We start from the raw sequence: 57,671 nt of genomic DNA, 5'->3' as shown, positions 1-57,671 counted from the left end.
GCCTCGGCCGAACCGGTGACGGTGACGGCGGGGTCGCCCCAGGTGTTGACCGCCGCCGAGAGTTCCCAGCCGGACTGCGTCACCGCGACCACGCCCATGTCGCCCTCGCGGGCGTTGACGCTGCGTGTCCCGCCGACGTTCGACGTGCCGATCCGGTTCTGCTGGCCGGACGCGCCATAGGCGGCCTGGTCGCGATCGTTCGTGCAGTGCCCGGCGGTCAGGAAGTGCTTGCCGCCGGAGGAATCGGTCGCGCCGAAGCCGACCGAACAGTTGGACTCGCTGCCCGGCCACCACGGGTCGCCGGTGTGGATCGTGCCCGACTGCTGCCGGGGCGACGAGCCGGTTTCGGTGATCCGCACGCCGAGATCCCTTGCCCTGGCAAGGAAAAGCTCGGTGTCGGCGGTCTTGCGCGATCGATCGACCGAGACGCCGACCTCGTTGTTCCGGACGTCGACACCCCAGCCGAACACGCCCGGGACACCGTCGCCGACGAGCGCGCGGACGGCGTCGTCGGTCCGGTCGAGGTCGGCCTTGCCGCGGGACACCAGCCGCGGTTCGGCACCGGCCGCGCGCGCCGCGTCGGCGTCGGCGGCGGTGGTGACGGCCAAGGTCAGCTTGCCGGTGGCGGCGTCGAACCACTGCCCGGCCGAGCGGGCGCGCAGACCGGCGGGGAGTGACGCGGCCAGCCGGTGGGCCTCGTCCTGGTCGGCGAGCTGGGACTTCGCCTCGGAGACGGTCAGGCCGAACGCGGCGGCCACGCCGCGCACCTCGGCATCGGGATGGGCCCTGTCCGGTGGTGAAGCCGCGTGGGCCGCCGGGCCGAAGCCCAACGCGGCCAAGGCCACGATGCTCAAATAGGAAAGCACTCCGTTGTGCCGTCGCATGCGCACTCCTCGAATCGAAAAGCAGGTGCGCCGACGGTAATTCGCCGTCCTCGTGGAATTGTAGGCCCGCGAGTCGTTAACAATTAAGAACGGGCCAGTCCCACTCGAAGCCGAACCGGCCGGGGCCGAAGTTCAGGGCGACGCCGTGCACGGAATCCGCGCTCGGCAAGACTTCAGTCCACTCGGCGGGCTGTCCGTCCTGTTCGGAATAGCGGCGGCAGCGTGCCGGGAGCACATCGGGGGAGAACCGGACCTCGAGCACGTATTCCCGCGCCGGAAGGCGGAATTTGCGTTCGTAGTTCGTCGCGTGCGGGAACGGCGCGCTGTTCTCCAGTGCGTGTTCGGTGATGACCGTTTCGCCTTTGGCGAGCGGTCGTTCGAAGAGCAGTTCCATCACGAGAAGACCGTCTTCGGGACGGTGGACGCTCCGGCCGGGACGGCAGCCCCGCAATGAGGTCACCCGCGGCAGCGGCCGGTCGTGCTCGTCGATGTGGACGATCATCACCCACCGGTCCGGGCCGTCGGCCTCGGCGCGCAGCACCTGCCGCGACCGGAACGCGAGTTCCTCCTGCCCCGGACCGACGAAGACGACGTCGTGCTGGCTGATCCTCGTCAGTCTTTCGTCCCACCGGGTGTCGACTTCGCTGACGGCCGCGTCGATCCGGGTCCGGTCCGGCCAGAACCGGCCGATCTCCGGCGGGTCGTCGGCACGGGCCGGCCACCGGCCGCGGGCGCGCGGCGGGCCGAGCAACGCGGTCAGGCTGCCGGGCGGGACCGCCAGCACCTGCTCCAGATGGCGCAGGGCGAGGACGGAATCCCGGCGCTCCGGACGGCTGCGCCCGGACTGCCAGTAGCTGAGGGTGGCCGCGGTGATCGAGACACCGCGGGCGCGCAAGTGATCGCGCAGGCGTTCCAGACTGAGGCCGCGTGCCCGGATGGCCTCGCGCAGCGCGTCGGCGAAGGGGCCGTCGCGCAGCAACCGTTCGAACTCGGGCCGGGATTCCGCTCGGCCGGATTTCACCTGACGAGCATAGATCCGCGACGCGGGGAAGTGCACCGCGCGACGGCTCGGACCAGGTCGTTAACCGTTAACAGGCGCGTCGAACCGGCGGCGCGAATCTTCGATGTGGCCGAGGAACCGGTGGGTCCAGTCGCACATGCCGTCGACCGTCGCGCGCAGGCCGTGTCCCGCTTCGGTGAGCGTGTAGTCGACCCGTGGCGGCACGGTGGGATGCACGGTCCGCTCGACCAGGCCGTTGCGCTCCAGCATGCGCAGGTTCTGGGTGAGCATCTTGTGGCTGATGCCCTCGATGTCGTTCCGCAGTTCGGTGAACCGCCGCGTGCGGTCGCCGATCATCTCGATGATCAGGAGGGCCCACTTGTTGGCGACGTCGGAGAAGATCTCCCGAGCCAGCGAGTCCGCCCTGGTCAGATCCGCGTCGTCCGCCGTACCGCTGAGCTGCTTGGTCACCATCAGGTTCCCCAGTCACGAAAAAGTGCGTTCTTCCAGGTCGTCGCACACTCTCCTACAGTTCCTGGGTAACCACAAGTGACCACGGCAAGGAGTACGACAGGATGGCCATCACCCTGGTGAACCCCGCGGGACTTCCGGAGATCCCCGCCTACCGGCAGGTTGCGATCGCGACCGGGTCGAAGCTGGTCTTCGTCGCGGGGCAGGTCGCTTGGGACGCCGACGGCACCACCGTCGGGAAGGGGGACCTCGCCGCTCAGGTCGAACGGTGCTACCTGAACCTCGGCACCGCGCTCGCCGCGGCGGGCGCCACGTTCGACGACGTCGCGAAACTGACCGCCTACGTCGTCGACTGGACCCCGGACAAACTCGCGCTGTTCCTCGCAGGCGTGGACCGGGCCGCCACCGCGCTGGGCGGCGTCCCGGTCCCGCCCGCCACGCTGATCGGCGTCGCGGCCCTCGACGTGCCGGAGCATCTGGTCGAGGTCGAAGCGACCGCGGTCATCGATTGACGTTCACCGGGCGCGGGCGGCGCGCCAGATCGGGCTGTCGACGTAGTGGTTGTCGTACTGCTCCGAGGAGGCGGCGATCTCCGAGGGGTCGGCCTCCCCGCGGGCGACCCGCTCGAGAAGCCGGTAGTAGTCGAAGCGGCCCATCCCCGGCGTGAAGGTCACCAGGACGTCGGCGTCGGAGTCCGCCGCGGGGCCGAACGCGTGCGGCGTCCGCGGCGGGACGGCGAGGAAGTCGCCCTTCTCCAGGGTGTGCAGCGTTTCGTCGACGAGCACCTGGAGCTTTCCTTCGAGGACGAAGAAGAACTCGGTCGCGCGGGTGTGGAAGTGGGCCGGGGTACCGAAGACGCCTTGTTTCAGGGTCGCGCGGTTCGCGGTGAAGCCCCCGTCGGTGGTGTCCGAATCGGCCAGCAGCGTGATGTCGCTGCCCGGCGCGTCACTGACGATCTCGGCGTCGGCGGCCCGGAGGAGGATGGGGTCGAACATGGTGGTGATCTCCTTGGTTGTCCGTGTGCAGCGGGCTCGCTGACAGGACAAGCTTCCGACGGCGGCGGGCCTTGATCAACGCGGGAAACCGTATCGATCGATAACCTCGTGAGTGGTGATGACGGTTCTAACCGTCATTACCACTCACGAGACTTGACCGGCTCGATGCCGGCGTGTGGAGCTCGCGGCGGGAGTCCGTGAAGGCCCCCTTCGCTCGGCTCAGCCGAGGGAAGGGGGCCTTCACGCGGAGCCGTGGTGACTGCTGGTGCTGGTGGGCCGGATGTGGCGATCGTCGAGTCCGTGAAGGCCTCCTTGAGGGACTCTGGGTCCCTCAAGGAGGCCTTCACGGACCGGCGCCTGACCTGCGGGGTGGCGTGTGGATCGTGAGGCGGTGCGAGCCACTGCCACACAGCGTGCGGCTCTCGGGGTGCGAGCCGGAGCAGTGGGTAAGCAACTGCGGGTCCCTCAAGGAGGCCTTCACGGACCGGGCGTGGGTTAGAAGGGTCAGGCGGCGAAGACCTGGGAGTCGTCGGCGAACGCTTTGAACTCCAGCGCGTTGCCCGCCGGGTCCAGGAGGAACATCGTCCACTGTTCGCCGGTCTGGCCCTCGAACCGGACGTAGGGCTCGATGACGAACTGCGTCTTCGCGGCCCGCAGTCGTTCGGCGAGTGCCTGGAACGCCGGCACGGTGAGGATCAGGCCGAAGTGGGGGACGGGCACGTCGTGGCCGTCGACGGGGTTGTGGATCCGTTGCGGCCGTTCCGGGGCGAGATGCGTGACAAACTGGTGGCCGTGCAGGTTCCAGTCGATCCAGGTGGCGGAGCTCCGGCCCTGTTCCAGGCCGAGGACGTCGCCGTAGAAGGTGCGCGCGGCGGCCAGATCGTCGACCGGCATGGCGAGGTGGAAGCGCGGAATGGGGGAGTCGAGGACGGTCATGACCAGGGAATCCTTCCAGCGGGCGAGCACTTGTCGCAATGTTAACATTAGGACAAAGTGAGCCCGATGATCCCATCGCTACCATCGGGCGTTCCAGAGGGAGGACGAGCGATGAGCGAACCCGGCCGGGTGCTGCCCGCACGGCGTCGTGGGCTGGCGGACGAGGTCGCCGACCGGGTGCGGGACGCCATCTTCGGCGGCACCTACCCGCCGGGAGCGCAGTTGCGTGAGGTCGAACTCTCGGAGGCGCTGGGCGTCAGTCGCGGCCCGGTGCGCGAAGCGCTGCTCAAGCTGGAGCGCGAAGGTCTGGTCCGCAGCGAATGGCATCGCGGCGCCCTCGTCACGACACTGTCCGATGTGGACGTCGCCGAACTCGACAGCCTCCGGTCGGCGCTGGAGCAGCTCGCCGTCCAGCTCGTGGTCGCCTCCGCGTCGGACGCGGACCTCGCCGCCATCGACGAGGTCGTCGAGCGGATGGTCCGTGCCCGTGACGAGCACGAGATGGTGCGCTGCGACATCGACTTCCACGACGCGGTCTACGCGGCTTCGGGGCATCGGCGGCTCATCGAGGCGTGGCGGGCCATCCGGTCGCAGGTGTACCTGTTCCTGCTGACCCGGATCGGCGTGAACTCCGAGGGCTACCTCGCGAGCATTCCGGCCGAGCACCGGCGGCTGGCGGAGGCGCTGCGGGCGCGGGACGGGGAACGGGCGCTCGACCTGTTCGCCGCCCACCGCGGCCAGGCTTTCGACATTCTCATCGAGAAGCGGCTTCCCGGGTCTTGACGTCGACCTTGGCCAAGGCTTAACTCAAGCCCTGAAATAAGGCGTGTCCCGTGTCACAGGCATCCGGACGCGACTTGGCCACTCACCCCGAGGACCATCGATGCGAATCGGAAAGATCGCCCCGGCGCTCGTGCTGGCGCTGGCGGCCGCCGCCACCACGGCGTGCGGCGGCGGCGACACGTCGTCCAGTGCTCCCAAGGAACTCGTGTACTGGGCGTCCAACCAGGGCACCAGTCTCGACAACGACAAGGCGGTCCTGCAGCCCGAACTCGACAAGTTCGAGAAGGCGTCCGGGATCAAGGTCAAGCTCGAGGTCGTCCCGTGGACGGATCTGCTCAACCGGATCCTCGCGGCGACCACCTCCGGCAAGGGCCCGGACGTGCTCAACATCGGCAACACCTGGTCGGCCTCGCTCCAGGCGACCGGGGCGTTCCTGCCGTTCGACGACGCCGCGCTGGAGAAGATCGGCGGCAAGACGCGTTTCCTCGGCCCGTCGCTGGCGGCCACCGGGGCGGCCGGGCAGCCGCCGGTCGGCGTTCCGCTCTACGGCCAGGCGTACGGCCTGTACTACAACAAGAAGCTCTTCTCCGAGGCCGGCATCGCCAAGCCGCCCGCCACCTGGGAAGAACTCGTCGAGGACGGCAAGAAGCTCACCAAACCCGACAAGGGCCAATGGGGGCTGTCGCTCCAGGCGGGGCAGGTCACCGAGAACAGCCACCACGCGGCGATCCTCGGTGCCCAGCAGGGTGCGCGGTTCTTCAGCGCCGAGGGGAAGCCGCAGCTGGCGTCCGACCCGTCGGTCGCGGCCGTCCGGCAGTTCGTCGACCTGATGCAGAAGGACAAGATCGTCAATCCGTCCAACGCCGAATACGCCGACACCGCCAAGTCCCTGAAGGACCTGTCGGACGGCAAGGCCGCGATGTTCATGAACCAGGCCTCCGCGGGGTCGTTCAAGAGCATCGGGATGAACATGGCCGATCTCGGCGTCGCACCGATCCCGCTGCCCGCCGCCGCGCCGCCGAACGGTCGCAAGGTGACCAGTTTCGTCGCGGGGATCAACATGTCGGTGTTCAAGAACACCAAGAACCCCGACGCCGCACTGGACTTCGTGAAGTTCATGGTCTCGGCGCCGGAGCAGGCACTGCTCAACAAGACCTACGGCTCGCTGCCGACAGTCCAGGACGCCTACAGCGACGCGGCGTTCCAGACCGAGGACGTCAAGGTCTTCCAGAGCGTGCTCGCGAACTCGGCGGAGCCGATGCCGCAGGTGCCGCAGGAATCGCAGTTCGAGACCCTGATCGGCACCGCGATGAAGGCGATGTTCGCCGACGTCGCCGCGGGCAAGCCCGTCGACGACGCGAAGATCCGGGACCAGCTGAACCAGGCGGATCAGCAGATCGCGGCCGGTGGTTGATGCCGACCGCTCTCGACAGCGCCCCGGCCGTGAAAGCGGCCGGGGCACCCGGTCCCCGGCGCCGCCGTCGCGAGCGCCGCCGGGTCGCGCTGCCGTATCTGCTGCTGCTTCCCGCGATCCTGCTCGAACTGCTCGTGCACCTGATCCCGATGGTCGCCGGGCTCGTGATGAGCTTCTTCAAGCTGACGCAGTTCTCCCTCCGCGACTTCTCGACCGCCCCGGCGGCGGGATGGGACAACTACAAGTTCGTCCTGGACTTCGACTCCGCGGCGGGTAAGGCACTGCTCGGTTCGTTCTGGATCAGCGTCGTCTACACCGTCCTCTCGGTCGGGTTCTGCTGGCTTTTCGGGACTTCGGCCGCTGTGCTGATGCAGAAGGACTTCCGGGGCCGCGGCGTGCTCAGGACGCTGTTCCTGGTGCCGTACGCGCTGCCGATGTACGCGGCGGTGATCACCTGGTCCTTCATGTTCCAGAAGGACACCGGCCTGGTGAACGACCTGCTGGGCACCGATTCCTTCTGGCTCATCGGGGACAACAGCTTCTGGTCGCTGGTGGTCGTCTCGGTCTGGCGCAACTGGCCGTTCGCGTTCCTGATCGTGATGGCGGGTCTGCAGAACATCCCCGGCGAACTCTACGAGGCGGCGGCGATCGACGGCGCCGGCTGGTGGCGGCAGTTCCACGCGATCACGCAGCCGATGCTGCGGCCGGTCAACCAGGTGCTGCTGCTGGTGCTGTTCCTGTGGACCTTCAACGACTTCAACACGCCGTATGTCCTTTTCGGAGCGTCCGCGCCGAAGGAGGCGTCGCTGATCTCGATCCACATCTACCAGAGTTCCTTCGTGACCTGGAACTTCGGCCTCGGCTCGGCGATGTCGGTCCTGTTGCTGCTGTTCCTCTTGGTGGTCAGCACCGTCTACCTGGGACTGACCTCACGAAGGAGGAACGCGGTTGTCTGAGCCTCGCTGGGTCCCGTGGGCCCGCCGCTTCGTCCTGGGTTTCCTCGCCCTGTTCACCCTGATACCGCTCTACGCGATGGTTTCGTCGTCGCTGAAACCGCTCGGGGACGTTCAGGGCAAGTGGGAATGGATTCCGACGACGCTGACCGTCCAGCCGTTCTTCGACATCTGGGAGACCATCCCGCTCGCGGAGTACTTCGTGAACAGCCTGGTCATCTCCGGCTCGGCGGCGATCCTCTCGGTCCTCATCGCGATCTTCGCCGCCTACGCCCTGAGCCGTTTCCGGTTCCGGGGCAAGGATTTCTTCAAGATGACCGTGCTGTCGACGCAGATGTTCCCCGGCATTCTCTTCCTGCTGCCGCTGTTCCTCATCTTCGTCAACATCGGCAACACCACCGGTATCGTGTTGTACGGCTCGCGGCTCGGGCTGATCATCACCTATCTGACCTTCTCGCTGCCGTTCGCGATCTGGATGCTCGCCGGGTACATCGATTCGATACCCAAGGAACTCGACGAGGCGGCGATGGTCGACGGGACCGGGCCGATCGGCGCCCTGATCCGGGTGGTCGTCCCGGCCGCCATGCCGGGCATCGTGGCGGTGGGGATCTATTCGTTCATGACGGCCTGGGGTGAGGTCCTGTTCGCGTCGGTGATGACCGACTCGGGCACGCGGACCCTCGCGGTCGGGCTTCAGGAGTACTCCACCCAGGTCCAGGTCTACTGGAACCAGGTCATGGCCGCCTCACTCATCGTCTCCGCCCCGGTCGTCGCCGGATTCCTTCTGCTCCAGCGTTATCTCGTCGCCGGGCTCACCGCCGGCGCGGTGAAATGACGCGCCGTCCCCCGTACAGAGAGGTCTGCCTTGAATCTGCACCTGCCCGCCGATTTCCTGTGGGGTGCGGCCACGGCCGCGTACCAGGTCGAAGGCGCCGTCGACGTCGACGGCCGTCTCCCGTCCATCTGGGACGACTTCGTCCGGGTCCCGGGTGCCGTCCTGAACGGTGACACCGGTGACGTCGCTTGCGATCACTACCGGCGCTGGCCGGAAGACCTCGGCATCATGAAGGAGCTGGGCCTGGACGCCTATCGCTTCTCGGTCGCGTGGCCGCGGGTGATCCCCACCGGCCGCGGCGAGGTCAACGCGCTCGGTCTCGACCATTACGACCGGCTGGTCGACGCGCTGCTCGAAGCGGGGATCAGGCCGTTCGTCACGCTGTTCCACTGGGATCTGCCCTCGGCGCTGCAGGCGAAGGGCGGCTGGCCCGAGCGTGACACGGCCTACGCCTACGCCGAGTACGCCGCGGTCGTCGCGGCCAGGCTGGGTGACCGCGTCAAGGACTGGAACACCGTCAACGAGCCGCTGTGCTCGGCCTGGCTCGGCTATCTCGAAGGCCGCTTCGCGCCGGGCGTCAAGGATCTCAGGCAGGCGATCCACGCCTCCCACCACCTTCTGCTCGCGCACGGCCTGGGCGTGCAGGCGATCACCGCGAACGCCGCCGAGCCCGCCAACGTCGGCCTGGTGCTCAACCTCAGCGGGATCGAGCCCGCGTCGGCTTCCGCCGAGGACGTCGCGGCGGCGGCCCGGATGGACGGGCACGTCAACCGCTGGTGGCTCGACCCGTCGAACGGGCGCGGTTATCCCGCGGACATGATCGAGGTCTACGGCGTCGAGCCGCCCGTGGCCGGGGACGACCTCGACGTGATCTCGGCCCCGGTCGGCTACCACGGGCTGAACTACTACTTCCGCCAGATCGTCGAGAACGATCCGGACGGTCCCGCGCCCCGCGCCCGGCAGGTGCCGGTCGAGGGCGCCGCCACCACCGCGATGGGCTGGGAGATCCACGGTCAGGGACTGGCGGATCTGATCCACCGCCTCGCGAACGAGTACGGCGCCCGCGCCATCTACGTCACCGAAAGCGGGGCCGCCTTCGACGACAAGGTCGCCGAGGACGGCTCGATCGACGACGCCGACCGCGTCGCCTACCTGGAGGAACATCTGGGCGCCGTGGCCGGGGCGGCCGAAGCGGGAGCGCCGGTGAAGGGGTACTTCGCCTGGTCGCTGCTCGACAACTTCGAATGGGACAGCGGGCTGAGCAAACGGTTCGGGCTCGTCCGGGTCGATTACGACACCCAGGTCCGCACGGTGAAGGCGAGCGGCCACCGCTACGCCGAGATCATCGCCGGGCACCGGACCCGCTGAACGCCTCGTGAGTGGTAATGACGGTTAGAACCGTCATTACCACTCACGAGAGAAAGCCGGCCGCGTTCGTGCGGGCGGATGGATCCGGTGACCCGGATTCGTCGCTCGCTACGAACGGACGCTCCGCGAAACCTCCTAGGGTCGCCAAAGAACGAGGCGATCCTAGGAGGCGAAGCATGCGGACACTCTTGCGTGGCGGTCGTGTCATCGACCCGGCGACGGGTTTCGACGGTACGGCCGACGTGCTGGTGACGGACGGCGTGGTCACCGCCGTGGGGGAGGGTCTGCCGTCGGAAGCGGGAGACACGGAGATCGACGTCTCCGGGCTCGTCGTCGGCCCCGGTTTCATCGATCTGCACAGTCACGTGCACACCATCGCGGGCCAGCGGCTGCAGGCGATGGACGGCGTCACGACCGCGCTCGACCTCGAAGCCGGGCTGATGCCGATCGAGCGCGCCTACGCCGACGCCGCCGCGGCCGGACGTCCGCTGCACTACGGTTTCTCCGCGTCGTGGGGTTCCGCGAGGGCGCAGGTGCTCGCCGGGATCGAGCCCGACGCCAACATCGACAGCGCGCTCGCGGTGCTCGGGAACCTGTCCTGGCAACGGTCTTCGTCGCCGAAGGAACTGGCGGCCTGGCTGTCCCTTGTGGAGGGTGAGCTGGCCGCGGGCGCGCTCGGCGTCGGTGTCCTGCTCGGTTACGCGCCCCTGACGGACCCGGCCGAGTTCATGGCTCTCGCGCGCCTCGCCAAGGAGGCCGGGGCACCGACCTACACGCACGTCCGGGAACTGGTCGAAGTGGATCCGGCGACGCCCGTGGACGGGTCGGAGGAGATCGCGATCGTCGCGGCCGAGACCGGCGCGGCCATGCACCACTGCCACGTCAACAGCACTTCCGGACATCAGATCGACCGCGTGCTCGCCGCGCTGGAAGCGAGCCGTTCGGCCGGTTCGCGGGTGACCGTGGAGGCCTACCCGTACGGCGCGGGCAGTACGGGGATCGGCGCGGCCTTCCTTTCTCCGGAGCGGCTGAAGATGAAGGGCCTCTCGCCGTCCAGCGTGATCATGCTGGAGACCGGTGAGCGGATCGCCGACGAGGGCCGCCTGCTCCAGGTGCGCGCCGAGGAGCCGGGCGCGCCGTGCATCCTGGAGTTCCTCGACGAGGGCAACCCGCGTGATCTCGCGCTGCTGCGCCAGGCGCTCGCGTTCCCCGACGCCATCGTCGCCAGCGACGCCCTGCCCGTGTACTGGAACGACGGCACCAGCGAGAGCACCGAATGGCCGCTGCCGCCCGGTGGCGCGACCCATCCGCGCACGGCCGGGACGTACGCCAAGACGCTGCGGCTGATGGTGCGCGAGAGCAAGTCCTGGACCTGGCTGGAGGCGTTCCGGCGCTGCTCCTACCTTCCCGCGCGGGTCCTGGACGAGGTCGCTCCCGGGGCGCGGACCAAGGGCAGGCTCGGCGTCGGGGCGGATGCCGACATCGTCGTCCTCGACCCGGACACCATCACCGACGCGGCCACCTATTTCGACTCGACGCGGCCCTCGGTCGGTGTCCGGCACCTGTTCGTTTCGGGCGTTCCCGTTGTCACCGACGGAAACCTGCGGACCGACGCGTTCCCCGGCAAGCCGCTGCGCGGTGAACCGCGATGAGCGAACTGCTCGACGACATCGAGACGCTCGTCCGCTGTGAGTCCCCGTCGTCGGATCACGAGGCGGTGGCCCGCAGTGCCGAGGTCGTGGCGGGACTGGGCCGGAAACTGCTGTGGACGGATCCGGAACGGATCGTCGTCGACGGGGTCACCCATCTGCGCTGGCGCTTCGGTGACGTGCCCTCCCGGGTGCTGCTCCTCGGGCATCACGACACGGTGTGGCCGCACGGATCGCTGGAGACGCATCCGTTCTCCGTGCGGGACGGCGTGTTGCGCGGACCCGGCTGCTTCGACATGAAGGCCGGGGTGGTGATGGCGCTGCACGCCGCCGCGGCCGTCCCCGATCGCGACGGACTGTCCATTCTGGTCACCGGCGACGAGGAGATCGGTTCGCCGTCGTCCCGTGCGCTGATCGAGGAGACCGCGGCGGGCTGCGACGCGGTGTTCGTCCTGGAGGCTTCGGCCGACGGCGGCGCGCTGAAATGCCGCCGCAAAGGCGTTTCCCACTACCGGGTCGAGGTGACCGGACGAGCCGCGCACGCCGGGCTCGAACCCGAGAAGGGGGTCAACGCGGGGATCGAGATCGCGCACCAGATCCTCGCGGTGGCCGCGCTCGCCGATCCGGTGGCGGGCACGAGCGTGACCCCCACCGTCGTCTCGGCGGGAACGACGGTCAACACCGTTCCCGCCGCCGCGAGTGTCGCGGTCGACGTCCGCGTGTGGAACGAGGCCGAGCAACTCCGTGTCGATCGGGCCATGAAGGCCCTCGTCCCGATTCTGGCGGACGCCTCGGTCCGTGTCACCGGTGGCATCAACCGGCCGCCGCTGGAGGAGGGCTCGTCGGCGGGATTGTTCGACCTGGCCAGTGAACTGGCGGCCGAACTCGGTCTCGGTGAGCTGACCGCCGCTTCGGTCGGCGGTGCCTCGGACGGCAACTACACCGCCGGGATGGGGATCCCCACCCTCGACGGCCTCGGCGCGGTGGGCGGCGGGGCACACGCGGATCACGAACACGTCGTCGTCGCGGAACTGCCGCGGCGCACCGCTCTGCTGGCCGCGCTCGTGGAGAACGTCCTCGCGAAGCGGACTCCGTCCGGTGCGACGAATCGCGCGGGCGAATCTGGTACGGCACGACGGTGACTCGGCCATCGCGCCGGGAAAGGATTGTCCCGTGACGAATCTTGCGACGAATACGGAAAGCCTGGCCTCCGCGGAGGTGCGCGACGAGGCCGTCGCCGCCGCGCGGGCCGCGGCCGTGGCTTCGGGCGTCGAAATCCGCGAACTCACCGAAATCGCCGAACTGGCCGCGGTGGTCGACCTGTTCGAGTCGATCTGGAAGTCCGCGCCCGGCGCGCGGCCGGTGAGCACGGAACTGCTCCGGGCGATGTCCACGGCCGGGAACTACGTCGCGGGCGCGTTCGAAAACGGCGAGCTGCTGGGGGCCTGTTTCGGTTTCTTCGGGAACCCGGGGAAGGCGAGCCTGCACAGCCATATCGCCGGGGTCGCCCACGCCGGCGCGGGCCGGGGGATCGGTCACGCGCTGAAACTGCATCAACGCGGCTGGGCACTGCACCAGGAAGTCTCCATGATCACCTGGACCTTCGACCCGCTGGTGCGCCGCAACGCCTATTTCAACCTGGGGAAGCTCGGCGCGCATCCGATCGGGTACCTGCCCGACTTCTACGGTCCGATGGAGGACAGCATCAACGGCTCGGGTGACACCGACCGGCTGATGGTCGGCTGGGATCTGACGAGCCCCGCCGTCCGGGCCGCCGCCTTCGGTGAACCTGTCCTGATCGACGCGGGAGCGCTGGACGCGGCGAAGGCGCTTTCGGTCGACGCCGACGGCGGCCCGCTCATCGGGCGCGCCGACACCCCGACCGTGCTCGTCGGCGTCCCGTCCGACGTCGAACGGTTACGCCGCACCGATCCCGGTCGCGGCAACGCGTGGCGGGTCGCCCTGCGTGAAGTCCTCGGTGGACTGATGGCGGACAACGCCCACGTCACCGGTTTCGATCGTGCCGGCTGGTACGTGATCTCGAAGGAGCAGTCGTGAAACTCAGCGGTGTGGAACTGCGCCGGGTCCGGATGCCGCTCGTGGCCCCGTTCCGGACGTCGTTCGGGACGCAGGCCGAACGGGAACTCCTGCTCGTCCGGGCGGTGACGCCGTCGGGCGAGGGCTGGGGCGAATGCGTCGCGATGGAGGCGCCGCTCTACTCGTCGGAGTACAACGACGCGGCCGAGCACGTGCTCCGGAACCACCTCATCCCGGAGCTGCTGCGGGCCGGTGACCTCACCGCGCACAAGGTGACGCCGTTGCTGGCGAAGTACAAGGGACACCGGATGGCGAAGGCCGCGCTGGAGATGGCCGTCCTCGACGCCGAACTCCGGGCGCACGACCGGTCCTTCGCCGCCGAGCTCGGGTCCACTCGCGACTTCGTGGCCTGTGGGGTCTCGGTCGGCATCATGGACTCGATCCCGCAGCTGCTCGACGTCGTCGGCGGGGACCTCGACGAGGGGGACGTCCGGATCAAGCTGAAGATCGAGCCCGGCTGGGACGTCGAGCCGGTCCGGCGGGTGCGGGAGCGCTTCGGCGACGACGTGCTGCTCCAGGTCGACGCGAACACCGCGTACACCCTCGGCGACGCACCGCTGCTGGCCAGGCTGGACCCGTTCGACCTCCTGCTGATCGAGCAGCCGCTCGAAGAGGAGGACGTCCTCGGGCACGCCGAGCTGGCGCGGCGGATCCGGACACCGATCTGCCTCGACGAGTCGATCGTGTCCGCCAGGGCCGCCGCCGACGCGATCAAGCTCGGGGCCTGCCAGATCGTCAACATCAAACCGGGCCGCGTCGGTGGCTACCTCGAAGCCCGCCGGGTGCACGACGTCTGCGCGGCACACGGGGTCGCGGTGTGGTGCGGCGGGATGATCGAGACCGGACTGGGCCGGGCGGCCAACGTCGCGCTCGCCTCGCTGCCGGGCTTCACCCTCCCCGGCGACACCTCGGCGTCCGGCCGGTTCTACCGCACGGACATCACCGAACCGTTCGTGCTCCAGTCCGGGCAGCTGCCGGTGCCGACCGGCCCGGGGCTCGGTGTGACTCCGATTCCCGGCCTGCTGGACGAGGTCACGAAGGCGAAAGCGTGGATCGGTTCGTAGCCAACCACGAATTCCGGGGTTAGATTTGGTCGGATCGAACCACTCGGTTCGGTCAGGCCGGGTTTAACTTCGGGGGGTGCTGACACCGGTGCCCAGTAAGCCGCACACGAGTTTGGGGCGCGTCCTCGAAGACCTCGGGGACGTGCTCCTGGAACCGGTCGTCCTCGGCCGGACCACCCGCAAGCAGCTCGGCGGGGTGGTGATCCACGATCCGCACGACGAGTCGGAATTTCCCGCCTCCGCCGTCGTGCTCGGCGTCGGGGTGCGGGTGCACGACGAGGTCGTCCGCCTCTTGCACGACGTGGGTGCGAGAGGCGCGGCGGCGCTCGTCGTCCGGTCTCCCGTCACCCCGACGCCGGAACTCCGGCGCGCCGCGGATTCGTCCGGGGTCGCCCTCCTCGGCCTGGCGAGCGGCGCTTCGTGGGCCCAGCTCGCCGCGATGCTCAGGACGTTGCTCGCCGAAGGGGACGTCGGTGACGTGTCGCCGCAGACGCTCGGCGGAATGCCGTCGGGTGATCTGTTCGCGCTGGCCAACGCGATCGCCGCGCTGCTCGACGCGCCGGTGACCATCGAGGACCGCAACTCCCGGGTCCTCGCGTTCTCCGGGCGTCAGGACGAGGCGGACCCGTCCCGGGTGGAGACGATCCTCGGCCGCCAGGTGCCGGAGCGGTTCACCCGCAACCTGGAACGGGACGGCATCTTCGAGAAGTTGTACCGCGACCACACGCCGGTGTACGTCGACCCGCAGCGGTACGACGCGCACGAGATCGTGATCCCCCGCGTGGCGCTCGCGGTCCGCGCCGGCGACGAGGTCCTCGGGTCGATCTGGGCGGCGGTCCGGAAGCCGCTCAGCGAGGAACGGACCCAGGCGCTGATCGACGCCGCCAAACTCGTCGCGCTGCACATGCTCCGGCTGCGTGCCGGTGCCGACGTCGAGCGACGGCTGCGCGCGGATCTGGTGAGCACGGCGCTCGAAGGGGGCGCGGGCGCCCCGGAGGCCATCGCCCGGCTCGGTCTGCTGGGCCAGCCGTCGATCGTGCTCGCGATGGGCCTGCTCGGCGCGCCCGAGCCCGACGACGATCTCCGCCTGGTCGCGGACCGCCAGCGCGTCGCCGACGCGCTGGCCATGCACCTCAGCGCCGTCCAGCCGCGGTCGGCCGTCGCCCTCGTCGGTGACGTCGCCTACGGCATCGTCCCGATGCCGGGCGGGCACGCCGACTGGCAGGAGCGCTCGCTGCGGGTCGCGTCGACCTTCCTGGAGCGCACCGGGCGCCGGGCGGCGGCCGCGATCGGCATCGGCCCGCTCGCGCTCGACGGGTCCGGCCTGCGTTCCTCGCGCGACGGCGCCGACCGGGCGTTGCGTGTGCTGCTCACCAACGGCGGGCCGAAACGGGTCGCGACCGCGGAGGACGTCCACGTCGACGCGCTCATGCTGGAACTGGCCGATCTCGCCGCGGCCAGGGGCGACGTCGCGACGGGACCCGTCGCGCGGTTGCTCGCCTACGACGACCGGCATCAGTCCCAGCTGGTGCACACCCTGCGCTGCTGGCTGGACGCCTTCGGGGACATCGGTGCCGCGTCCGCCGCGGCCTACGTCCACCCGAACACCTTCCGTTACCGGCTGCGGCGGCTCGCCGAAGTCGGCGAGATCGACCTCGACGACTCGGGGGAGCGGTTCGCCGCCATGCTGCAACTACGGCTGCTGCCCCGCGACGCGCGGACCGGGCCGCCCACCGCCGAAGAGTCCTGACCGCCGGCCGGGTTGGTCATCCCGGCCGGAAAGACCGCCGGATGTTCGTGTGAACGCACGAACTCTGCCCGGCACCCGCTGTTCAAAATGAGTGATCGGCGCCACGGCCGCGCCGTTCTTCTTCTCTCCCAACGTTTTCGGCGGAGGCGTCATGGTGGCAGTGGTCAAAGAGGACACCTGGACAGCGCGGCGGATCAACCGGACGGCGGTCATCACCATGGTGGTGATGGTGTTCGCCTGGTCGGTCGACTACATCGACCGGTTCTCCATCGGGATGGCGCTGCCGATGATCGGCGCCGAGTTCGAGCTCAGCAAAACCCAGCAGGGCTGGCTCGTGACCGTGTTCGCCCTGGTCTACATGGTCTGCCAGATTCCGGCGGGCTTCCTCGCCGACCGGTACGGCTCGCGCGGTCCGATGCTGGTGACCCTGCTGCTCTGGTCGGCGTTCACCGCGATGACCGGGATGGCGGGCACCTTCGGGATGCTGCTCGTCGTCCGCGGCCTTTTCGGCGTATGCCAAGGACTTTTCCCGGCCGCGTCGTTCAAGGCCATCGCGGAACGGACGACTCCGGGCAACCGGGCGACGGTCACCGGCGTGATGCTGTCCGCGGGCGGGATCGGCGCGGGACTCGCGCCGCTGATCGTCGGGCCGTTGCTGATGGCCCTCGGCTGGCGCCACACGTTCTTCTGGATGGCGGGGATCGGCGCGATCATCGGCGTCGTGGTCTGGGCGATCCTGCCGAAGGCACTGCCGGAGTCGCTCAGCAGCCTTCCCCGTGCCGACGCGAAAACCCCCGAGGTCTCCCGCAAGCAGGTGCTGAAGTCCCCGGTGATCTGGAAGTTCACCCTGCTGTTCTGCGTCACGAACATGCTCAATTACGGGATGATCACCTGGGTGCCCAGCTACCTGCTGGAGTCGAGGGGCCTGACGCTCGGCCAGACCGGCGTGCTGGCCGCGATCCCGATGCTCGTCAGCATCGGTACGACCATCCTCGGCGGCTGGCTGTTCGACCGGTACTTCCACGACCACGGCCGTTGGTACCTCGGCTCGATCGCGCTGGTGACCGTGGTGCTGCTGACGCTGATGGTCAACGCGGACAGCACGGCGGAGTTCACCCTCTACGAAACGCTCGCCCTCGCGGTGTTCGGGATGGCGACGATGGCCGTCTTCGGCCTTCCGCTGCGGGTCCTCCCGACCGCGGTCACCGGGATCGGCATGGGCGTGATGAACTTCGGCGGCCAGGTGGCGGGCGCGGTCGCCCCGGTGGCGATGGGCTGGCTCGCCGACACCTTCTCCTACACCGCCGCGTTCGGCTTCCTCATCGGCACCACGCTGATCACCGCCGTGATGGCGTTCTGGGTACCGCAGACGCCCGCGCAGTTCACCTTCTCCCCGGCGAGCCCGAAGACCTCGTGAGTGGTGATGGCGGTTCCAACCGTCATCACCACTCACGAGACTCAGCAGACAGGAGTTCCATGCCCACCGCGTCCGAAGTCATCGAAACGATCAACGCCCGCGCCAAGGAGGTCGGTGTCCGGGTCCGGTTGCACGCGGCCGAAATCGACGGCACGCGACGGATCGGCATCGACGAGCACACGCCGGTCGTCACGGCGTCGGTGTTCAAGGTGCCCGTTGCGCTGGAGCTGGCGAAGCAGGCCGCCGAAGGGGTGCTCGATCTCGGCGAGCCGGTCACGGTCCCGCCGGGGCATCCCACGCCGAGCCCGTACGGCCTGGCGACCTTCCGGCACGAGGTGACGATGTCCTGGCACGATCTCGCGATCCTGATGATCGGGATCAGTGACAACGTCGCCACGGACCTGATTCTCGACCGCGTCGGGAAAGAAGCGACCGGAGAAACCTTGCGGCGACTCGGTTTCGAGCACACCACCGTGTCGCAGGACTGCGGTGAAACTCTCAGCAGCATCGGTGAGGACCTCGGAATTTCTTACGAGGACGACGAAAGGCTGCTGACGGAGCTTCCGTTGGAAAAGCTCACCGCGTTGCGCGCGCTGCAACCGGCGCAGACCTGCGCCACGACGGCCGAGGAGATCACCCGGCTGCTCGGCCTGATCTGGCGTGACGAAGCGGCGTCGCCCACGGCGTGCGCGGACGTCCGGCGCTGGCTGGAACTCCAGGTGTGGCCGCATCGGCTGCGGTCGGGGTTCCCGGACGACGGGATCCGCGTCAGCGGCAAGACCGGGACCCTGCCGACGGTGCGCAACGAGGTCGGTGTCGTCGAGTACCCGGATGGGGGCCGTTACGCGGTAGGGATTTTCACCGACGCCGTCGACGGGCGGTCGAGGGTGCCGGAACGGGACGCGTTCATCGGCTTCGCCGCCGCGCGGGCGGTGGAATGGCTCAGGCTTTCCGAGGCGGCCGCCGAATGATTCGTCCGCCCGGATGAATTTTCCCGCCGCTCTCGTCGTTCCGCACGAACCGGTGACGCCCGTCACCGTCCTAGCATTCCGGGAACCGCCGGACCCCCACCCTTTCCACGGACAAGAGGTGCGCATGTCGAAACTTTCCGAAATCGATACCTGGCTCGCGGAAAACCTTCCAGGCCTCCTGGCGAAGCACCAGGTGCCCGGCGCGGCCGTCGCGGTGTTCGCGAACGGCGAGGTGATCGACCACGCGGCAGGTCTGCTGAACACCGGCACCGAGGTCGAGTCCACAGTGGACTCGGTGTTCCAGATCGGCTCGATCACCAAGGTGTGGACGACCACGCTGGCGATGCAGCTCGTCGACGAAGGCGCGCTGGAGCTCGACAAGCCTGTCCGCGAGTACCTTCCCGAGTTCGTCCTCTCCGACGACGATGCCGCTTCCCGGATCACCGTGCGGCAGCTGACCTGTCACACGTCCGGCTTCGAGGGCGACATCTTCACCGACACCGGGCAGGGCGACGACTGCGTCGCGAAGCTCGTGGCGACGCTTTCCGACGTGCCCCAGCTGTTCGGCCCGGGGGAGATGTTCTCCTACAACAACGCCGGCTACTGCGTGCTCGGGCGGATCATCGAGGTGCTGCGCGGCAAATCCTACGACGACTGCCTGCGCGACCACCTGTTCGCGCCGCTCGGGCTGACCCACGCGGCCACGGGCCCGTACGACGCCATCCGGTACCGCGCCGCGATCGGCCACGTCCAGCCGACGCCGGACGCCGACCCCGTCCCCGCGCCCGTCTGGGCGTTGACCCGCTCGAACGTCCCCGCCGGCTCGCACCTCGCGATGCGCCCGCGTGACCTGCTCACCTTCGTGCGCATGCACCTGAACGAGGGCCGGGCCGACGACGGGACGCAGGTGCTCAAGCCCGAAACGGCCCGCGCCATGTGGGAGCGGCAGGTCGAACTGCCCTACCTCGGCCTGATGGGCGGCGCGTGGGGCCTCGGCTGGATGATCTTCGACTGGGACGGCGGCCCGGTGATCGGCCACGACGGCGGCACCATCGGCCAGTCGGCGTTCCTCCGCGTGGTGCCGGGCAGCAATGTCGCGGTCGCGCTGCTGACCAACGGCGGCAAGCCGCTGCACCTCTACCTCGACATCTTCCGGAAGGTCCTCGGCGACCTGGCCGGGGTCGCAGTCCCTCCGCTGCCCGAACCCAACGCCGCGGAGGCGCCCGCCGACCCGTCCCGGTTCGTTGGCGAGTACTCCTCGCAGGTCTCGGACATCGTGGTCAGCCAGGACGAGGACGGTGGCCTGTGGCTGGAACGCACGCCGAAGGGGGCGTTCGCCGATCTCGGCAAGCCGGAGAAGAACAGGCTGCTGGGGTACCACGGCGACACCCTCGTCGCCGAAAGCGGACAGCTGGGCCTGCACATGCCGCACGCCTTCGTCGGTGACGACGGCAACGGACGGGCGCTGTTCGTCCACACGGGACGCGCGGACCGGCGGGTGCGCAGGTGACCGGAATCGGCGCCGAGATCGAGGCCGTCTTCGCGAACGCGGGTGCCCGCGGTTTCGTGCACGCGCGTGAGGTCGGCGTCGCGGGAGGCCCCGAGGTCGGCGTCAGTGCGGACGATCCGGTCGTGCTGGCCTCGGTGTTCAAGATCCCGGTGGCGGTCGCCTTCGCCCGCGAGGTCGCCGCGGGCAGGCTCGACGAGACCGAGCGGACCCGCGTCACCGCGCGGTACCGGATCGGCGGGGTCGGGACCGCCGGTTGCGCCGACGACGTCGAAATGAGCTGGCGCGACCTGGCGCATTTCATGCTGACCATGAGCGACAACGCCGCGACCGACCTGATCTACCACCGGCTCGGCCAGGACAAGATCGACCAGGTGCTCGCCGACCTCGGCCTGGTCAGGACCCGCTTGATCGGCTGCTGCGAGGACCTGTTCGCCTCGGTGATCGCCGACCTCGGCGCGAAACCGGACGACGATCTGGAAGCCGTTTTCGCCGCGGCCACCGAGGAACAGCAGTGGAAGCTCGCGGTGGTCGACCCGGAACGCACGACCTCGTCGACCCCGCGCGAGATCACCACGCTGCTCGACGCCATCTGGACCGACCGGGCGGGCGACCCGGCCGCCTGCGAACGGGTGCGGACGATCATGGCCCAGCAGATCTGGCCGCATCGGATCTCGTCCGGCTTCCCCGGGGAAGTGGCGATCGCGGCGAAGACCGGCACGCTGCCCTCGGTCCGTAACGAAGCGGGGGTGGTGACCCATGTGGACGGTCGCCGCTACGCCGTCGCGGTGTTCACCCGCGCCGAATCCCTCGCCGATCGCCTGCCCGCGGTCGATTCCGCCATCGGCGAGGCCGCCCGCCTCGCCGTCGAACACCTTCGCGCGCAGACCTTGACCCCGTAGGAGAACCCCATGAAGAAAGCCCGGCTCACCGCCGCGATCGCGAGCGTGGTGGCCTTGACCGTGAGCGCGTGCGGGGGGACGTCGCAATCCGGTGAAGACCGGACCGCGAATCAGAAACCGGTCGAAGGCAAGACCTTCACCATGGCGATCGGCACCGACCCCGGAGCGCTGGACCCGGCGATGACGGTGCTCGCGGTCGCCCTCGAAATGGGCCGTTTCCTTTACGACAGCCTGATCAATCTCGACGAGAAGGGCAAGCCGATCGCGGGTCTCGCGGAGAAATGGGAGGCCACCACGACCACGGCCTCCTTCACCCTGCGGAACGGCATCACCTGTGACGACGGCGCCCCACTGACCGCGGGCGACGTCGCCGCGAACATCAACTTCGTCGGCGACCCCGCCAACAAGTCCCCGATGTCCGGGCTGGCGGTCGCGCCGGGGACCAAGGCGACCGCGGACGACGCGGCGCGGACGATCACGCTCACGAGCGGGGCGCCGGACGCGTTCCTGCTCCGCAACATCGGCGGCCTGCCGATCGTGTGCGGCAAGGGCGTGACCGACCGGGCGGCGCTCGCCAAGGGGCGCTACGGCACCGGCATGTTCACGATGACCGAGGCCGTGCCGAACGACCACTACACCCTCACCCGGCGCAAGGACTACGCGTGGGGACCGGGCGAGTGGCAGCGCGAGCAGCCGGGCCTGCCGGAGAAGGTGGTCTACCGGGTCATCCCGAACACCACGACCGCGGCGAACCTGTTGCTGTCCGGCGAACTCAACGCCTCCCGGATCACCGGCCAGGACCAGCAACGGCTGCGTGCCCAGAAGCTGTTCCACTCCGACCAGGTCGTGCCGATGGGCGAGATCTTCTTCAACCAGGCGCCGGGCCGGGCGGGTGCCGATCAGGCCGTCCGCCGCGCCTTGGTCCAGGCCCTCGACCTCGCCCAGATCGGCAAGGTGCTCACCAGCGGCTCCGGGGCGCCCAGCCAGGGAATGGTCACCACCGAACCCAGGCCGTGCGCCGGTGATTCGGTGACAGGCAAGCTGCCGGCGTTCGACGTCGCCGCCGCCAAGGCCGCCCTCGACAAGGCGGGCTGGACGCCGGGCGCGGACGGCGTGCGGGTCAAGGACGGCAAGCGGCTCGCGCTCACCACCATCTACGGCACCCAGGTGGGCCCGACGATGGCACCTTCCGCCGAACTGATGCAGCAGTCCTGGAAGGCGATCGGCGCGGAGATCACGCTGAAGGGCCTCGACAGCCCCGGCACCAGCCAGGCGCTCTTCGGCACCGGGGACTGGGACATCTCGCTGGCCCCGGTCACGCTGCTGCTGCCGAGCCAGGCCGTCACGTTCGTCTCCGGGCCGAAACCGCCCACCGGCACGAACTTCGCGCATATCGAGAACGAGCGCTACACGGCGCAGGCCGCCCAGGCGGCACAGATGGCGGGCGATTCCGGCTGCGCGACCTGGCTCGCCGCCGAGTCGGCGCTCATCGAGCGGCTGGACGTGGTGCCGTACGTCAACTCGGTCATCCCGACCTTCGGGAGCAACGCGCGGTTCGTGATCAACTTCGGTTCGATCGAGCCGTCGTCCATCCGGATGTACAGCTGATGACGGCCGTGCTCGCCCCGACGGGGCTGCGCGGCGGTCCCTGGCTCTCGTTCGCGGTCCGTCGGCTCGGCCGGTTCGCGGTCTCGCTGTGGGTCTTGGTCACCACGGCGTTCCTGATGATCCAGCTGATCCCCGGCGATCCGGTCCGGGCGGCGCTCGGCCTGACCGCGCCGGTCGAACTGGTGAACGCGCGCCGGGCGGCCCTCGGCCTCGACGATCCACTGTGGCTGCAGTACGTCCACTACTTCGGCGGACTGTTCACCGGCGACTTCGGGACGTCGATGACCAGTGGGCAGCCGGTCGCCGAGGTGATCGGCGACCGGCTGCCCGCCACCCTGCAGCTGGCGTTGCCCGCCTTCGCGGTGGTCATCGCCGTGGCGCTCCCGCTGGGCGTGCTGTTCGCCGTGCTGACCCGGGGTGGCCGCCGCCGGGGCGGTGAGCTGGCCTTCACCTCGACGACCGTGCTGCTGGCGGCCATTCCCGAATTCCTCGTGGCGGTCGCGCTGGTCGCGTTCTTCGCGGTCCGGCTCGGCTGGTTCCCGGTGGCCGGGAGCGAAGGTGCCGGTTCGCTCGTACTCCCGGTCATCGCGCTGGCGCTCGGCCCGGCCTCGGTCCTCGCCCGCATCGTCCGGGTGGAGACGCTTTCCGTGCTGGGCAACGACTTCATCCGCACCGCACGGGCGAAACGGTTGCCTGCCCGGCTGGTCTACCTCCGGCACGCGCTGCCGAACGCGCTGACCGCGACGCTGACGATGGGCGGGCTGATGCTGACCGGGATGGTCGCCGGGACGGTGCTGGTGGAGAACGTGTTCGCCTGGCCCGGTCTCGGCTCGACCATCGCGCAGTCGATCCTGCAGAAGGACTATCCGCTGGTGCAGGGGATCGTGCTGGTCTACGGCATCGGGGTGCTGCTGGTGAATCTGACGGTGGACGTGCTGCTAGCCGTCCTCGATCCGCGTTCGACGATCCGGGAGAGCTGAGATGGTGAATCGACGCGCGAAATGGGTCGCGGCCCTGCGCACGCCGGTGGGCGCGTTCGCGGCGGCCCTGCTGGTCCTGGTGCTCGCCCTCGCGGTGCTGGCCCCGATCCTGTGGCACGGCGAGGCCTTCGAGATCGACACCAACGCGATCGGACAAGGACCTTCTGCGGAACATTGGCTGGGCACCGACGATCTCGGTCGCGACATCCTTTTCCGGGTGCTGGTGGCGACCCGGCTCTCGGTGCTCCTGGCGGTGCTCGCGACGGTGATCGGGGTGGTCACGGGGCTCGTCCTCGGCACGCTGCCCTCGTTGCTGCCGCGGCCCGCCGCCCGGCTGGTCACGGCGGCGGTGAACATCGCGGTCGCGTTCCCCGGGCTGCTGCTGGTGCTGTTCTTCTCGGTCATCTTCGGGGTCGGGACGCACGGCGCGGTGCTGGCGGTCGGTTTCGCGCTGGCACCGGCGTTCGCCCGGCTGGCACAGACGTTGTCGGCCTCCGTGGCGGGCCAGGACTTCGTGTCCGCCGCGCGGATCTCCGGGGTCGGCCGGATCCGGCTGCTGGTCCGGCACATCCTGCCCAATATCGGCGAACCGCTGGTGGTGAACGCGACCATCGGCGCCGGCTCCTCGCTGCTGGCGTTCTCCGGGCTGTCGTTCCTCGGGATCGGGGTGCAGGCACCGGAATACGACTGGGGACGGCTGCTCGGTGAAGGGCTCAACGGGATCTACGTCAATCCGGCGGCCGCGCTCGCGCCGGGGGTGGCGGTGGTACTGGCCGGGCTCGCGTTCAACCTGGTGGGGGAGACCGTCGCCGGGGTGATCGGCGTCCGGACCGGGTCGCGCAAGCTCCCCCTGCGGCCGGTCATTCCCGCCAGGGAGGAAGCCGCCGACGACCGGGACGACGCCGTCCTGGTGGTGGAGAACCTCCAGGTGGCCTTCCCGCGTCCGGCGGGCTGGACCGTGCCGGTGCGCGGGGTGAGCTTCACCGTCCGCGCGGGCGAGGCGATCGGCGTCGTCGGCGAGTCGGGCTCGGGGAAGAGCCTGACCGGCCTCGCGGTGTCACGGCTGGTCGAAGCACCGGCCGTGGTCACCGCGGACCGGCTCGACTTCGCCGGGAAACCGGTGCTGACCACACCGGAACGGGAGCTGCGCGGTCTGCTCGGCACCTCGCTGGCGATGGTGTTCCAGGACCCGATGACGTCGTTCAACCCGACCAGGCGGATCGGCCGTCAACTGGCCGAGGTGGCCGAACAGCACCAGGGACTGCCGCGCGCCAAGGCGTTCGCGCGGGCCGTGGACCGGTTGCGCGCGGTGCGGATCCCGGCCGCCGAACGGCGCGCCCGGCAGTACCCGCACGAGTTCTCCGGCGGGATGCGGCAGCGCGCGATGATCGGCATGGGCCTGATGGGCGACCCCCGGCTGATCATCGCCGACGAACCGACCACGGCGCTGGACGTCACCGTGCAACAGCAGCTCCTGCGGCTGCTGGCGCGGACCAGGACCGAACGGAACACCGCGATCATCCTGATCAGCCACGACATCGCGGTCGTTTCCCAGACCTGCGAACGCATGCTGGTCATGTACGCCGGCCGGGTCGTGGAGGATCTGCCGTCGGCGGCGACACCGCGGCATCCCTACACGCGGGCCCTGCTGGCCGCGACGCTGGACCTCGAAACCGATCGCGACGCGCCGCTCGCGGTGATCCCCGGCCGTCCGCCGGAACCGGATCGCGTGCCCACCGGCTGCGCGTTCGCCGACCGATGTCCCGCGGTGACCGACCGGTGCCGTCTCGAAGACCCGGTCCTGGAGCGGGTGACGTCCGGGCATCGCGTCGCGTGCTGGCATCCGCACGAGACGTCGTACGCCCAGCCCGCCAAGGAAAGCGTGACCGCCGGAGGTGCGGAGTGAGTGATCTCGTCTTCGACGCGGTGAGCGTGCGGTACGGCGGGAGGCGCGGTCTCACCGCGGTCGACCAGGTCGGGCTGACCGTCCCTTCCGGACAGGTCGTCGGGCTCGTCGGTGAGTCGGGCTCGGGGAAGTCGACGCTGGCGCGGGCCGCCGTCGGGCTTTCGCCGATCAGCGGTGGCCGGGTCCTGCTGGGTGGGGTCGACGTCCGGAAGCTGCCCCGCCGCCGTCCACTGCAGATGGTGTTCCAGGATCCGTATTCCTCCTTGGACCCACGGATGAGCATCGGGGAATCGATCACCGAAGCGATCCCGCGCGATGTCCTGTCCGGGCGCGCCGCGCGCCGCGACGAGGTCGCCCGGCTGCTGGAACTGGTCAACCTCGATCCGGATCGGGCCGGGCACCTGCCGGGGCAGCTCTCCGGCGGGCAGCGGCAGCGGGTGGCGCTCGCCAGGGCGCTGGCCGGGCGGCCGGAGGTGCTGATCGCGGACGAGATCACCTCCGCGCTCGACGTCTCGGTACAGGGGGCGGTGCTCAACCTGGTCCGCGAGGTGCAGCAACGGCTCGGGCTGTCGATGCTGTTCATCTCGCACAACCTCGCCGTCGTGCGCTATCTCAGCGACATCGTCGCCGTGATGTACCTCGGCCGCATCGTCGAAGCGGGCCCGGCGGAACAGGTGCTCACCGATCCCCAGCATCCCTACACCCGTGACCTGCTCGCCGCGGCGCCGTCCGCGCACACCTCCCTGTTCGACACCGGGACGGACGCGGCGACCGCCGACACCGAACCCGCCGACCCGCACCACCCGCCACCCGGGTGCCGCTACCACACGCGATGTCCGATCGGCCCGCTCGCGCGCGCCGATCGCGAACTCTGCCTCGAGGCGGATCCCGCCGTGGACGCGGCACGACGACGTCATTCGGCGGCCTGCCATTTCAGCGAGAACGAAAGCCACCGCAGCCACCAGCCCGCGATTTCCAGAGGAGCAACCGCACCATGACCCGACGTCTCGGTCTCGACGACCTGTACGAAATCGCCGCACCCAGCCAGCCTTCGCTGTCCCCGGACGGCGAACGGATCGTGTACGTCGTGCGCACCGCGGACCGTGAAGAGGACCGGAACGTGGCCACGCTGTGGGAGGTCGGCACCACCACCGGCGAAGCCCGGCAGCTCACGCGCGGAACGGCCGACCTGGCGCCGAGCTGGGCGCCGGACGGTGCGCGGATCGCGTTCCTGCGGGCCGAGGACGGTCCGCCGCAGGTGTGGTTCCTGCCCGCGTCGGGCGGGGAGGCCGAACGGATCACCGGACTTCCGCTCGGGGCGGGCGCGCCGGTGTGGAGCCCGGACGGTGGCCGGATCGCGTTCTCGGCCGCGGTCGACCTCGCGGGCGGCGAATCCGCGCCGAACGCGCCGGTGGTCGCGGATCGCCTGGACTTCAAGGCCGACGGCGCCGGGCTGATCAAGACGATCCGCAAGCACCTGCACGTCCTCGACGTCGCCACGAAGGAGGTCCGGCAGGTCACCTTCGGCGATTGGCACGCCGGCGACCCGGCGTGGTCGCCCGACGGCACGCATCTGGCGTTCTCCGCCGGACGGGACGCCGACGCGGATCTGACTTTCCGTTCCGGGGCCTACGTTCTCGACGTGTCACTGAAGACCTCGGAGCCGCGGCTGGTCGGTTCCGGTGACGGCATGGCGGGCCCGGTCGGCTGGACCGCCGACGGCCGCGCGCTGCTGGTGGTCGGCAGGCGCGACACCGAGGTCGGCCACCTCGGCCTGCTGCGGGTCGCGCTCGACGGCGGGGAACCGCTCGACCTGACCGCTTCCCTCGACCGCAACGTGATGTCCGGCGGCGGCGGTTATCCGGGTGCCACCCCGAAGCTGACCGCGGACGGTCGCTCCGTCCTGTTCGGACTCCGTGACCGCGGCTGCACCCATCTGTACAAAGTGGACATCGACGGGGGTAATCCGCGGGCGGTCGTCGCGGGGGCCGATCGTGTCGTGTCCGGAATGGACATCGCGGGTGACCGGGTGGTGGTCGTCCTCGCCACGAACACGTCGTTCGGGGAGATCGTCGTCGTCGATCCGGCCACCGGTGCCCTCGACGTGCGCACCCGGCACGGCGCCCCGTTCGCCGACGTCGAGTTCTTTCCCCACGAGGAGCGGGAATTCACCATCGGCGACGGCACCGTCGTCCACGGCTGGCTGCTGCGTGACCCGGACAGCGTCGGCGCCGCACCGCTGCTGCTCGACATCCACGGCGGTCCGCACAACGCCTGGAACGGCGCGGCCGACTCGATCCACCTCTACCATCAGGCACTCGCCGCGCGTGGCTGGGCGGTGCTGCTGCTCAACCCGCGCGGCAGCGACGGCTACGGCGAGGACTTCTTCACCGGCGCCGTCGGTGGCTGGGGTGTCGCCGATGCCCGCGACTTCCTCGAACCGCTGAACCAGCTGGTCGCGGAAGGCATCGCCGACGCGGACCGGCTCGCCGTCGCGGGCTACAGCTATGGCGGGTTCATGACCTGCTACCTGACCAGCCGTGACGACCGCTTCGCCGCCGCCGTCGCCGGGGGCGTGGTCAGCGATCTGACCAGCATGGAGGGCACCTCCGACGCCGGGCACTACCTGGCCGTCCGCGAACTCGGCGGCTCGCCCGGCGAGGCGGGCCGCGAGCGGTTCTCGCCGTTCGCCCAGGTCGGGCGGGTACGGACACCGACTCTGGTCATCCAAGGCGCGGAGGACGAGCGCTGCCCGGTCGGCCAGGCCGAGCAGTGGTTCGGTGCTTTGCGTGCGCGCGGTGTCCCGGCCCGGCTGGTGCTGTACCCGGGTGCCTCGCATCTGTTCATCTTGGACGGTCCGCCTTCGCAGCGCCTCGACTTCAACCGCCGCGTCTTCGAATGGGTCGAGCAGTACGCGGCGCCGGCGGACGGGGTGTCGCGGGTCCCGATCGACGCGGCGCACTGGCGGCGGCGCCTGGCCGAACTGGCGCGCAAGTACCGCGTCCCCGGCGCGGCGCTGGGCATCACGCGGGTCGGCGATGACGCGGAGGCGCACGTCACCTACGGCGTGCTGAACACCGCGACCGGCGTCGAGGTCACCGAGGACTCGGTGTTCCAGATCGGCTCGGTGTCGAAGGTGTGGACCGCGACCGTGGTGATGCAACTGGTCGACGACGGGCTCCTCGACCTGGACGCGCCGATCTCCGACGTCGTCCCCGAACTGCGGCTGACCGATCCGGACGTCGCGAAGCAGGTGACCATGCGGCATCTGCTGACGCACACCAGCGGGATCGACGGCGACGTCTTCACCGACACCGGCCGCGGCGACGACTGCCTCGAACGCTACGTCGAAATCCTCGACCAGGCCGGGCAGAACCATCCGCTCGGGGCGACGTTCTCCTACTGCAACTCGGGTTTCGTGCTCATGGGCCGGGTGATCGAGAAGCTCACGGGGCTGACCTGGGACGCCGCGATGCGGGAGAAGCTGTTCGCCCCGCTCGGTCTCACGCATACCGTGACCCTGCCCGAGGAAGCACTGATGTTCCGCGCGGCCGTCGGTCACGTCGCCGATACAGACGAAGAACCGAAGCCCGCCCCCATCTGGGGCCTGCCCCGCAACATGGGCCCCGCCGGGCTGATCACCGGCACGACCAAGGACGTGCTCCGGTTCGCCCGGCTGCACCTGACCGGCGGCCTCACCTCGTCGGGGGAGCGGATCCTGACGACGGCGTCCGCCACCGCCATGGCCGAGAAACAGACCGACATCCCCGACAAGCACTCACTCGGTGACTCATGGGGGCTCGGCTGGATCCGTGACGAGTGGAGCGGGCGGCGGGTCATCGGCCACGACGGCAACACGATCGGGCAGTCGGCGTTCCTGCGGCTGCTGCCCGATCAAGGACTCGCCGTCACCCTGCTCACCAACGGCGGCAACACCCGCGACCTGTACGTGGAGCTGTACCGCGAGATCTTCGCCGAGCTGGCGGACGTGGCGATGCCGCGGCCGCTGGAGCCGCCCGCGACTCCGGTCACCGTCGACGGTTCGAGGCACGTCGGCGTCTACGAGCGGGCCGGGGTGCTGATGGAGGTTTTCGCCGAAGGAGACGGAATCCGGCTCCGGCAGACCGCCACGGGTCCGCTGGCCGAACTCATGCCGGAGAAGACGATGGAGTTCGACCTGGTCCCGGTGACGGATTCGCTTTTCGTCTGCCGTGAGCCGGGGGCGCGGACGTGGATGCCGGTCACCTTCTACACGTTGCCGACCGGTGAGCCGTACATGCACTACGGCGTACGCGCGACGCCGAAGGTGTCCAACGGCTGATCGGCTGGCTGACATCGTGTGTGGAGGATTTGGGACGGTGAACGTCCTGAATCCTCCACGCTCGGTCTCGGTGACGAGGAATTCGGGCGCGACGGGCACGATCCGGCCTGACAGAACCGTCGGCTCAGGCTTTGCGTCGCGCCACAGCGCGGAGGATCAAGAGCACGATGCAGATGATCGCGACGGCGCCCGCGATCATCCGGAGGGTGTAGTCCATCCCCGCGAACTGGCCGATCGCGTTGGCGGCCGCACTGACGAGTAGGACGAGCCAGAGGGAGGTGGTGACCAGTACGCCGCTTGCCTTTGTGGTGTCGTTCATGGGAAAGACGTTAGAGATCGGCGCGGTGGCGAAACAGGGGAATGACCCCCGTCCACGAGGTGGTGCTGGCGCTACCCCCGCGGCCCACCGCATCCAGAGGACTGAACGCGATCAGTTCTTCCCGCTCAAGTAGGCCAGCACGGCCAGCACCCGCCGGTGCCCACTGTCCTCCGGCAACCCGAGCTTCGCGAAGATGTTCCGGATGTGCTTGTGCACCGCCCCGTCGCTCACCACCAGAAGCTCCGCGATGGTCGTGTTGTTGTACCCCTCGGCCATCAGCCCGAGCACCTCGCGCTCCCGCGCGGTCAGCGCTTCGAGCGGGTCGGTCGCCCGGCGATGCGCCATCAGCTGGGTGATCACCTCGGGGTCCATGGCCGTGCCGCCCTTGACGACCCGGTCCAGCGCGTCGAGAAACTTCTCGACCTTGCCGACCCGCTCCTTGAGCAGGTATCCGACGGCGCCCTTGCCGTCGGCGAGGAGTTCGGCCGCGTAGCCGGTTTCGACGTGGGCGGACAGCACCAGCACGGGCAGTCCGGGGTGCATCTTCCGGGCCTTGACGGCGGCACGGAGGCCTTCGTCGGTATGCGTCGGCGGTAGCCGGACATCGGTGATCACCGCGTCGGGCCGGTCCTTGGCGACCAGTTCGAGAAACTCGTCCACATCGTCCATCGCCGCGATGACGTCGATGCCCGAGGTGTTCAGCAGCAGGACCAGACCTTCGCGCAGCAGCGCGTCGTCCTCGACGATCACGACCCGCATGGCAACTCCACTTTCACTACGGTCGGCCCACCGGCCGGGCTGGACAACTTCACGGTCCCGTCGAAGGCTTCGGCGCGTTTGCGGATCCCGGACAGGCCGCTGCCACCGGCTTCGTCGGCACCGCCGTGGCCGTCGTCGCGGATCTCGATGAGCAGGGTGTCGGCGGTACCGTCGAGCGTGACCCAGGCGTGCTCGGCGCCAGAATGCTTGGTGATGTTGGTCAGCATCTCGGCGACGACGAAGTACGCGGCGGCCTCGACGGCGGCGGGACGGCGGCCGGCGCTGCGAACGTCCACAGTGCACGGAACGGGGCAGCGGTCGGCGAGCGCGGTGACGGCGCCGTCGAGACCCCGGTCGGTCAGCAGGGGCGGATAGATGCTCCGTACGACGGTCCGCAGTTCGGCCAGCGCGCCGGTCGCCGTGTCCTGCGCCTTGCCCAGCAGCTCCCGGGCCTTTTCCGGGTTCTTCTCGAAGAGCGAGTCGGCGATCCCCAGCTGCAGCACCACGGCGGCGATCCTCGCCTGCGTCCCGTCGTGCAGATCGCGTTCGAGACGGCGGAGTTCGGCACCGTGCGCCTCCAGCGCGGCGGCGCGGGACGCGGCCAGTTCGACGACGCGGTCGGTCAGCACCACCCCGGGCGCGGGCGCGAGCAGCTTCCGGGCGATGACGGCCTGCCACCGCGCCAGCCTGGGGTACAGGAAGATCAGCGCGATCATGCCGACACCGGTCACCGCGCTGAGCCCGGCCATCGGCCAGGACGTCACCATGAAACCGAGCGAGCTTTGCACCCCACCGGGCACGGCCGGCCAGATGAACGCCGTGACGACCTGCCGGATGCCGCCGAGCGGGAAAGCGATGGCGAAGATGCCGATGATGAAACCGGTGGCGGCGTGGAAGACGAGCCAGGTCAGATCCCGCCGCGACGCCGGATCGGTCACCGGGTTCCCGGAGCGGTACGGCTCCGGTATCGGCTCGTCCAGCAGGCGGGCGGCGCGACGGCGTTCGAAGTTGACCGGATACCTGATCAGCTTGAGCGCGTGCGGCACCGCCGGGATCCCGACCCCGAACGGGCACATCAGCAGCACGAACAGCATGCCGACGAGGACGAACCAGGAGAGCATCGAAGTGGCCGCGCCGATGGCCAGGAACCGGATCGCGGACCAACAGGACCGCAGCCGGGTGATCACCCCATGAGTGTCCCATCCGGACTCCGGCGGCCACTCCTCGGCGTCTGCTCAGTCCCTGGCTCGCCTGGTGAAACCCCAGATCCCGACGGCGCCGAACACGAGGATCGACAGCAGCAGGCACAGTACGTCGATTCCTGCCGGGATTGACGGGATCCGGGAGACCGACAGATGCGCCCGCATGCCCTCGCTGAGATAGGTCAACGGGTTGAGCGCGCACACCACCTGGTACCAGCGCATCCCGCCCAGCCCGTGCCATGGGAACTGGGTGGAACCGGTGAACATCACCGGCGTGAGGACCACCGCGAAGGCGAGTTGGATCCGGCTCGGCGAAACCAGTGTCCCCATCACGAGGCCGAGGGAGGCCCCGCTCAGGCAGCCGAGGGCGAGCAACCCGATCGTGAGCGGCCAGGCCGCGAGGTTCCAGCTCACCCCGTCGAGCATGAGCAGGCCGATGGGGATCATCACCACGGCCGCCACGAGGCCGCGAAGCGCGCCGAACACGATCTTCCCGATCGCCACCAGCGCGACCGGTGCCGGTGCCAGCAGCCGGTCGTCGATCTCCCTCGTCCAGGAGAAGTCGACGACCAGCGGGGACGCGGTGCCCTGGATCGCGGTCAGGAATCCCGAGAGCGCGACGATCCCCGGCAGGAGGACCTGGGCGAAGCCGGGCGCCACGAATCCCATGGCGGTCAGCACATGGCCGAAGATGAACAACATGAAGAACGGCTGGATGAGCACCTGTGCGGCGAAGGAGCCGAGCTGCCGTCCGGTGACGATGACGTCACGCAGAAGCATCATCGCGAAGGTGTGCAGCGCGCCCGTCACGACTTCGAGCCGTCCGATCGACACCGCCGGGAGGTCGGCCCGGGCTCGCGCCGGGGCGAGTGTTCGTGTCATCGGAGATCCCGTCCGGTCATGCGGATGAAGACGTCTTCGAGGCTGACCTTGCCGATCCCGAACTCCTGGACCGCGCCGCCGGCCCGGGCGATCACGTCCAGTGCGGGCGGCAAGAGTTCGCCGGGCTCGCGATCGGCGGAAACCCGCAGCCGGACCAGGCCGGCCTTGCGCTCGGCGAGCTCGACCTCGCGCACCCCCGGCAGCGCGGCCAGCGCGGCCACCACCGGGCCGGTGTCGCCGCCGAACCGCACGGCCAGATCGAGGGTCCGGCTGACCGGCAGCGACCGGGTCAGTTCTTCCGGGGTGTCGATGGTGAGCATCCGGCCGTGGTCGACGATGCCGATCCGGTCGCAGAGCTTCGCGGCCTCGTCCATGTCGTGGGTGGTGAGCAGGACCGTCGTGCCCCGCGCCCGCAGCTCCCTGATCCGCTCGTGCACGAACAGCCTGGCCTGCGGATCGAGTCCGGTCGACGGCTCGTCGAGGAACAGCACCCTCGGGTGGTGCATCAGCGCACGGGCGATCATGATCCGCTGCGCCTGCCCGCCCGAGAGGTGGTCCAGCCGCTTGCCCGCCACCCCGGTCAGCCCCATCACGTCCAGCAGTTCGACGGCGCGCCGGTTGCGTTCCGCGCGTGGCACCCGGTGGTACCTGGCGTGGAACAGCAGGTTCTGCCGCACCGTCAGCGACCGGTCGAGGGTGTTGCGCTGCGACACCGCCGCGAACAGCCGGCACGCCGAACTCGGCGACCGGACGACGTCGACGCCGTGGAGCAGTACCGTCCCCGCGGTCGGGCGGATCCGGGTGGTCAGCACCCCGATCGTGGTGGTCTTGCCCGCCCCGTTGGGGCCGAGCAGACCGAAGACCTCGCCCGGCGGTACACGGAAATCGAGTCCGTCCACCGCGGGAGCCGGATCGCTTCGGCGGTAGCGTTTGACCAGTCCGGTGACGGCCAGCGCGGCGTGTTCAGGCGCGTCCACTGACATGGCGTTCCCTTCCGTCCGTCAAGGCGGCCGCGATCAGATGGGCGACATAGGCCTCGTCCACGGTGTGCACGCCGAGGCGGTTGTTCGTCATGTGCAGGTACGACCACAGCAGGGAGACGGAACCGCCGGCGCGCTCACGCAGCTCACGGCAGTGCTCCGACCACTCTGTCCACTGTGGACCTGATCGGATCAGGCGGCGGAGCTGCTCGGCCGAGTGATCGTAGGTGGCGTCGTACATTTCGTGCAGGCGTTCCCGTGACGACGGTGGCTCCCACGAATCCCGGTACCGGACCAAGAACTCAGCCAGCTCCGTGGTGTCGCTCAGGAACGCGGTGCACAGGATCGCGCTCATCCGCACCGAGAGTCCGAGCCTGGCCGACTTCGTCGGGTGCCGGTCAAGCACTTCGAGCACCGCGTCACTGGAGCGCTCGAAATGCCATTCCGCCAGTTCCACGCCGTCCACACCGCCGTAGCGGTCGTACTCCGGGACGTATTCCGCCGGATAGCAGCGGTTCGTGGCGCGCTCCGGCATCCCGGCCGCACCGTAGGCGAGCTCCCAGGCGGCCTCGCCGTATTCGGCGACGAACATCGCCCGCCTGGCCTCCTGGCTCGGCAGCTCGGCGGAAAGGCCTTTCACGGACGGGTTCCGGCCGAGGTATCGGCTCAACCAGCGAGTGCTCAGCCGCCGTACCGTCTCGGTGTCCCCGGCGGCGGGCCGCAACCGGAGGCGGACGTGACTGCCCTCCACCCAATACCGGATGAAGAACCAGCCGACGATGAGCCGTCGCAGCCGTAGCCGCCGCACCAGCGGGGCCACGGCTTCCCGCAGCAGCGCGTCGGGGCTGCCCGGGTAGTGCAGGTGCAGGGCGAGCCAGGGGTCAGCGGTATTCGGCGTTGGCACGGTTCTCCCTCCCGAGCAGGAAACAGACCAACGCGCGCTCGCCGGTGCCGGTGAAGCCCAGCGCCTCGTCGACCACCAGGTGATCGAGGCTGAGGATGGCGCCGCAGCCCAGCCTGACCGCGGCGGCGGCCAGGTAACACGACTGCACGACCTGGCCGGCCGCGGCGTTGAGGATCCGGTGTCCACGCGGGCCGAACCGGTCGACGAGGTCGTCAAGGTCGCCGGAGACCACCAGCACCGCCGCGGCCTGCTGCAGGCTGTAGTTCGGGGTCCGCCTGGTGATCGCGGCGAGGGTTTCCCGCCACCGCTCCGCCGACGGGGCCGGCCCGGCCGCACGCAGGCCGCCGCCGGGCCCGTCGTACCGGTATCCGCCGGGTGCCAGTCCGTCGACGTGGGTGACCAGCACCGAAAGGTTCGTCCACCCGCCCGCGCCCTCGGCACGGAGGTCGTCGGCGTGCAGCCGGGTGCGGTGCACGAGGTCGAGCACCTCGTCCAGTTCGGTCCGTCGCACCGGCTGCTCGGTGGTCAGCCCGCCGAAACTGGACCGGCGACGGTCCATCAGCGCGTCCGCCGAGTCGCCGGAAGACCGTCCGGACGTGTCCGGTGCCGACTCGAGCCGGGCCGGATCGGGGCGTGGCTGTCCGGAGAGCAGCGTGGTGCGGTGTACTGCCTGAGTCCAGGAAAAGCGTTGCACGGTGAGGGAGATCTCCACCGGTTCGGCGGGTGGCAGCGAGGGGACCGGGTCCGGTGCCTTCCCGCTACCGGACCGCCATGGCAGCGGGATCACGGCCAGTACGGCCTCGTCCTCGACGTCCAGTCCCAGTACGGAACCGATCGCCTCGTCGTCGAACCACAGCAGCTGCCTCAGCGGTACGTCGATCCCGTCCGCCAGCGCGCCGATCGTGCCGAGCAGCACCCCGACGTCGAGGGTGCCGACCTGGTAGGCGAAGTTGGCGTATTTGAAGGCGTTGTTCCAGAACCGCAGCGTGATCACCAGGAACTGGTCGGTGCGGTCCGCGTCCGGATGCCGGACCGCGGCACGGATCGCCTCGGTCCGGTCGCCGGTCCTGATGTGGTCGAAGGCGTGCTGCGCGGTCGAATAGTGGTGTACCCCCGGCGCCACCGCGCCGTTCGGACCCGCCACCAGGTAGAGCCGCAGGGGATAGAGGCCACCGCCGCCTGCCGCGCCGCGGTGCCAGTTCGCCAGCGGGTAGCGGCTGAAGCCGGCGTTGGACTGGGCGGAGTCGAACCGCAGACGACGTCCTCGCGGACCGTAGGAGGCGCGCAGCAGCCAGGCCAGCGTGTCCAGGTCGAGCGCCCGCGTCCCGGCCCCGCGTTCACCGAACGGCCGCGCGGCGGGCGGCGGCGATTCGGGCAGTGGCCGCAGCAGGCCCCCGGTGAAGGACGGGAACAGCGCCGGACGGTCGGACCACCGCACCACCCGGTCGGTCGGCGGGAGCGGGTCGGCGATCACGGCGTGGACGGCGGCCGCGTACTCCCGGACGGTCGTCCCCCGCCGGTCGGGCACGGTCTGGAAGTCCGGCGGTCCCGGGGTGGCCGGGATCGAAGGCGGCCGCCTCGCGTCCGGGCGGCAGGCGGGACAACCGGCGGCGACCGGGTGATTGACGGCGCGTAGCGTGCGCAGGTGCTGCACGATGGCGACGTTTTCATCGTCCGAGATTCCGGTGAGCAGCCGGAACGCCTCGAACGCCAGTGTCGCGCCGAGGGACCGCGCCAGCACGGGCGTGTACCCGGCGGCCGCCGGGGCGTCGGTGGGCCCGACGGCCGCCCACGCGCAGCACAGGCCGAGCGCTTCCCCGGCTCGTACGGCGGGCCCGAGGACCACCCAATCGCCGCGGGCGGCGAGCGACAGCATGGCGCCCGTGCGGGGTCTGGCGGGCAGCGGTCCTCGGTCACCGCATGCCAGCACCAGGTCGTAGCCGTCGTCGGGACTGGCCCGCGGATCCCACCGCACCACGGAATCGGCCTCGGCACGGACGAGATCGAACTCCGGGCCGTCTTCGGCCGCGATCAGCACCGAGCCCGCGCCGTTGCGCACCAGCCCGAGCGCGGCGGCGGCCAGTGCGGGACCGGAGCCGGTGAGCAGGATCCGCGCGGCCCGGAACCTCCGGAACGCGCGAGCCGGTTCTTCGGTCAGATGCGCGAGGTAACGGATCTGGTCGAGGAATCGCGCCAGGACGTCGGGCTCCAGTTCCCCCGGGTCCAGGTCGAGGAGGAAGCCGCGCTCGAGAAGTTCGGCGAACAGAGCGCAGATCCGGTCGCGGGCGGCGATGGTCAGCCCGGCGCAGATCTCCGCCGTCGTCCGGGTGCCGTCCAGGTGACCGCGGAGCCGGTTGAGGAGACGGTAGGCGTCGTCGCCGTCGAGATGGGCCTTCTCGGGTTCGCTGGTCAGCAGCACACCCCTGGCATCACGGAGCAGCACCGTGTCCGCGCGCAGCAAGGGATGGACACCGAGCAAGGCGGACCGGCTGTCGACGAGGGTCATACGGGACTCCGGGTCAGTTGAAGGGATGCGGGTGCCGGGGCAGCTCCGCGAGGGTGAGGACGGCCGGTGCCCGGCCGAGCAGAGGCGGCACGGTCAGCAGGCGGGGAGTGTTCGCGGTGGCGCGGTGCAGGTGCCCGAAAGTCAGCCGGAGCGTTCCCGGCACCACGACCTTCACCGCGTGCAAGCCCAGTCCGCGGCTCCAGTCGTCCGTCTGATCCACCACCACGGTGTCCAGGCCGTGCGCGGCGAGCCGGTCCACCAGCCCGGTCAGCACCCGGGTCAGATCCGTCTCCGGTTCCGGTGGTTCCGGCAGGACTTCCCGGTAGGGCAGCGGATTCGACACCGTCGGGTCCGCGAGCAGGAACTCGTGGAGCTTGCGTGCCGACGGCAGGCCGTGCAGGTCGATGTGATCGTCCAGCCGCCGGACCCGTGCCGGATCTTCGAGCATCCGCGCCAGCCGGTGCCGTTCCTCGGCGTCCGGGGCGGGCCGATCGGCGCGGCGGAACGCGCCGACCGCCGTTTCGACGATCGCCGACCGGAGCGCGACGAGCGGATCCGGATGGGCCGCGGCGGAGAAGTAGACCTGGGGCAGCGGGGAACGTCCGGAACGCTGCCGGGCCAGTGACAGCACGACCGGGATCCCGAACTCGGTGGTCGCGTCGAAGAGCAGGAGTTCGTAACCGATGCGGGCGAGCGCGTCGGTGAGATGGCCGGCGAGGTCGTCCCCCTCGGGCGGCGCGATCCGGCGCAGCGGCGCGTTGGCGTACCACGCCATGAGGAAGGCGTCCCGCTCGACGACTTCGAGCAACCCCGCCAGCGCGGCCTCTTCGAGACTGTTGCCCAGTCCGTTGCCGTTGCTGTTGCCGACGAGGATCCGTGGTGTCTCCGGCCGGGCGGGGACGCCGTAGTAGGCGAAGTGCTCAGGAACCGCGAGTGGCCGCTTCCTCGTCATGGACCAGCCGTGGACCCAGGTGATCGGGAGATCCGGCCGGTACGGCACGCAGGCGTCCGAAAGGCCGGTGAACTCCGGATCCGGCAGGCCCAGCGACACCGGGTCCACCGCCCTGTCCGGGCCGAGGTCGGCGAACGACGTCCGCAGTACGGTGCGGCGGCCGTGCGGGCGCAGCGCGAGCCTGCGCTCCAGCGCCTCGAACACGGCCACCCGCTCGGCGTCGGCCACGGTGGCCGACCTGCCGAAACCCCACTCCCGCACCTTGCCGACCACGGTGGCGGCGGAGACCAGCGGCATCGGCGACCGGTCCGTGCGGCCCAGGGCCGTCACCGGCCCGAAGAAGGGATCGGCCGCCGCCTCGACGAAGGAAGGGCCTGCGGTGAGCCGGTTTTCCTGCCGGAAGACCCCGCGGGGGACCGGTCGCGGCGAGGGAGTGAAGCGGACCGATCCCGGTTCGTCGGCGGGCAGCGGGGCGCATTCGGGGCAACCCGGCCGGATCGGAACGGTGCGTGGGGTGAGCGTGCCGTCCCGGTTGTCGAGCTGCCACAGCAGGGAGGCTTCGGGGTGCGCGGCCAGGTGCCGGACGAGCGCGGCCAGCGCGGGAAACGACGCGGGCGGAAGCACGCCGCCCGAGGTCGTGTCGGGAGCGGTGGGCAGATCCAGCGCGTGGGAGCGGCCGAGTTCCGCGCACCGGACACAGCCGGCCGGACCTGGTCCGGTGACCGGTCCGATCACGGTGAAGACCCCGTCGGCTCGCACGGGCAGGAACCACGCGCCCGCCGCCGTGAGACCGGCGGCCAGTTCTTCGAGACCTGCCCGGGTCCACTCGTCCAGCGCGACCACGATGAGGGCGCCGGGCACGGGCTCCGCCGCGAGTCCGATCCGGACGGCCGGATCGGACTGCGCACCGCGCAGCCACTCCGAGCACGACACGGCTTCCCGGAGATCAGGCCTCATGGCGTGCTCCCCGGATCGAGCGCGGCGAACCCGGCCGCCCGCAGTGCGGCGGCCAGTCCGAGGGCATCCGCTCCTTCGGTGGGCCGCGGCGGCCGGACGTCCGGCAGGGCCCGGCGCAGGCAGCGCTGGAACTCCGGCTCGTGGTCCCTCGACGGCGACCACAGTTCCGGCCGGGGCCCGGCCACCGGCAGCGTGGCCCCGCACGAAAGGAAGGGTTCCGCCGGGGGAGTCAGCCCGGACCGGCGGGCCTGTTCGGCGCCTGCCGCGCCCAGCCAGGCGTGTGCCGCCGCGTCCGCCGCCGTTCCCTCCACCGCCCGGGACAGCACTCCGGCCGCATCGGTGACGACGGCGACGAAGACCCCGTCCGAGGGGCGCGCGACCCGGCACCGGGCGTCGAGTCCGAATCGGACGGTCACTGTGGACAGCCAGCGGGCCGCGGCGGTGTCCGGGTCCGGCCGGTACTCGTCGCCGTCGAAAGGCGTCGTCGTGCCGAGTATCGCGCGACGCCAGACGATCCCGGTGGCGTGGAGTTCGTCGCCACCGACCGCGGTGCCCCTGGCGCCGTCCGGATCGAGCCGGCGTTCGGCGGCGGCCAACCCGGCCGCGAGCCGGGCCGCGTCGACGGTCGTTCCCCAGGCGGGTATCCCGTCGGCGACGGCCATGCCCAGCGGAACCTGCCGCAAGGTGGTGAACTCCGGCGCGGCCAGCGAGCCGAGTTCGGGGTCGCACAGCGCGTCGAGAGCGGTCATCGCCGTGGCGAGGTCCGTGGGTGACGTCGCGATCCCGGCCTGCCAAGGATGGGCTGTGGCGCGCAGCGGATCCGGCCGCACGACGAGGACCCGGGGCCAAGGGCCGGCCGGTTCCGCGACCTGCCGCAGCAACCGTTGTACGACGAGGGAACCCACCAGTTCGGCGACCGAGCCTTCCGGCGCGGACGTCCCGAGCCCGAGCCGGTCGGCGATCGCGCCACCGTCGTCTGTCTCGGCCTGGCCGGCGAACCCGAGCCGACGGTCCGCGCCCGCGAAAGCCTGGAATCCGTCGGCCCGTACCAGGACGAGTCTCGGATCGTCCCCGGCGCGACGGTGGTGCGGTATTCCGCTCAAGGCCAGTGCGGAGGCGGCCGTCTCGGCGACCGGGCCGGTGCCGAAGACGGTGAATCGGCTGGTGACACACCGGTTCCAGGCCTCGGCCGGATCGACCGTCACCTGTTCGAGCCAAGCCGCGAAGTCCGGCGTGGGACTCGGGAACGCGTGCTCCGCCCATCCAGCGGGCGACGTCAGCAGCATGCCGTGCTCATCGAGACTGTCGAGCAGTCCGCGCACGATCCGGCCTGCTTTGCCGGTCGAGCAGGCGGATTCGACGGCGTCGGCGCTGAGCCCTCCGGCCAAGGCCGGGGAAATCCGGTGCCAGAGCACCGGGAGATCCGGGCCGCCGCTCGCGGTGAAAGTGCCCAGCGGACCACGGAACAGCAGGCCCTCGGCCGTGGGCGTCGTCCGGACCCCCGGCCGCAACCGGCGCACGGACTCCCGTACGGCGGTCATCGGGGACCCGCCGCGAGTTGCTTGCGCCGCGCCCGCTCGATGCGTGCCCGCCAGTCCAGGCCGGTGATCGACTCGACCGCCCGGCAGACCAAGGCCGCCGCGAGATAGCGTTCGGCGGGCCGGACGTCGCAGACGGCCAGCAGCAGATACAGGATGTTCATGACGAACCGCTCGATCTCGAATTCCCGGCGATCACCGGTGTCCGGGCTCCAGACCTCACCCAGCTGCCGATGGAACTCGCTGACGTCCTCGCGCAGGTAGGTCCGGGCCGTGATCGGATCACCGAAGGCGGCCGCCCTGGCCTGCGTCTCCCGCCCGTCCGCGGACCGGAGCTCGCCGCGGTCGTACGCCGCCGCGGCGACGGCTCTCGCCGCGTCGCCCCAGGAACGCCAGGCGGCCACGAGCGGCTCGCCGGGGTCGGCGGCGTGCCGGACGATCAGGCGGGCCCGGTCCGCGTGTGTCTCCCACAGCGTGTCGTGCCGGGCACGGATCCGGCCGTCCTCGTCGGTGACGTGCAGATGCGCTTCGAGGTGGGACTGGTAGGAGAAGTAGCGCTTGTCCAGCCCGCCGGGACTGGCCTCGGCGTGCGCGCTCAACACGGTCATCACCGCCCGCACCCGCGCACCCGCCCGGTCCGCGTGCTCGCCCGCGTCGGCGACGGTCGCCGCCACGGCGGGAACGCCCAGTGCCAGCAGGTGGTCACGGACCGCCGCCGTGGCGGGCCCGCCGGGGAATCTGGCCCGCGTGGTGGGGTCGGGATCCTCGATGTGCACGCTGTTGTCCGGACGGAACGGTCCATAAGGCGGCGGTACGAGTTCGGCTCGCCCTGCCGCGGTCGCGAGCGCTTGAAGGTCCACTTCGGACAGTGCGGCGCGAGAAGGACGTTCTCGTAGATACCGCTCCAGTGCGGTGGCCAGCCGCTCGGCCGACCCGGCCGGACCGGACAGCCTGATCCGCAGATGGGGGCCGTGCAGCCAGCCGCGTTCCAGGTGCGCGGTCACCTCGGGCGAGGCGGCGAGCGCGGGAAGCACCGCCTCGCGCAGCAACGGGGCTTGCAGGGGATCGTGGTAGTGGCAGACCACGTCCCGGACGATTCCGGCCATCTCGGTCACATCCCTCTCCGATGGGTTTCGACCACCAGCTCGGTCGTCCGGCCGAGGCCGGGTACCGGCAGCGCCTCCTCGACCTGGACCGGCCCGTCGTGCTGGTGCAGTAGTTTGGCCAGGCACTGCAGGTGCAGCGCGTTCCCGAAGTCCACGAACTGGGGTTTCGGCGGCACCCCGTACCGGTGCGGTCTCTCCGCCGTCGCACCGGCCGGCCGTCGGACGCCCGACACGAACACGGCGTCCGGCAGGTCGAGTTCCGCACGCCGGCGCGCCATCGCCGCCGCGGTGGGGCCGGTTTTGAGGGCGTGTAACCATTCCGCGGTCGCTTCGGCGTCGAAGTCCCAGGTGCGCCTGGCAAGCACGAGATCCCGGAACCGGAGGCGGGCGCGGCTCTGGACGGAGCGGTGCCCCGTTGTCGCGGTCTCGACCGGTGCGATCCTGGAGAAGCCGGCCCGGTCGGCGGTGAGGTCGAGGTAGTACGGGGCGACCCTGTCCGGCAACGCGAGCTGGACGAGGAAACCGATGTACAGCACGTTGAGCGGTGCGCCGGTGGCGACGACACGCAGCCGGACGGTGTCGGTCGCCGGATCGTGCACGACCTCGAGGTCCTGGTCCATGAGGGTCGACCACGCCGGGTCCTCACCCACTTCGTCGGCGAAGAGCAGTGGGTGCAGGTTGGCGTTGAACCCGTTCACCGGCCGGAACTGCGCGGTCCGTTCACCGTCGAGCGTCCGGTTCAGCCTGACGGCGACCGCGTCACGCAGGCCAGGCCCGAACACGTCGAGGAACCGGGTGGTGAACCGGCCCCAGCCGCTGTTGACCGAGTTCAGGCACCAGCCGCGCGTGCCGTTTTCGTCGAACGGCTGCACGAAGTGCGAGTACGACGCGGGCCGTCGCAAGAGCCACCTCGGGAGGCGTTCGGCCACGTGCCCGATGAGATCGTCGGACAGCCACACCTCCTTCCCACCACCGGATCCCGCCGTCGCGGTGACTTCCCGCCGCAACGCGGCGAGATCGGCGACCTCGTCGGGCAGGGCCTCGCCCGGCGGGAGGCGGACCATCCCGTCCGTACCCACCGCCATGGCGGTGTCCCACAGCCGGGCGGCGTCGGCCACGAGGTCGGCGACCCGGCAGCGTCCGCCGGGGCCGAACCGGGTCAGCAGCCGGTGCCGCACGAGTGCGCGCAGCACCGCGCCCTCGTTGAGCAGTTCGGTCAGCGGGGCGAGCCGGGTCAGGTCTTCGCGGATGTCCGCGCCGACTTCGGCGCCCAGCCGGAATCTGGCGGGCAGCAGCACGTCTTCCCGGAGCGGCATCGTCGCCGGGCGGGGAGCGCCGAGGCCGGCGAACACCGCCGTCCATTCGGCGTCGAGGTCGCGGATGGCCTCGGGACGGCTCGCGGCCGGAAGACACGCGATATCGAGCCCCGCGTGGTGGATCCGGTGCAGCCGGGCCGCCTGGGCGTCCTGGCCCGCCGCCCTCAGCCAGCCGGCCAGTGCGGGCAGCGGATCGGGCAGCTGGGGATCGACGGGGGAGATCGGGATCAGCACCTGTTCGTCGGCGAGCCGGTCGAGGTAGGCCCGGACCGGCGCTCCGGAAGCGGAGGGCGGCAGCAGCTCGCCGAGCGCCGTGGCCAGCTCCGGAAGGGTGCGGCCCCGTGCACCGGCGGCTCGGACGTCGGCCAGCACCAGGTCGAGCGTGGCGTTGCGAGGAAGCCGGACACGCTGTTCACGAGCGGCGACGTAGTTGCTCTTCACCTCGAAGTCGTCGCGCAGGCAGCTGAAGCGGTCCGCGTCCAGCTGTACCGCGGGAGCGAGGCGGTGTGGCAACGACCAGCGGAGACCCGGCTCGGCGAGCAGCGCGCGAAGCAAAGTGCTGACCAGTGTCTGATTGGGGAGGACGTGGGCGACCAGGTCGAGTTCGCCGGTGATGTCGCCACCAGGCTCGTCCCAGGTTCCCCAGCCGACGGCGGTGAACCACGACCATGGACTGGTCTTCGTGGCGGTGCGCAGCACATACCGCAGCACCTTCGCCTCGGCCTTCCTGGCTTTGGCGCCGTAGCGTGGATCGGCGACGTCGGCGAGGCCGTGCAGCAGATCGACACTCGACAAGGCCACAGCCCGTCGTAAGTTCTCATCGGCCGCACGCAGGCTCAGCCGGCTCCGCTCGGCGGCCAGTGCTTCGGCCTGTGCCGGTCCGAGTTCGGCGCGCAGGCGCTCGCGCGTGTCGATCAGGGTCAACCAGTCGGCGAGCGGGGGCAGACGACCGATCAGCTCACCGGCGGCCGCGCGCAGTACGGGCCGAGGTGCCCGGCCGTTGTGCAGGTCCCGCCGTAACGGGATCGCCACCCGCCGGTGAAGCTCGCCGGGCAGCCAGGATCCGGCGTCGTGCAATTGCTGTCCCAAAGGTCCCGAAGCGAAGGAGATCAGCCGTCTTTCACAGGCGGCGAACTCATGCCACAGCCGTCGGAAACGGGTGTTCTCGGCGCTTTCCTGCCATAACCCGGAAAGCGTCGTGCGAACGAGGGCATAAGGAGCGATCTCTGTTCGATCGGTCACAGATTCGGTGACCGACAAGTGAGGTTGCCGCATGAATCGCTCCTTCGTGCCGTTCTTTCACCGAGGGGAGGTGTCACCCCGGCGGTCGTCGCCGGGGTGACACCTGTTCGTCAGGATCCCGGTGAGATCACGCGGGGTCGGTGCACGAACCGGTGTTGGTGCCCGAACCGTTGTTGCTGGAGGAGGCCGCGGTTTCCGGCAGCGCGACGGTGTCGCGCAGCGACGTGACGTCGAGCTCGTCCAGATTCAGGTCGTCCAGATTGAGGTTCATTTCTTCTCCCTTTTCGCGGAAACCGAGTGAACTTTCCGGAAGTTTTCATCCGGTGAAACAAATCTATCCTCGGGCCGCCGTCGGCACATGGGCAATTTCTGCCTATATTGGTTTCGTGAATGGTTGGCCTGCCCGCTCAGCGGCCGGTGCCGCCCACCGCAAACTCCGGAAGAATGCCGAGGTCGATCGCGGCGGACACGGCGGCGCGCCGGGAACCCACGGCCAGCTTGGTCAAGATGGCGGCGACGTGGTGATCCACCGTGCGGACCGAAAGATGCATGCGTTCGGCGATGCCCGCGTTGCTCAGCCCGGACGCGACACACGTCAGTACCTGGGCCTGACGACGGGTCAGTCCCGCCGGATTCGCCGCCGTCGCCGGACGGGGCCCCCGCGGGATCCGGCGGACACCGTTGCGCCGCAGGTATTGCCGCACCCGCCGCGCGGCACCGCCGGCACCGATCCCGTCGAACATCTCGAGTGCGCGCAACGCGCCTTGCTCGCCGCTCATCGCCAGACTGTCGGCACTCTCGTAGGCGCAGCCGAGTTCGGTCCAGGCGTCCGACGCTCGCCGCCACTGTCCGGCGGCCAGTAACCGGTACGGTTCGGCGAACCAGTCGAGGGCGGGTGTCACTTCCCCCGCCCGCCGCAACCACAGCGCCAGTTCCCCGGCGTACCAAGGATGTCTTGCCCGCAAGGCCAGCCGGAACACCGGCCGCAGCTCGTCCGCTTCGGGACCTCGATCACCGCTGAGCCACGCGGACTCGGCCCGCGCGACGGCGAGCAGCACGCGATCGCGCAGAAGTTCGGGATCCGTGCTCGCCGTGAGCGACATCGGGGTGCCCCGGCGGGCATTCAACCGCGCGAGCACACAACGAGCGGGCAGGAGTTCCCCGGCGGCGAGCGCGTCCTCCTCCGCGCGCGCCCAGTCACCCGAAGCGAAGCGCGACCAGGACCGGATCGAGAGCAGCTGACACGTGGCGAGCCGATGTCCGGTCGCGAGGGCGAACGCGCGCACCAGGTCGCGGTCACACAGATCGAGTTCGCGCCGTCCGGCTTCGTCCGAGCACAGCTGGGTCAGGATGCGGACGGCGTCGGCGACCCGGCCGTGGTCTTGAAGCCGGCGAACCGCGTTCAGCAGATCTGGTCTGGCCGAAGGGTTCTTGCCGTATTCGACCAGGGAACGCATCGCTTCGGCTTGGGCGATACCGAGCGGGTGCGCCAGTTTCGCCGCCAGGTCGACCGTGTGCCGGACGGCGATCTCCGCCTCGGCGTACCTGCCTGCCAGGACGTCCGACTCGGCGCGCGCACAGCGGGCCGCGACCAGCTGGGCACTCGCCCCTCGGGCGGCGGCGGCCGATTCGGCGTCGGAGGCGGCCGCTCTGGCCTCGGTCACCCGGCCCAGATCCCGGTAGAATCCGGCCAGCGCGATGAGATCTCCGCAGGCACGTGCGTGCCGGATCAACCGGCCGATATCAGGAGAGTCCGTTGTGGACAGTTCTGCCAGCAGCCGCCGATGGAGCGCGCGCCTGCGATGGTCCGGCAAAGAGCGCTCGACCACCAGTCGCAGCAGCTCGTGCCGGAAGAAGAGCCGATCTTCCCGCTGCTCCAGCAAACCGGTGTCGAGCAGGTCCTCGCGGCCCGCGAGAAGCCCTGCCTCGACCCCGTCGGGACTCACCGAGACCTGGTTGACCAGGTCGATCGCCGCCGGATCCGCGACGGCGAGCCGGGAAGCGACCAGTGCCCGCAGTCTGATCGACTCGGCGGCCGCTTCCCCGTGCCGGGCGATTTCACCGATCAGCAACGGGTTCCCGCCGGTCTGCCGTCGCAGTTCGCCGACGGTCGTCGACAGTTCGGCCGCCAAGGCTTCGATGGTCGTCTCCGCCAGGGCGGGCAAGGGAAAGTGGCGGATACGGTCCGACGGTATCCCGGCGAGGACCGCGTGCATCCCGTGCGTCCCGCCGATCTCCTCATCGCGGTACGTCACCACGACGGAGGCGTCGACCTCGTCCAGTCTGCGCGCGACGAACGACAGCAGGTCGAGCGTCGCGTCGTCCGCCCAGTGCACGTCCTCCAGCGCGAGGATCGCCGGCCTGGTACGACCGCGCAGGGCGGTCAGGAATCCGTCGAACAGTTCGGCGCGGTCCCCGGCGGGCGCGGTCAGCGCCACGCCGCCGGAGCGGGCCAGGTCGAACAGCGGTGCCAGCGGCCGTGCGGCGCTGAACGGGTCGCAGCGGCCGTACAGCACGTCGGCACCGTCCGCGGCCTTGTCCAGGAAAGCGCGCAGCAGGGTCGATTTCCCGCTGCCCGCCTCCCCGGTCACCACGGCGATCCGCACCGGAGCGGCCCCGTGTGCCATGGCGATCAACTCGGCCAGGATACCGTGGCGCTCGCTGAACACACCGCCATCGTGCGCTGTCATCGTTCCCCCTCAGGACGACGAACCCTCGCGAGAGAAACCGCGGTGGGATCAGCTGTTGTTCGATGGGGGAGGACAAGGCGTGGCGGAGCGGACACCCCCGCAGTCCCACATGAAACCCGTGCCCGGCGGGTCCGTCGGATTCGGGACATCGTCGGCGAGCGCGGGTGCCGCCGCGCCCACCGAGAGCACCAACGCGAGTAGGGCACCGGTAGCGATTCTTCGGAGCTGTGCGATCCTCATTTTCCACCCCTCGTTCTCGACTGCGTTGAGCAGACTTTGTCAGGTGAGGGGGATGCCCGGAAGTCTTCCGCTGGTCAGCAAGAGGACACCTGCTGGCAGCAAGGTGACTGTAATGAGGTCAGATCCAGCCGCGGCGCGCCGCTTCGACACCCGCCTCGAACCGGCTGCCGGCGCCCAGCTCCGTCATCAGCCGTGCCACCCGGCGGCGGAGATGGCGGACGGATACGCCGATCACGCGCGCGGCGACCTCGTCGGTGCTGCCCTCCGCCAGTAATGCCAGCACCTTGCGGTCCTCGCCGCTGGGGCCGCCCGCGTCGGGCTTCGGCGGCGGGTACACGGAGGCCTCGTTCCACAACCGGTGGAACAGCCTCAGGAAACCCACGATGAGGCCGGGCTGGCGGACGATCAGCGCTCCTTGACCGCTGTTCTGCGGATCGATCGGCAGCACGGCCACGACGTCGTCCATGATGACCATCCGCTCGATCGGATCGTCGGTGACCCTGATCTCCGCGCCGGCCGCGGTCACCTCCTGTACGTAGTCGAGGAACACCTCGTCGTCGAGCGCGCCGGTGTTGTAGATGGTGCGGACGGCGATGCCGCGGCGCAGGCCGCGCAGGTCCAGTGGCTTGCTCGCCTCGATCGCCGAGCGGCTGATGGACGCACCGGGTTGCACGGACCAGACACTGCGCCGGGTGAAGAACGCCAGTTCCGAGAGCCGCTGGCGGACCTGGTCGAGATCCTCGATCCGCTCCAGCCCGGTCGCGGGGTCGACCGACCAAGGACGGGCGGAATACCGTTCGGTCAGCTTGGCGACTTCGGCCCGGGTGTCGCCCACCTTCCGCTGCAGGTTCAGCAGCTCGTCCTCGCGACGCTCGATCAGCTCGCCGAGTGCGGACGCCGGATACTTCAACGTCACCCCGGCAGGCGCCCCGTCATCCGGGGTCGCCACCTCGAGTTCGGCGAGCGCCGTCAGCGCGGCGGCGAGCTCGCCGGCTTCGCAAGCGAGAGCGGACGACAAAGCGGCGACATCCAGCTCCGGGTTGTCCAGAAGCGCGCGGTAGACACGTTCCGCGAGCGGCGTGAAACCGAGATCGGTCAGAGCCACCGAGTACCTCTGCGTGACCGGTTGCTGACACGCCTGGCAACTACCTGACCACTCTCGGCACACCATCGAACGGCGGAACGCGTCATGATGGGCGACGACGGAAGGAACGACGGAGGCGTGGCCGAGATATCCCTTCGCCAGGTCAGTCCTGGCGCCAGCGATCCGGCGATAGTCGCCGCGCGCCTTTGCCTCGAGCTGGGACTGGCCTGCTGTGTCACCATCAGTCCTGACCTCCACCACGTGCGGGTGCATACCGCCGTGGGTTGCCCGGAGGCGGCCGACACCATCTCGATGCTGCTTACGGAGCCACGATTCCACGGCTGGCGACTGGACACGGAGACCGTGCGCCGAGAGACCGGACGATGGGATCATACCGCCGATTCGTGATGAGCCTCCCGTATTCAGCCGGGCACCGGCCGCGTCCTACTCCTGTGAATCGGCGAGCAGTTTCAGCGCGAGCGCCTTGAGTTCCGGACTCGCTGTCGCGGCGTCGCCGGAGTCGAAGGGCGGTCGCGGGTCGTATTCGACGGCGAGCTGGATACCGCGGGCGGTCTCCTCGCCTGCCAGCAGGGACGCGAGATAAAGCGCGAGGTCGATGCCGGCGGACACGCCTGCCGCGGTGACGACCTTGCCGACCTGAACGTATCGCTCGGGCACGTAGCGCACGCCGAAGGTCTTTTCCAGATAGTCCGCCGAGGCCCAGTACGTGGTGGCCCGGTCGCGGAGCAACCCGGCCGCGCCGAGGATCAGCGACCCGGTGCACACCGACGTGGTCCAGGTGGTGTGCCGGTGAATGCGGCGGATCCAGTCGAGCAGGACCCGGTTCTCCATGGCGGCGACCGTGCCGCGGTTACCCGCTCCGGGGACCAGCAGGACGTCCAGGCGGTGCACCTCGGCCATCGAACGTTCCGCCAGCAGCGCGACGTCCCTGGTGTCAGTGCGCACCGGGCCGCGATGCTCGGCGATCATCGTGACGGTCGCGCCGGGGAGCCGGGACAGCACCTCGGCCGGGCCGGTCGGATCCAGCAGGCTGAAGCCGTCGTAGAGCAGGATGCCGATCCTCGGGCCGTTGGTCTCCGCGTGAGCCGTCCCGGTGGTGAGGCCGAACGCGGCGGCCGCCGCGACGCCGGTCAGTACGGTTCTGCGGGTGGTCTTCGCACTGGTCATGCCACGGAATTCTGGGGCGCTCAGGTCCCGATCGGGCGTGGCATGTCCGTCATCCTGCGAAGCGTGTCCCCGCTGAGCCCGTAGTGCCGGCGGAACGCCGCTCGCAGGGTCTCCGCCGAGGCGAACCCGCAGCGTCGCGCGACCGCCGAGAGCGGTAGCGCGGTGGACCGCACCAGCTGGGCGGCGGCTTCGGTCCTGGCCGTCCGCACGGTACGAGCCGGTGTGCTGCCCAGGTGCGCGGTGAACAAGCGGGTGAGGTGCCGGGTGGTGACCCCGGCCCGCATCGCCAACGCCGACGGGCTCAGGTCTTCGGCGAGGTGCGCGGCGATGTACCCCAGCAGATCCCGCACGACCCGGTTGCCGGGCGGCGGCGCGGCCAGGAACGTACTGATCTGGGCCTGGTCACCCGGGCGGTGCAGATACGTCACCAGCTCACGGGCGACCTCGCGGGCGAGCGTCGGACCGTGGTCGTCCTCGATCAGCGCGAGCGTGAGGTCCAGCGCGCTGATCACCCCGGCCGAGGTGAAGATGTTGCCGTCACGAAGGTAGAGCGGGGCGGGATCCACTGTCACCGCGGGAAAGGTCGCGGCGAGCAGCCCGCTGTAACCCCAGTGTGTGGTGACCCGCCGGTCGTCGAGCAGACCGGCGGCCGCCAGCACGAACGCGCCCGTGCACACCGAGGCGACCCGCCTGCTTCTTTCGGCCAGCCGCCGCACCTGGGTCAGCAACCGCTCGTCCGTCGCGGCCGCGTCCGTTCCCGCGCCGCCGACCACGAGCACCGTGTCCGTCCGCCCGGACACCTCGGCCAGCCGCCGGGCACCGGCGAGCATGATCCCCGACGAACTCCGCGTCGTCCGCCCGTCGACCGTGGCCAGCTCGACGACATAAGGCGGTGTGGCGCCGTGCGAGTTCGCGATCTCCAACGCCCCGCTGGGACAGGCCACATCGAGGATCTGCGCGTCGTCGAACGCGACGATCACCACCCGGCGGCCCGGTTTCACGCCAGCTACCACAAGGAAAACCTACCCGCCGGTGCGCACCGGGGCGGTCATGGTGGTGCCAGCGCTACCACGAGTCTTCCCTCACGCGGGATCGATCGCAGCCCCTCGCGACCGTAGGTTCAGTCCGGAGAGATCACCATCGCTTAAGGGGAAATGATGAACGCAGGGGGCACGTGCGCCTTGGAACTGGAATCCGTGAGCAAGGTCTACGGATCCGGTGACGGCGCGGTCACGGCTTTGAACGGGGTGACCGTCGGGGTGCGCAGAGGCACGTTCACCGCGGTGATGGGACCGTCGGGATCGGGCAAGAGCACCTTCCTGCACTGCGCGGCCGGACTGGACCGGCCGACCTCGGGGCGGGTCCTGCTGGGGGGCACGGAACTGAGCAAGATGCGGGAGAAAGCGCTCACCGAGCTGCGCAGGACCCGGATCGGGTTCATCTTCCAGGCCTACAACCTGTTGCCCTCGCTGAACGTGCTGCAGAACATCACGCTCCCGATGCGGCTCGCCGGGCGGAAGCCCGACCCGCAGTGGCTGCGTCAGATCGTCGAGAGCGTGGGAATCGCGAAGCGGCTCGAACACCGTCCGTCCGAACTGTCCGGCGGGCAGCAGCAGCGCGTCGCGATCGCCCGCGCGCTGATCACCCGCCCGGAGGTCGTCCTCGCCGACGAGCCGACCGGCGCACTCGACACCCGCACCGCGCGTCAGGTCCTCGACCTCCTTCGCTCCATTGTGGACGAAATGGGGCAGACCGTGTTGATGGTCACACACGACCCCGTCGCGGCGTCGGCCGCGCACGGCGTGCTGTTCCTGGCCGACGGCAAGCTGGCCGGGCACCTCCCGCAGCCCACGCCCGAGCGGGTCGCCGAGCGCATGACCCACCTCGGGGAGTGGTGACGTCATGTGGGATCTGGCATGGCAGACGACGAAGACCCGCTTGAGCGGTTTCATCGGCGCGTTCATCGCGATCCTCCTCGGGACCGCGCTGGTCGCCGGATGCGGCATCCTGATGGAATCCGGCCTGCGGGCGGGGGTCCCGACCCAGCGCTACGCCGACGCGGCGGTCGTCGTGGGCGGTCAGCAGACGGTCGAACCGCCCGGGACGGGCGCCCTCGCGAGTCAGCAGGTCGCCGAACAGGCCTCGGTGCCGGTGACCCTGGCCGGCGCGATCACCGCGGTGCCCGGCGTGCGTGGCGTGGTGGCCGAGCAGAGTTTCCCGGCCACCGTGGTGACGGCCGACGGCCGGGTGCTGAACGGGCCCGAAGGCGGCCAGTCGTGGGGGCACAACTGGGAGGCCGCCGTACTGGCCCCGTTCTCCCTGCGTGACGGCCGGGCACCCGCCGGTGCCGACGAGGTGGTCCTCGACGCGGAACTGGCTTCGCGGAGCGGGGTGACCGTCGGCCGGCCGGTGAAGATCGCCGTCCGCTCGTCCCCGGTGGAGTTCCGGGTCTCCGGGATCGCCGCCCCGAAGTCGGGTGACGGCCTCACCCGGCAGTCCGCGCTGTTCTTCTCGCCGGAGAAGGCCGCCGAACTCGCCGCGACACCCGGCCAGGCCCACGCGATCGGCGTGCTGGCGGAACCGGGGGTCACGCCGGGCGACCTCGCCGAGAAGATCCGCGACGCCGTGGGCACCGCCAAGGTGACGGTGGCGACCGGCGTCGAGCGCAGCACGGTCGAGTTCCTCGACGTCAGCCAGACCCGGATGCTGCTGATGGCGCTCGCGGGCTCGTTCGGCGGCTTCGCGCTCCTCATCGCGGTGTTCGTGGTCGCCAGCACGCTGGCGCTGGTCATCAACCAGCGTCGCCGGGAGTTCGCGCTGCTGCGGGCGATCGCGGCGACACCGCAGCAGATCCGCAAGCTCATCGGCGCCGAGACCATGCTGGTCGCGGTGGTCGCCGGGGTGCTGGGCAGCGTCCTCGGCGTGGCGGTGGGCTTCGGGCTGCGGAACGCCTTCGGAGCCATCGGCGTGATCCCGCCGGACTTCGAACTGGCGATCAGCCCGCTCCCGCTCATCGCCGCGCTGGCGCTCGGCCTGGGCACGGCCCGGCTGGCCGCGTGGTCGGCTTCCCGGCGCCCGTCGTCGATCCGTCCCGTCGAGGCGCTGGGCGAGGCCGCGGTGGAGCGGCGCGAACTCGGCCGCGTGCGGCTCGTCATCGGCTGCGCGCTGGTGGTGGCCGGTCTCGGCGGCTCGTTCGTCCCGATATTCCTGAACGGTGAAGCCGCCCTCGCGGCTTCCTCGTCCTCGGCGCTGATCATCGTGATCGGGCTGGCCGTGGTCAGCCCGAAGGTGGTCGCGGTCATGACGCGGCTGCTCGCCCCGGTGCTGGTCCGGACCTCCCGGATCAGCGGATACCTGGCCGCCGCCAACAGCCAGGCGAACTCACGGCGGCTGGCCGCCGCGGTGACCCCGGTGATGCTGGCGGTCTCGTTCGCGCTGTCGATGTTCTACAGCCAGACCACCGGGGCCGCCGCCCGCCAGGAGGAGACCGTGCGGTCGACCACCGCCGACCAGATCCTCTCCAGTGGTACCGGCGGGCTCTCCCCGGAGGTCGCCGAGGCCGCGCGGCGGATCCCCGGGGTGGCCGCCGCGACCGCGGTCGTGCGGACCGAGGTGCTGAACACGGTGCAGGAGCAGGACAGCCTGCGTGTCGAGCGGTACGCGGCGCAGGGGCTGGACGGCGATCAGGTGCGCGGCACCCTCGACCTGGGTGTCGTCTCGGGCAAGATCACCGATCTGACCGGGAACACCGTGGCGATGAGCGAGTCCGAAGCCGATTGGTACGACAAGAAGATCGGTGACGAGGTCGAGTTCTACTTCGGGGACGGCGCTCCGGCGAAACTGCGCCTGGTCGCCACCTACACCCGTGACCAGGCATTCGGCCGCTACGTGCTGCCTGCCGCCCTGGCCAGGGCGCACACCGGTGATCAGCTGGACGACGCGGTGCTGGTGCGCCAGCAACCCGACGCGGATTCGGCGACCGTGACCGCGGCCCTGAACGGCCTCGCGGGCCGCTATCCGGGCCTGACGGTGGCCCCTGGAACGTCGGTGGCCGCTCCCGGCGGCGGTCAGCAGCAGGCGCAGTTCTACGTCAACCTGGTCGCGGTCGGCGTGATCCTCGGCTACGTCGTGATCTCGGTGGCCAACACGCTGGTGATGAGCACGGCGCAGCGGTCGCGGGAGTTCGCGCTGCTGCGGCTCATCGGTACCACCAAACGCCAGGTGGTGCGGATGATGCGCTTCGAAGCGCTGGCGACGGTCGGGGTCGCCGCGGTGCTCGGGACGGTGGTGGCGGGGGTCCCCCTCGTGCTGCTGAACCTGGGCCTGCGGGGGACGCCGTTGCCCTCCGGTCCGATCACCGTCTTCGCCGGGATCATCGCCGGGGCGATCCTGCTCGGCCTCGTCTCCCTCGGCCTGGCCACCCGGGTGGCGCTGCGGTCCAAGCCGATCGAGGCGATCGGCCTCCGCGAATAAGGCCGGGGTGTGCCCCCGCCGTCCGGTCAGCCCTTCGCGGCAGGCCGGACGGCGGGGATTTCGCCGCCCCGGAAGGCGTCCACGAACAACCGGTGATCCTCGCGGGACTGTTCGGCGTAGGCCATGCCGAACTCGGTCAGTGTGCGGACGAACTCGTCCTCGCGGTCGCCGATCACCTCGGCGATGGCTGCCTCGCTCTGGAAATCGACCAGGGTCTGCTCGGAGTCCGAATCGGACACACAGTGCATCTTCGCGGTGGCCCGGCCGAGGTAGTCGAGCACCGGCCGCATCTCGGCCGGCTCGGTCAGATCCGACCAGTCGAGGTCGTCGACGTAGGGCGACAACTCCGAGACGACGAACCCGGTCCCGTCGATCTCCGTGTGACCGAGCCAGGGATCCGCGTGCGCCTGCAAGGCACGTTGCGAGACCGCGGTGCGATGTCCTTCGTTGGTGAAGTAGTCGCGGATGCTCTGTTCGGCCACGATCCGGCTCGGCGCGGCGACATTGCCCTGTTTCATGGAGAGGACGACGTCGTTCTCCAGTGCCTGTGTCCGTCCCTCGACGAGGATGTTGTACGCGGGCAGCCCGGCCGAGCCGATGCCGAAGCCGGTCCGGCCGACGATGTCCTTGACCCGGTAGGTGATGCTGCCGAACCGCTTGCCCTTCGGGATCGTGTCCAAATAGGACTCGAAGGCGCGGATCGCGGTCTCCCGTTCGGCGTCTTCGAGCACCCGGACTCCCGGGCCGTGCCGGAACCGGCGGTCGTAATCCTCCACAGTGGTCAGTTCGTCCAGCAGGTCGATCCGGGTCTTCAACCGGGCCCGCAGCAGCACGTGGTGCAGCACGCCCTTGGTGCTGTCCAGCTGCAGCCGGACGAGTTCGTCGCCAGGGCGCTCGGCGTACTCACGGACCTGCTTCACGTAGGCGCGAAGGTAGGTCTCGATCAGGGTCGCGATGTCGTCGTCGGAGATCGCCTTGCTCCACGCCAGCAACGCGACGCTGGCGGCCAGCCGCTTGAGATCCCAGGTGAAACAACCGAGGTACGCCTCGTCGAAGTCGTTGACGTCGAACACGAGTGTCCCGGACGAGTCCATGTAGCTGCCGAAGTTCTCGGCGTGGAGGTCGCCCTGGATCCACACTCGGCTGGTCTCGTCGTTCGCCCACGGGTCGTCCTCGTCCGCCATGTCCGCGTAGAACAGGCACGCCGAGCCGCGGTAGAAGGCGAACGGCGCGGCGGCCATCTTGCGGAATTTGCGGCGGAACGCGTCCGCGTCGGCGCGCATGAGGTCGTCGAAGGCCTCCACCAGCACCTCGACGATGCGTGCCCGTCTCCCGTCCTCACCCTGCTCGCGGATCCGTCCGACCACACCTGTCATCACGACCTCCAGACGGCTTCACGGTGCCACAGGTCGGCGGGCCGGGCAGATCAGATCCGGCGGAACCGGGCGTCCAGCAGCGAGAACGCGCCGAACGCGGCGATCCCGGCCGCGAGCGCGAGGAGCAGGGGACCGCCGTAGGGCTGGGCGACCAGCGTCTTCAACGCGACGTCGAGACCACCGGCCTTCGCGGGGTCGAAGGTGACCGCGGAGACGACGGTCAGGACGCCGATGGTCCCGTACGCGGCGGAGAGGGCGATCCAGCCGACCTGGCCGAGCCGGATCGTCGTGGCCCGGGTCGTCGCGGGGGCGTCACCGAAATCGAGTTCGCGGACGAAGGTCTTCCGGACTCCGCGCTGCGCGAGGAAGACCGCCACCGCGACGACGGTGATCCCGACGACGGTCACCAGTGCCGGACCGTAGGACTCCGCCAGGATCCGCGCCACCAGCGACGCCTGCCCGTCGTCGGCACCGGCGACGGCGACCTTGACCGCGCTGTAGGAGACCAGGCCGTAGAGCACGACCTCGATCCCGCTGACCACCCGGCGCACCGTCCGCCGCCGGGCCTTCACGTGCCGATGTCCCGTGATCGCCTCGCTCGTCTGCCACAGCGCCAGTACGGCGAGGCCCACCGCGATCAGCCAGAGCAGCCACGCGCCCCCGTTCGCGACCACCACCTGCAACGCGCCCGCCTTGTCGGCCTTGGCCCGGTCGCCGAGCGCGACCTGCGCGGCGAGCCAGGCGACGAGCAGATGGACGACGGAGTAGCAGACGAGCCCGCCGCGGGCGATCAGGTCGAACAGTTTGCCCTCGCGCATCGGGCGATCCTTGCCGACTCGTCACCGGACCACCAGGGCCAGTGGGAGCAATTTGTCCGTTCGGTGAAGTTCGATGGTCGTCGGCGCATGAGGCGGATCACTCTTGATCTCCACCTTGGTGGAGGGCCGATCCTGAACTCCTGAACAGCTGCTTCGAGGAGTGAACATGAACGAGGACAAGGGTTTCTACTCGATCATCGAGTACGCCGTCGACGGACCCGAGACCCAGGCGGCGCTGGTCGACGCCTTCGCTGCGATCCAGGAGCGCTGGGTGCGGTTCTACCCGGGCTACGTTTCGGCGCGTTTCCACGCGAGTGTCGACGGGACCCGGGTCTTCAACCTCGTGAGCTGGGCCAGTGAGGCCGACTACCGGCGTTTCGAGGAGACTTCGGACCTCGCCGGCCGCCTGGAGGCCATCCAGGCGGCACTCGACGGCTTGCCCGGCGAGGCGGAGTCCCGGGTGAGCGCGAACCCGCGCTACCGCGTCGTCCGGGAGATCGGCCCCGGCCCGCGAGTGGAGGACTGACCACGGCGCCGGACGAGCGCGCGGATCCCGAGGGCCGCGAGCAGGCCGAGGGCCGCGAGCCCGAACGGCCGGAGGGTGATCGTCCATGGCCAGGCGGAACCGTCGAGCGTCAAATGCGTGGTCGGGTACTCCAGTGTCCTCGCCGTCCAGCGTGTCGTCGCGGTGTCCGTGACGCGTACGAGGTCTTCGAGTACCGCGTCGAACGGGAAGCCGGGTTTTCCGTGCAGGTACACCGGCGACAGCGCGGCGTACCGGTCCCCGGCGTGGTTCGCGGCGGCGTCGGCACCGGGCACGATCAGCCGGTCCAGATCGTCCGTCGTGGACGGAGTGGCTCGCGGAGCGAAGGTCAGCCCGTGCCGCGACTGGATCGGCCCGCCGTCCAGGCCGACGGTCAGCGTGCGCACGGCCAGTGACTGCCCGTAGGTGTCGAACACCGCGGTCAGTTCCAGTTCCCGGATCCCGGCGGTCAGCAGGACCCCCAGAACCGGCTTGTCCCAGCGGAACGCGGTGTTGAACCCGACGACGGTGTCCGCCGCCTCGAAGGTGTTCTGTGCCATCGGGGCGGCGGAACCGGGGGAGTAGTGGGTCCAGCCCACCGCGTCGGCGGTCCGGCGTGCGACGTCCAGGCCCGCGATCCGCTCGGTGACCCGGAGCGCCCCGTCGATCCCGGACAGGATCCCGGCCGTGGTCACGATGCTGCCGTCGTCGACGTACCGGGTACCGCGAATCCAGTCCACGGCGGGGAATTCGTCATCGAAGCGGTCGATGCCGATCCAGTGCGCGGTGGCGCGGCGGCCGTCGA

General features: G+C 70.0%; 47 protein-coding genes (2 of these 47 only partly in view). 23 read left to right on the top strand and 24 right to left on the bottom strand.

The genetic code is table 11. The features are described 5' to 3' along the window. The 3 genes from SD37_RS21745 to SD37_RS21735 all read right to left on the bottom strand — a co-directional run. On the bottom strand, nt 1-884 hold the beginning of the coding sequence (locus tag SD37_RS21745; RefSeq protein ID WP_065912921.1) for a fibronectin type III domain-containing protein. 943 nt of this gene lie to the left of the window's left edge; the window shows 884 of its 1,827 coding nt (coding positions 1-884); its start codon is at nt 882-884; its stop codon lies off the left edge, out of view. A gap of 76 nt (nt 885-960) precedes the next feature. Then, nucleotides 961-1,905: a helix-turn-helix domain-containing protein gene (locus tag SD37_RS21740; protein ID WP_044856452.1), complete on the bottom strand. Its 945-nt coding sequence runs from the start codon at nt 1,903-1,905 to the stop codon at nt 961-963. Nucleotides 1,906-1,965: 60 nt separating this feature from the next. Next, the gene (locus SD37_RS21735; protein WP_037311565.1) at nt 1,966-2,358 is read right to left on the bottom strand and encodes a winged helix-turn-helix transcriptional regulator; all 393 of its coding nucleotides are present in this window, start codon (nt 2,356-2,358) and stop codon (nt 1,966-1,968) included. Nucleotides 2,359-2,459: 101 nt separating this feature from the next. Between SD37_RS21735 and SD37_RS21730 the strand changes: the two genes are divergently transcribed. After that, complete coding sequence (locus SD37_RS21730) at nt 2,460-2,867, top strand: RidA family protein (RefSeq protein WP_065912920.1); 408 nt, start codon at nt 2,460-2,462, stop codon at nt 2,865-2,867. Nucleotides 2,868-2,870: 3 nt separating this feature from the next. On the opposite strand, the gene SD37_RS21725 is transcribed toward SD37_RS21730, so the two are convergent. Together SD37_RS21725 and SD37_RS21720 are read right to left on the bottom strand one after the other, a co-directional pair. Continuing rightward, nucleotides 2,871-3,350, bottom strand: a complete 480-nt coding sequence (locus tag SD37_RS21725) for a cupin domain-containing protein (protein ID WP_044856451.1) — start codon at nt 3,348-3,350, stop codon at nt 2,871-2,873. 504 nt (nt 3,351-3,854) lie between these two features. Further along, nucleotides 3,855-4,286, bottom strand: coding sequence for a VOC family protein (locus SD37_RS21720; RefSeq protein WP_037311574.1), 432 nt, complete (start codon nt 4,284-4,286; stop codon nt 3,855-3,857). A 111-nt stretch (nt 4,287-4,397) separates the two neighbouring features. Here SD37_RS21720 and SD37_RS21715 point away from each other — a divergent pair, with 111 nt between their 5' ends. From SD37_RS21715 to SD37_RS21625, 19 genes are all read left to right on the top strand, one after another. Further along, nucleotides 4,398-5,069: a GntR family transcriptional regulator gene (locus SD37_RS21715; RefSeq protein ID WP_044856450.1), complete on the top strand. Its 672-nt coding sequence runs from the start codon at nt 4,398-4,400 to the stop codon at nt 5,067-5,069. Nucleotides 5,070-5,169: 100 nt separating this feature from the next. After that, a complete protein-coding gene (locus SD37_RS21710) occupies nt 5,170-6,483 on the top strand; it encodes an ABC transporter substrate-binding protein (protein ID WP_044856449.1) in 1,314 nt (437 codons plus the stop codon). Continuing rightward, nucleotides 6,483-7,439, top strand: coding sequence for a carbohydrate ABC transporter permease (locus SD37_RS21705; RefSeq protein WP_044856448.1), 957 nt, complete (start codon nt 6,483-6,485; stop codon nt 7,437-7,439). The genes SD37_RS21710 and SD37_RS21705 overlap by 1 nt, the downstream gene beginning before the upstream one ends. Then, complete coding sequence (locus SD37_RS21700) at nt 7,432-8,271, top strand: carbohydrate ABC transporter permease (RefSeq protein ID WP_044856447.1); 840 nt, start codon at nt 7,432-7,434, stop codon at nt 8,269-8,271. Before SD37_RS21705 ends, SD37_RS21700 begins: the two co-directional genes overlap by 8 nt. Before the next feature lie 30 nt (nt 8,272-8,301). Then, complete coding sequence (locus tag SD37_RS21695) at nt 8,302-9,639, top strand: GH1 family beta-glucosidase (protein ID WP_044856446.1); 1,338 nt, start codon at nt 8,302-8,304, stop codon at nt 9,637-9,639. A gap of 176 nt (nt 9,640-9,815) precedes the next feature. After that, nucleotides 9,816-11,291 carry an amidohydrolase family protein gene (locus tag SD37_RS21690; protein WP_044856445.1) on the top strand — a complete coding sequence of 492 codons (1,476 nt, stop codon included), beginning with the start codon at nt 9,816-9,818 and terminating at the stop codon, nt 11,289-11,291. After that, nucleotides 11,288-12,430 carry a M20 family metallopeptidase gene (locus SD37_RS21685; RefSeq protein ID WP_044856444.1) on the top strand — a complete coding sequence of 381 codons (1,143 nt, stop codon included), beginning with the start codon at nt 11,288-11,290 and terminating at the stop codon, nt 12,428-12,430. The genes SD37_RS21690 and SD37_RS21685 overlap by 4 nt, the downstream gene beginning before the upstream one ends. Nucleotides 12,431-12,461: 31 nt before the next feature. Next, a complete protein-coding gene (locus tag SD37_RS21680) occupies nt 12,462-13,346 on the top strand; it encodes a hypothetical protein (RefSeq protein ID WP_044856524.1) in 885 nt (294 codons plus the stop codon). Next, nucleotides 13,343-14,449 (top strand): o-succinylbenzoate synthase, encoded by a 1,107-nt coding sequence (gene menC, locus SD37_RS21675; protein ID WP_065912919.1) that lies wholly within the window; start codon nt 13,343-13,345, stop codon nt 14,447-14,449. The genes SD37_RS21680 and menC overlap by 4 nt, the downstream gene beginning before the upstream one ends. 76 nt (nt 14,450-14,525) lie before the next feature. After that, nucleotides 14,526-16,199 (top strand): PucR family transcriptional regulator, encoded by a 1,674-nt coding sequence (locus SD37_RS21670; RefSeq protein WP_065912918.1) that lies wholly within the window; start codon nt 14,526-14,528, stop codon nt 16,197-16,199. Nucleotides 16,200-16,350: 151 nt separating this feature from the next. Further along, the gene (locus SD37_RS21665) at nt 16,351-17,616 is read left to right on the top strand and encodes an MFS transporter (RefSeq protein WP_044856523.1); all 1,266 of its coding nucleotides are present in this window, start codon (nt 16,351-16,353) and stop codon (nt 17,614-17,616) included. A gap of 59 nt (nt 17,617-17,675) precedes the next feature. Further along, a complete protein-coding gene (locus SD37_RS21660) occupies nt 17,676-18,587 on the top strand; it encodes a serine hydrolase (protein WP_044856441.1) in 912 nt (303 codons plus the stop codon). Between the two features lie 124 nt (nt 18,588-18,711). Beyond that, on the top strand, nt 18,712-20,097 hold the full coding sequence (locus tag SD37_RS21655) for a serine hydrolase domain-containing protein (RefSeq protein ID WP_044856440.1): 1,386 nt from the start codon (nt 18,712-18,714) through the stop codon (nt 20,095-20,097). Further along, complete coding sequence (locus tag SD37_RS21650; protein ID WP_044856439.1) at nt 20,094-20,996, top strand: serine hydrolase; 903 nt, start codon at nt 20,094-20,096, stop codon at nt 20,994-20,996. The genes SD37_RS21655 and SD37_RS21650 overlap by 4 nt, the downstream gene beginning before the upstream one ends. Nucleotides 20,997-21,005: 9 nt before the next feature. Continuing rightward, nucleotides 21,006-22,604 carry an ABC transporter substrate-binding protein gene (locus SD37_RS21645; protein WP_044856438.1) on the top strand — a complete coding sequence of 533 codons (1,599 nt, stop codon included), beginning with the start codon at nt 21,006-21,008 and terminating at the stop codon, nt 22,602-22,604. Next, a complete protein-coding gene (locus SD37_RS21640) occupies nt 22,604-23,584 on the top strand; it encodes an ABC transporter permease (RefSeq protein ID WP_044856437.1) in 981 nt (326 codons plus the stop codon). The genes SD37_RS21645 and SD37_RS21640 overlap by 1 nt, the downstream gene beginning before the upstream one ends. 1 nt (nt 23,585) lies before the next feature. Next, on the top strand, nt 23,586-25,490 hold the full coding sequence (locus SD37_RS21635) for a dipeptide/oligopeptide/nickel ABC transporter permease/ATP-binding protein (RefSeq protein WP_044856436.1): 1,905 nt from the start codon (nt 23,586-23,588) through the stop codon (nt 25,488-25,490). After that, nucleotides 25,487-26,488, top strand: a complete 1,002-nt coding sequence (locus tag SD37_RS21630; protein WP_044856435.1) for an ABC transporter ATP-binding protein — start codon at nt 25,487-25,489, stop codon at nt 26,486-26,488. The genes SD37_RS21635 and SD37_RS21630 overlap by 4 nt, the downstream gene beginning before the upstream one ends. Then, the gene (locus SD37_RS21625; RefSeq protein WP_044856434.1) at nt 26,485-29,811 is read left to right on the top strand and encodes a serine hydrolase; all 3,327 of its coding nucleotides are present in this window, start codon (nt 26,485-26,487) and stop codon (nt 29,809-29,811) included. Before SD37_RS21630 ends, SD37_RS21625 begins: the two co-directional genes overlap by 4 nt. Before the next feature lie 124 nt (nt 29,812-29,935). Here the strand turns inward: SD37_RS21625 and SD37_RS21620 are convergent, their stop codons facing one another. The 16 genes from SD37_RS21620 to SD37_RS21545 all read right to left on the bottom strand — a co-directional run bounded on the left by SD37_RS21620 (nt 29,936) and on the right by SD37_RS21545 (nt 50,659). Further along, nucleotides 29,936-30,130 carry a hypothetical protein gene (locus tag SD37_RS21620; RefSeq protein ID WP_044856433.1) on the bottom strand — a complete coding sequence of 65 codons (195 nt, stop codon included), beginning with the start codon at nt 30,128-30,130 and terminating at the stop codon, nt 29,936-29,938. A gap of 111 nt (nt 30,131-30,241) precedes the next feature. Continuing rightward, on the bottom strand, nt 30,242-30,889 hold the full coding sequence (locus SD37_RS21615; RefSeq protein WP_044856432.1) for a response regulator: 648 nt from the start codon (nt 30,887-30,889) through the stop codon (nt 30,242-30,244). After that, a complete protein-coding gene (locus SD37_RS21610; RefSeq protein WP_044856431.1) occupies nt 30,877-32,076 on the bottom strand; it encodes a sensor histidine kinase in 1,200 nt (399 codons plus the stop codon). Before SD37_RS21610 ends, SD37_RS21615 begins: the two co-directional genes overlap by 13 nt. A 48-nt stretch (nt 32,077-32,124) precedes the next feature. Further along, entirely contained in the window at nt 32,125-32,973 is an 849-nt protein-coding gene (locus SD37_RS21605) for an ABC transporter permease (RefSeq protein ID WP_083255036.1), read from the bottom strand. Continuing rightward, nucleotides 32,970-33,956, bottom strand: a complete 987-nt coding sequence (locus tag SD37_RS21600; RefSeq protein WP_044856430.1) for an ABC transporter ATP-binding protein — start codon at nt 33,954-33,956, stop codon at nt 32,970-32,972. Before SD37_RS21600 ends, SD37_RS21605 begins: the two co-directional genes overlap by 4 nt. Then, nucleotides 33,937-34,857, bottom strand: a complete 921-nt coding sequence (locus tag SD37_RS21595; protein WP_044856429.1) for a thiopeptide-type bacteriocin biosynthesis protein — start codon at nt 34,855-34,857, stop codon at nt 33,937-33,939. Before SD37_RS21595 ends, SD37_RS21600 begins: the two co-directional genes overlap by 20 nt. Further along, a complete protein-coding gene (locus tag SD37_RS21590; protein WP_044856428.1) occupies nt 34,835-37,363 on the bottom strand; it encodes a SagB family peptide dehydrogenase in 2,529 nt (842 codons plus the stop codon). Before SD37_RS21590 ends, SD37_RS21595 begins: the two co-directional genes overlap by 23 nt. 13 nt (nt 37,364-37,376) lie before the next feature. Continuing rightward, the gene (locus SD37_RS21585) at nt 37,377-39,272 is read right to left on the bottom strand and encodes a TOMM precursor leader peptide-binding protein (RefSeq protein WP_052675166.1); all 1,896 of its coding nucleotides are present in this window, start codon (nt 39,270-39,272) and stop codon (nt 37,377-37,379) included. After that, nucleotides 39,269-40,813, bottom strand: coding sequence for a hypothetical protein (locus SD37_RS21580; RefSeq protein ID WP_044856427.1), 1,545 nt, complete (start codon nt 40,811-40,813; stop codon nt 39,269-39,271). Before SD37_RS21580 ends, SD37_RS21585 begins: the two co-directional genes overlap by 4 nt. After that, nucleotides 40,810-41,925 carry a lantibiotic dehydratase C-terminal domain-containing protein gene (locus tag SD37_RS21575; RefSeq protein ID WP_044856426.1) on the bottom strand — a complete coding sequence of 372 codons (1,116 nt, stop codon included), beginning with the start codon at nt 41,923-41,925 and terminating at the stop codon, nt 40,810-40,812. The genes SD37_RS21580 and SD37_RS21575 overlap by 4 nt, the downstream gene beginning before the upstream one ends. Further along, nucleotides 41,922-44,309, bottom strand: coding sequence for a lantibiotic dehydratase (locus SD37_RS21570; RefSeq protein ID WP_044856425.1), 2,388 nt, complete (start codon nt 44,307-44,309; stop codon nt 41,922-41,924). Before SD37_RS21570 ends, SD37_RS21575 begins: the two co-directional genes overlap by 4 nt. A 292-nt stretch (nt 44,310-44,601) precedes the next feature. After that, nucleotides 44,602-44,745 (bottom strand): thiazolylpeptide-type bacteriocin, encoded by a 144-nt coding sequence (locus tag SD37_RS42740; protein ID WP_145926689.1) that lies wholly within the window; start codon nt 44,743-44,745, stop codon nt 44,602-44,604. A 136-nt stretch (nt 44,746-44,881) separates the two neighbouring features. Further along, on the bottom strand, nt 44,882-47,164 hold the full coding sequence (locus tag SD37_RS21565) for an AAA family ATPase (RefSeq protein WP_083255032.1): 2,283 nt from the start codon (nt 47,162-47,164) through the stop codon (nt 44,882-44,884). A gap of 358 nt (nt 47,165-47,522) precedes the next feature. Continuing rightward, the gene (locus tag SD37_RS21560; RefSeq protein WP_052675165.1) at nt 47,523-48,509 is read right to left on the bottom strand and encodes a helix-turn-helix domain-containing protein; all 987 of its coding nucleotides are present in this window, start codon (nt 48,507-48,509) and stop codon (nt 47,523-47,525) included. Between the two features lie 423 nt (nt 48,510-48,932). Further along, a complete protein-coding gene (locus tag SD37_RS21550) occupies nt 48,933-49,676 on the bottom strand; it encodes a DJ-1/PfpI family protein (RefSeq protein ID WP_044856422.1) in 744 nt (247 codons plus the stop codon). Nucleotides 49,677-49,696: 20 nt separating this feature from the next. Next, nucleotides 49,697-50,659, bottom strand: coding sequence for a GlxA family transcriptional regulator (locus SD37_RS21545; protein WP_044856421.1), 963 nt, complete (start codon nt 50,657-50,659; stop codon nt 49,697-49,699). 174 nt (nt 50,660-50,833) lie between these two features. Between SD37_RS21545 and SD37_RS21540 the strand changes: the two genes are divergently transcribed. Together SD37_RS21540 and SD37_RS21535 are read left to right on the top strand one after the other, a co-directional pair. Then, entirely contained in the window at nt 50,834-51,574 is a 741-nt protein-coding gene (locus tag SD37_RS21540) for an ABC transporter ATP-binding protein (RefSeq protein WP_065913102.1), read from the top strand. Between the two features lie 4 nt (nt 51,575-51,578). Beyond that, nucleotides 51,579-54,149, top strand: a complete 2,571-nt coding sequence (locus SD37_RS21535; RefSeq protein WP_083255031.1) for an FtsX-like permease family protein — start codon at nt 51,579-51,581, stop codon at nt 54,147-54,149. A gap of 26 nt (nt 54,150-54,175) precedes the next feature. Here SD37_RS21535 and SD37_RS21530 read toward each other — a convergent pair whose 3' ends face one another. Continuing rightward, nucleotides 54,176-55,525, bottom strand: coding sequence for a DUF2252 domain-containing protein (locus tag SD37_RS21530; protein WP_044856420.1), 1,350 nt, complete (start codon nt 55,523-55,525; stop codon nt 54,176-54,178). A 50-nt stretch (nt 55,526-55,575) separates the two neighbouring features. Beyond that, complete coding sequence (locus SD37_RS21525) at nt 55,576-56,343, bottom strand: DUF1206 domain-containing protein (protein WP_044856419.1); 768 nt, start codon at nt 56,341-56,343, stop codon at nt 55,576-55,578. Nucleotides 56,344-56,509: 166 nt separating this feature from the next. Here SD37_RS21525 and SD37_RS21520 point away from each other — a divergent pair, with 166 nt between their 5' ends. After that, on the top strand, nt 56,510-56,869 hold the full coding sequence (locus SD37_RS21520; RefSeq protein ID WP_044856418.1) for an antibiotic biosynthesis monooxygenase: 360 nt from the start codon (nt 56,510-56,512) through the stop codon (nt 56,867-56,869). Here SD37_RS21520 and SD37_RS21515 read toward each other — a convergent pair. After that, on the bottom strand, nt 56,821-57,671 hold the 3' portion of the coding sequence (locus SD37_RS21515) for a DJ-1/PfpI family protein (protein WP_044856417.1). The gene runs 523 nt beyond the window's last position; only the last 851 of its 1,374 coding nucleotides appear in the window; its start codon lies off the right edge, out of view; it ends in the stop codon at nt 56,821-56,823. The two genes, SD37_RS21520 and SD37_RS21515, sit on opposite strands and share 49 nt — an antisense overlap.

Origin of the sequence: Amycolatopsis orientalis, assembly GCF_000943515.2 — a bacterium.
Taxonomy (GTDB): Bacteria; Actinomycetota; Actinomycetes; order Mycobacteriales; family Pseudonocardiaceae; genus Amycolatopsis; species Amycolatopsis orientalis.
This window is presented reverse-complemented; position numbering and strand designations above follow the sequence as displayed.

What these genes read in the sequence shown, in the direction of transcription:
- SD37_RS21735 (WP_037311565.1), bottom strand. Translation starts at nt 2,358, where the DNA reads ATGGTGACCAAGCAGCTCAGCGGTACGGCGGACGACGCGGATCTGACC.
- SD37_RS21730 (WP_065912920.1), top strand. Translation starts at nt 2,460, where the DNA reads ATGGCCATCACCCTGGTGAACCCCGCGGGACTTCCGGAGATCCCCGCC.
- SD37_RS21725 (WP_044856451.1), bottom strand. Translation starts at nt 3,350, where the DNA reads ATGTTCGACCCCATCCTCCTCCGGGCCGCCGACGCCGAGATCGTCAGT.
- SD37_RS21720 (WP_037311574.1), bottom strand. Translation starts at nt 4,286, where the DNA reads ATGACCGTCCTCGACTCCCCCATTCCGCGCTTCCACCTCGCCATGCCG.
- SD37_RS21715 (WP_044856450.1), top strand. Translation starts at nt 4,398, where the DNA reads ATGAGCGAACCCGGCCGGGTGCTGCCCGCACGGCGTCGTGGGCTGGCG.
- SD37_RS21710 (WP_044856449.1), top strand. Translation starts at nt 5,170, where the DNA reads ATGCGAATCGGAAAGATCGCCCCGGCGCTCGTGCTGGCGCTGGCGGCC.
- SD37_RS21705 (WP_044856448.1), top strand. Translation starts at nt 6,483, where the DNA reads ATGCCGACCGCTCTCGACAGCGCCCCGGCCGTGAAAGCGGCCGGGGCA.
- SD37_RS21690 (WP_044856445.1), top strand. Translation starts at nt 9,816, where the DNA reads ATGCGGACACTCTTGCGTGGCGGTCGTGTCATCGACCCGGCGACGGGT.
- SD37_RS21685 (WP_044856444.1), top strand. Translation starts at nt 11,288, where the DNA reads ATGAGCGAACTGCTCGACGACATCGAGACGCTCGTCCGCTGTGAGTCC.
- SD37_RS21665 (WP_044856523.1), top strand. Translation starts at nt 16,351, where the DNA reads ATGGTGGCAGTGGTCAAAGAGGACACCTGGACAGCGCGGCGGATCAAC.
- SD37_RS21660 (WP_044856441.1), top strand. Translation starts at nt 17,676, where the DNA reads ATGCCCACCGCGTCCGAAGTCATCGAAACGATCAACGCCCGCGCCAAG.
- SD37_RS21655 (WP_044856440.1), top strand. Translation starts at nt 18,712, where the DNA reads ATGTCGAAACTTTCCGAAATCGATACCTGGCTCGCGGAAAACCTTCCA.
- SD37_RS21645 (WP_044856438.1), top strand. Translation starts at nt 21,006, where the DNA reads ATGAAGAAAGCCCGGCTCACCGCCGCGATCGCGAGCGTGGTGGCCTTG.
- SD37_RS21640 (WP_044856437.1), top strand. Translation starts at nt 22,604, where the DNA reads ATGACGGCCGTGCTCGCCCCGACGGGGCTGCGCGGCGGTCCCTGGCTC.
- SD37_RS21635 (WP_044856436.1), top strand. Translation starts at nt 23,586, where the DNA reads ATGGTGAATCGACGCGCGAAATGGGTCGCGGCCCTGCGCACGCCGGTG.
- SD37_RS21625 (WP_044856434.1), top strand. Translation starts at nt 26,485, where the DNA reads ATGACCCGACGTCTCGGTCTCGACGACCTGTACGAAATCGCCGCACCC.
- SD37_RS21620 (WP_044856433.1), bottom strand. Translation starts at nt 30,130, where the DNA reads ATGAACGACACCACAAAGGCAAGCGGCGTACTGGTCACCACCTCCCTC.
- SD37_RS21615 (WP_044856432.1), bottom strand. Translation starts at nt 30,889, where the DNA reads ATGCGGGTCGTGATCGTCGAGGACGACGCGCTGCTGCGCGAAGGTCTG.
- SD37_RS21605 (WP_083255036.1), bottom strand. Translation starts at nt 32,973, where the DNA reads ATGACACGAACACTCGCCCCGGCGCGAGCCCGGGCCGACCTCCCGGCG.
- SD37_RS21600 (WP_044856430.1), bottom strand. Translation starts at nt 33,956, where the DNA reads ATGTCAGTGGACGCGCCTGAACACGCCGCGCTGGCCGTCACCGGACTG.
- SD37_RS21590 (WP_044856428.1), bottom strand. Translation starts at nt 37,363, where the DNA reads ATGACCCTCGTCGACAGCCGGTCCGCCTTGCTCGGTGTCCATCCCTTG.
- SD37_RS21585 (WP_052675166.1), bottom strand. Translation starts at nt 39,272, where the DNA reads ATGAGGCCTGATCTCCGGGAAGCCGTGTCGTGCTCGGAGTGGCTGCGC.
- SD37_RS21580 (WP_044856427.1), bottom strand. Translation starts at nt 40,813, where the DNA reads ATGACCGCCGTACGGGAGTCCGTGCGCCGGTTGCGGCCGGGGGTCCGG.
- SD37_RS42740 (WP_145926689.1), bottom strand. Translation starts at nt 44,745, where the DNA reads ATGAACCTCAATCTGGACGACCTGAATCTGGACGAGCTCGACGTCACG.
- SD37_RS21565 (WP_083255032.1), bottom strand. Translation starts at nt 47,164, where the DNA reads ATGACAGCGCACGATGGCGGTGTGTTCAGCGAGCGCCACGGTATCCTG.
- SD37_RS21550 (WP_044856422.1), bottom strand. Translation starts at nt 49,676, where the DNA reads ATGACCAGTGCGAAGACCACCCGCAGAACCGTACTGACCGGCGTCGCG.
- SD37_RS21540 (WP_065913102.1), top strand. Translation starts at nt 50,834, where the DNA reads ATGAACGCAGGGGGCACGTGCGCCTTGGAACTGGAATCCGTGAGCAAG.
- SD37_RS21535 (WP_083255031.1), top strand. Translation starts at nt 51,579, where the DNA reads ATGTGGGATCTGGCATGGCAGACGACGAAGACCCGCTTGAGCGGTTTC.
- SD37_RS21530 (WP_044856420.1), bottom strand. Translation starts at nt 55,525, where the DNA reads ATGACAGGTGTGGTCGGACGGATCCGCGAGCAGGGTGAGGACGGGAGA.
- SD37_RS21525 (WP_044856419.1), bottom strand. Translation starts at nt 56,343, where the DNA reads ATGCGCGAGGGCAAACTGTTCGACCTGATCGCCCGCGGCGGGCTCGTC.
- SD37_RS21520 (WP_044856418.1), top strand. Translation starts at nt 56,510, where the DNA reads ATGAACGAGGACAAGGGTTTCTACTCGATCATCGAGTACGCCGTCGAC.